General features: G+C 72.1%; 54 protein-coding genes (2 of these 54 running past the window's edge). 34 read left to right on the top strand and 20 right to left on the bottom strand.

The window, feature by feature from the left end:
• Positions 1-642, bottom strand: partial view of an isoleucine--tRNA ligase gene (gene ileS, locus ACFYV5_RS26295; protein WP_389172416.1) — the 5' end (the start) only. The gene continues 2,502 nt to the left of window position 1, outside the view; only the first 642 of its 3,144 coding nucleotides appear in the window; its start codon is at positions 640-642; its stop codon lies off the left edge, out of view.
• A gap of 556 nt (positions 643-1,198) precedes the next feature.
• Here ileS and ACFYV5_RS26290 point away from each other — a divergent pair.
• The 5 genes from ACFYV5_RS26290 (at position 1,199) to ACFYV5_RS26270 (ending at position 5,965) form a co-directional block, all read left to right on the top strand.
• The gene (locus tag ACFYV5_RS26290) at positions 1,199-2,146 is read left to right on the top strand and encodes a TraR/DksA family transcriptional regulator (RefSeq protein WP_389172414.1); all 948 of its coding nucleotides are present in this window, start codon (positions 1,199-1,201) and stop codon (positions 2,144-2,146) included.
• An 82-nt stretch (positions 2,147-2,228) separates the two neighbouring features.
• Positions 2,229-2,813, top strand: coding sequence for a signal peptidase II (gene lspA / locus ACFYV5_RS26285; RefSeq protein ID WP_355111071.1), 585 nt, complete (start codon positions 2,229-2,231; stop codon positions 2,811-2,813).
• Between the two features lie 41 nt (positions 2,814-2,854).
• Positions 2,855-3,796 carry an RluA family pseudouridine synthase gene (locus ACFYV5_RS26280; protein WP_389172411.1) on the top strand — a complete coding sequence of 314 codons (942 nt, stop codon included), beginning with the start codon at positions 2,855-2,857 and terminating at the stop codon, positions 3,794-3,796.
• Positions 3,793-4,260, top strand: coding sequence for a GNAT family N-acetyltransferase (locus tag ACFYV5_RS26275; RefSeq protein ID WP_355111075.1), 468 nt, complete (start codon positions 3,793-3,795; stop codon positions 4,258-4,260). Before ACFYV5_RS26280 ends, ACFYV5_RS26275 begins: the two co-directional genes overlap by 4 nt.
• 118 nt (positions 4,261-4,378) lie before the next feature.
• A complete protein-coding gene (locus tag ACFYV5_RS26270; protein ID WP_389172408.1) occupies positions 4,379-5,965 on the top strand; it encodes a Na+/H+ antiporter in 1,587 nt (528 codons plus the stop codon).
• Positions 5,966-6,009: 44 nt separating this feature from the next.
• Here the strand turns inward: ACFYV5_RS26270 and ACFYV5_RS26265 are convergent, their stop codons facing one another.
• Positions 6,010-7,176: a mechanosensitive ion channel domain-containing protein gene (locus ACFYV5_RS26265; RefSeq protein WP_355111079.1), complete on the bottom strand. Its 1,167-nt coding sequence runs from the start codon at positions 7,174-7,176 to the stop codon at positions 6,010-6,012.
• Between the two features lie 48 nt (positions 7,177-7,224).
• Between ACFYV5_RS26265 and ACFYV5_RS26260 the strand changes: the two genes are divergently transcribed.
• Positions 7,225-7,803, top strand: a complete 579-nt coding sequence (locus ACFYV5_RS26260) for a dienelactone hydrolase family protein (RefSeq protein ID WP_389172405.1) — start codon at positions 7,225-7,227, stop codon at positions 7,801-7,803.
• 60 nt (positions 7,804-7,863) lie between these two features.
• Here ACFYV5_RS26260 and ACFYV5_RS26255 read toward each other — a convergent pair whose 3' ends face one another.
• The 5 genes from ACFYV5_RS26255 to ACFYV5_RS26235 all read right to left on the bottom strand — a co-directional run bounded on the left by ACFYV5_RS26255 (position 7,864) and on the right by ACFYV5_RS26235 (position 13,974).
• The gene (locus ACFYV5_RS26255) at positions 7,864-8,829 is read right to left on the bottom strand and encodes a zinc metalloprotease (protein ID WP_355111082.1); all 966 of its coding nucleotides are present in this window, start codon (positions 8,827-8,829) and stop codon (positions 7,864-7,866) included.
• A 337-nt stretch (positions 8,830-9,166) separates the two neighbouring features.
• Positions 9,167-10,816 (bottom strand): alkaline phosphatase D family protein, encoded by a 1,650-nt coding sequence (locus ACFYV5_RS26250; RefSeq protein WP_389172403.1) that lies wholly within the window; start codon positions 10,814-10,816, stop codon positions 9,167-9,169.
• A 218-nt stretch (positions 10,817-11,034) separates the two neighbouring features.
• On the bottom strand, positions 11,035-11,850 hold the full coding sequence (locus ACFYV5_RS26245; protein WP_389172401.1) for a DsbA family protein: 816 nt from the start codon (positions 11,848-11,850) through the stop codon (positions 11,035-11,037).
• Between the two features lie 48 nt (positions 11,851-11,898).
• Positions 11,899-12,585, bottom strand: a complete 687-nt coding sequence (locus ACFYV5_RS26240) for a hypothetical protein (protein WP_355111086.1) — start codon at positions 12,583-12,585, stop codon at positions 11,899-11,901.
• 63 nt (positions 12,586-12,648) lie between these two features.
• Positions 12,649-13,974, bottom strand: coding sequence for a DUF2252 domain-containing protein (locus ACFYV5_RS26235; RefSeq protein ID WP_355111088.1), 1,326 nt, complete (start codon positions 13,972-13,974; stop codon positions 12,649-12,651).
• 155 nt (positions 13,975-14,129) lie between these two features.
• Here ACFYV5_RS26235 and dnaE point away from each other — a divergent pair, with 155 nt between their 5' ends.
• Positions 14,130-17,669 (top strand): DNA polymerase III subunit alpha, encoded by a 3,540-nt coding sequence (dnaE, locus tag ACFYV5_RS26230; RefSeq protein WP_389172399.1) that lies wholly within the window; start codon positions 14,130-14,132, stop codon positions 17,667-17,669.
• A gap of 72 nt (positions 17,670-17,741) precedes the next feature.
• Here dnaE and ACFYV5_RS26225 read toward each other — a convergent pair whose 3' ends face one another.
• Positions 17,742-17,915, bottom strand: a complete 174-nt coding sequence (locus ACFYV5_RS26225; protein WP_389172397.1) for a hypothetical protein — start codon at positions 17,913-17,915, stop codon at positions 17,742-17,744.
• Between the two features lie 215 nt (positions 17,916-18,130).
• Between ACFYV5_RS26225 and ACFYV5_RS26220 the strand changes: the two genes are divergently transcribed.
• The 4 genes from ACFYV5_RS26220 to ACFYV5_RS26205 are packed head-to-tail and all read left to right on the top strand — an operon-like array spanning position 18,131 to position 21,927.
• Complete coding sequence (locus ACFYV5_RS26220; RefSeq protein WP_355111093.1) at positions 18,131-19,426, top strand: NYN domain-containing protein; 1,296 nt, start codon at positions 18,131-18,133, stop codon at positions 19,424-19,426.
• A 37-nt stretch (positions 19,427-19,463) separates the two neighbouring features.
• Positions 19,464-20,435 carry an ABC transporter ATP-binding protein gene (locus ACFYV5_RS26215; RefSeq protein ID WP_355111578.1) on the top strand — a complete coding sequence of 324 codons (972 nt, stop codon included), beginning with the start codon at positions 19,464-19,466 and terminating at the stop codon, positions 20,433-20,435.
• Positions 20,436-20,448: 13 nt separating this feature from the next.
• Positions 20,449-21,267, top strand: coding sequence for an ABC transporter permease (locus ACFYV5_RS26210; RefSeq protein WP_355111095.1), 819 nt, complete (start codon positions 20,449-20,451; stop codon positions 21,265-21,267).
• Positions 21,268-21,312: 45 nt separating this feature from the next.
• The gene (locus ACFYV5_RS26205; protein ID WP_355111097.1) at positions 21,313-21,927 is read left to right on the top strand and encodes a DUF2567 domain-containing protein; all 615 of its coding nucleotides are present in this window, start codon (positions 21,313-21,315) and stop codon (positions 21,925-21,927) included.
• Positions 21,928-22,064: 137 nt separating this feature from the next.
• Here ACFYV5_RS26205 and ybaK read toward each other — a convergent pair whose 3' ends face one another.
• From ybaK to ACFYV5_RS26185, 4 genes are all read right to left on the bottom strand, one after another.
• The gene (gene ybaK, locus ACFYV5_RS26200) at positions 22,065-22,562 is read right to left on the bottom strand and encodes a Cys-tRNA(Pro) deacylase (RefSeq protein WP_389172394.1); all 498 of its coding nucleotides are present in this window, start codon (positions 22,560-22,562) and stop codon (positions 22,065-22,067) included.
• 12 nt (positions 22,563-22,574) lie between these two features.
• Entirely contained in the window at positions 22,575-23,312 is a 738-nt protein-coding gene (locus tag ACFYV5_RS26195; RefSeq protein ID WP_355111100.1) for an LON peptidase substrate-binding domain-containing protein, read from the bottom strand.
• Positions 23,313-23,317: 5 nt separating this feature from the next.
• Positions 23,318-24,355, bottom strand: a complete 1,038-nt coding sequence (locus tag ACFYV5_RS26190) for a hypothetical protein (protein ID WP_355111101.1) — start codon at positions 24,353-24,355, stop codon at positions 23,318-23,320.
• Between the two features lie 150 nt (positions 24,356-24,505).
• A complete protein-coding gene (locus ACFYV5_RS26185; protein ID WP_355111103.1) occupies positions 24,506-26,107 on the bottom strand; it encodes an oxidoreductase in 1,602 nt (533 codons plus the stop codon).
• A 174-nt stretch (positions 26,108-26,281) separates the two neighbouring features.
• Here ACFYV5_RS26185 and hisD point away from each other — a divergent pair, with 174 nt between their 5' ends.
• The 10 genes from hisD to ACFYV5_RS26135 all read left to right on the top strand — a co-directional run bounded on the left by hisD (position 26,282) and on the right by ACFYV5_RS26135 (position 33,996).
• On the top strand, positions 26,282-27,622 hold the full coding sequence (hisD, locus tag ACFYV5_RS26180; protein WP_389172391.1) for a histidinol dehydrogenase: 1,341 nt from the start codon (positions 26,282-26,284) through the stop codon (positions 27,620-27,622).
• Complete coding sequence (locus tag ACFYV5_RS26175; protein WP_389172389.1) at positions 27,619-28,743, top strand: histidinol-phosphate transaminase; 1,125 nt, start codon at positions 27,619-27,621, stop codon at positions 28,741-28,743. The genes hisD and ACFYV5_RS26175 overlap by 4 nt, the downstream gene beginning before the upstream one ends.
• Complete coding sequence (gene hisB, locus ACFYV5_RS26170; protein WP_158986436.1) at positions 28,740-29,333, top strand: imidazoleglycerol-phosphate dehydratase HisB; 594 nt, start codon at positions 28,740-28,742, stop codon at positions 29,331-29,333. Before ACFYV5_RS26175 ends, hisB begins: the two co-directional genes overlap by 4 nt.
• Positions 29,334-29,337: 4 nt before the next feature.
• Entirely contained in the window at positions 29,338-29,505 is a 168-nt protein-coding gene (locus ACFYV5_RS26165; RefSeq protein ID WP_189599229.1) for a hypothetical protein, read from the top strand.
• 5 nt (positions 29,506-29,510) lie between these two features.
• On the top strand, positions 29,511-30,161 hold the full coding sequence (gene hisH, locus ACFYV5_RS26160; protein WP_389172386.1) for an imidazole glycerol phosphate synthase subunit HisH: 651 nt from the start codon (positions 29,511-29,513) through the stop codon (positions 30,159-30,161).
• Between the two features lie 2 nt (positions 30,162-30,163).
• Positions 30,164-30,892 (top strand): bifunctional 1-(5-phosphoribosyl)-5-((5-phosphoribosylamino)methylideneamino)imidazole-4-carboxamide isomerase/phosphoribosylanthranilate isomerase PriA, encoded by a 729-nt coding sequence (gene priA / locus ACFYV5_RS26155; RefSeq protein ID WP_355111113.1) that lies wholly within the window; start codon positions 30,164-30,166, stop codon positions 30,890-30,892.
• A complete protein-coding gene (locus ACFYV5_RS26150; RefSeq protein WP_355111115.1) occupies positions 30,889-31,290 on the top strand; it encodes a RidA family protein in 402 nt (133 codons plus the stop codon). Before priA ends, ACFYV5_RS26150 begins: the two co-directional genes overlap by 4 nt.
• On the top strand, positions 31,287-32,042 hold the full coding sequence (gene hisF, locus ACFYV5_RS26145) for an imidazole glycerol phosphate synthase subunit HisF (RefSeq protein ID WP_355111117.1): 756 nt from the start codon (positions 31,287-31,289) through the stop codon (positions 32,040-32,042). The genes ACFYV5_RS26150 and hisF overlap by 4 nt, the downstream gene beginning before the upstream one ends.
• A 107-nt stretch (positions 32,043-32,149) precedes the next feature.
• Positions 32,150-32,737 (top strand): ArsR/SmtB family transcription factor, encoded by a 588-nt coding sequence (locus ACFYV5_RS26140; protein ID WP_389172383.1) that lies wholly within the window; start codon positions 32,150-32,152, stop codon positions 32,735-32,737.
• Complete coding sequence (locus ACFYV5_RS26135; protein WP_389172381.1) at positions 32,734-33,996, top strand: MFS transporter; 1,263 nt, start codon at positions 32,734-32,736, stop codon at positions 33,994-33,996. The genes ACFYV5_RS26140 and ACFYV5_RS26135 overlap by 4 nt, the downstream gene beginning before the upstream one ends.
• Here ACFYV5_RS26135 and ACFYV5_RS26130 read toward each other — a convergent pair.
• Positions 33,993-34,628 (bottom strand): TIGR03085 family metal-binding protein, encoded by a 636-nt coding sequence (locus ACFYV5_RS26130; RefSeq protein ID WP_355111123.1) that lies wholly within the window; start codon positions 34,626-34,628, stop codon positions 33,993-33,995. The two genes, ACFYV5_RS26135 and ACFYV5_RS26130, sit on opposite strands and share 4 nt — an antisense overlap.
• Positions 34,629-34,712: 84 nt before the next feature.
• On the opposite strand from ACFYV5_RS26130, the gene hisI reads away from it, so the two are divergent.
• The 11 genes from hisI to lgt all read left to right on the top strand — a co-directional run bounded on the left by hisI (position 34,713) and on the right by lgt (position 44,106).
• Positions 34,713-35,063: a phosphoribosyl-AMP cyclohydrolase gene (hisI, locus tag ACFYV5_RS26125; RefSeq protein WP_355111125.1), complete on the top strand. Its 351-nt coding sequence runs from the start codon at positions 34,713-34,715 to the stop codon at positions 35,061-35,063.
• 11 nt (positions 35,064-35,074) lie between these two features.
• A complete protein-coding gene (locus tag ACFYV5_RS26120) occupies positions 35,075-36,565 on the top strand; it encodes an anthranilate synthase component I (protein ID WP_389172378.1) in 1,491 nt (496 codons plus the stop codon).
• A gap of 14 nt (positions 36,566-36,579) precedes the next feature.
• Positions 36,580-37,239 carry a TIGR02234 family membrane protein gene (locus ACFYV5_RS26115; RefSeq protein ID WP_355111128.1) on the top strand — a complete coding sequence of 220 codons (660 nt, stop codon included), beginning with the start codon at positions 36,580-36,582 and terminating at the stop codon, positions 37,237-37,239.
• A 134-nt stretch (positions 37,240-37,373) separates the two neighbouring features.
• Complete coding sequence (locus tag ACFYV5_RS26110; protein WP_355111130.1) at positions 37,374-37,622, top strand: HGxxPAAW family protein; 249 nt, start codon at positions 37,374-37,376, stop codon at positions 37,620-37,622.
• A gap of 230 nt (positions 37,623-37,852) precedes the next feature.
• Positions 37,853-38,386, top strand: a complete 534-nt coding sequence (locus tag ACFYV5_RS26105) for a DUF2752 domain-containing protein (protein WP_389172587.1) — start codon at positions 37,853-37,855, stop codon at positions 38,384-38,386.
• A gap of 142 nt (positions 38,387-38,528) precedes the next feature.
• Positions 38,529-39,338, top strand: coding sequence for an indole-3-glycerol phosphate synthase TrpC (trpC, locus tag ACFYV5_RS26100; protein ID WP_355111131.1), 810 nt, complete (start codon positions 38,529-38,531; stop codon positions 39,336-39,338).
• 166 nt (positions 39,339-39,504) lie between these two features.
• A complete protein-coding gene (gene trpM, locus ACFYV5_RS26095; RefSeq protein ID WP_389172585.1) occupies positions 39,505-39,708 on the top strand; it encodes a tryptophan biosynthesis modulator TrpM in 204 nt (67 codons plus the stop codon).
• Between the two features lie 340 nt (positions 39,709-40,048).
• The gene (gene trpB, locus ACFYV5_RS26090) at positions 40,049-41,350 is read left to right on the top strand and encodes a tryptophan synthase subunit beta (RefSeq protein ID WP_389172375.1); all 1,302 of its coding nucleotides are present in this window, start codon (positions 40,049-40,051) and stop codon (positions 41,348-41,350) included.
• The gene (trpA, locus tag ACFYV5_RS26085) at positions 41,347-42,162 is read left to right on the top strand and encodes a tryptophan synthase subunit alpha (protein WP_355111134.1); all 816 of its coding nucleotides are present in this window, start codon (positions 41,347-41,349) and stop codon (positions 42,160-42,162) included. The genes trpB and trpA overlap by 4 nt, the downstream gene beginning before the upstream one ends.
• Before the next feature lie 64 nt (positions 42,163-42,226).
• Complete coding sequence (locus ACFYV5_RS26080; protein WP_355111136.1) at positions 42,227-43,048, top strand: thioredoxin domain-containing protein; 822 nt, start codon at positions 42,227-42,229, stop codon at positions 43,046-43,048.
• A gap of 83 nt (positions 43,049-43,131) precedes the next feature.
• Positions 43,132-44,106: a prolipoprotein diacylglyceryl transferase gene (gene lgt, locus ACFYV5_RS26075; RefSeq protein WP_389172372.1), complete on the top strand. Its 975-nt coding sequence runs from the start codon at positions 43,132-43,134 to the stop codon at positions 44,104-44,106.
• 468 nt (positions 44,107-44,574) lie between these two features.
• Here the strand turns inward: lgt and ACFYV5_RS26070 are convergent, their stop codons facing one another.
• From ACFYV5_RS26070 to ACFYV5_RS26040, 7 genes are read right to left on the bottom strand one after another with little or no spacing between them, the layout of a single operon-like run.
• Positions 44,575-45,378, bottom strand: coding sequence for an HpcH/HpaI aldolase/citrate lyase family protein (locus ACFYV5_RS26070; RefSeq protein ID WP_389172370.1), 804 nt, complete (start codon positions 45,376-45,378; stop codon positions 44,575-44,577).
• Positions 45,375-46,580: a CaiB/BaiF CoA transferase family protein gene (locus ACFYV5_RS26065; RefSeq protein ID WP_389172368.1), complete on the bottom strand. Its 1,206-nt coding sequence runs from the start codon at positions 46,578-46,580 to the stop codon at positions 45,375-45,377. Before ACFYV5_RS26065 ends, ACFYV5_RS26070 begins: the two co-directional genes overlap by 4 nt.
• A complete protein-coding gene (rbsK, locus tag ACFYV5_RS26060; protein ID WP_355111143.1) occupies positions 46,577-47,497 on the bottom strand; it encodes a ribokinase in 921 nt (306 codons plus the stop codon). Before rbsK ends, ACFYV5_RS26065 begins: the two co-directional genes overlap by 4 nt.
• Positions 47,494-48,882 (bottom strand): ADP-ribosylglycohydrolase family protein, encoded by a 1,389-nt coding sequence (locus ACFYV5_RS26055; RefSeq protein WP_389172366.1) that lies wholly within the window; start codon positions 48,880-48,882, stop codon positions 47,494-47,496. The genes rbsK and ACFYV5_RS26055 overlap by 4 nt, the downstream gene beginning before the upstream one ends.
• Complete coding sequence (locus ACFYV5_RS26050; RefSeq protein ID WP_389172364.1) at positions 48,879-50,030, bottom strand: ADP-ribosylglycohydrolase family protein; 1,152 nt, start codon at positions 50,028-50,030, stop codon at positions 48,879-48,881. The genes ACFYV5_RS26055 and ACFYV5_RS26050 overlap by 4 nt, the downstream gene beginning before the upstream one ends.
• Complete coding sequence (locus ACFYV5_RS26045) at positions 50,011-51,423, bottom strand: ADP-ribosylglycohydrolase family protein (protein WP_389172362.1); 1,413 nt, start codon at positions 51,421-51,423, stop codon at positions 50,011-50,013. Before ACFYV5_RS26045 ends, ACFYV5_RS26050 begins: the two co-directional genes overlap by 20 nt.
• Positions 51,420-52,430: an ADP-ribosylglycohydrolase family protein gene (locus tag ACFYV5_RS26040; protein WP_355111149.1), complete on the bottom strand. Its 1,011-nt coding sequence runs from the start codon at positions 52,428-52,430 to the stop codon at positions 51,420-51,422. Before ACFYV5_RS26040 ends, ACFYV5_RS26045 begins: the two co-directional genes overlap by 4 nt.
• A gap of 218 nt (positions 52,431-52,648) precedes the next feature.
• Between ACFYV5_RS26040 and ACFYV5_RS26035 the strand changes: the two genes are divergently transcribed.
• Both ACFYV5_RS26035 and gltB read left to right on the top strand, forming a co-directional pair.
• On the top strand, positions 52,649-53,377 hold the full coding sequence (locus ACFYV5_RS26035) for a VIT1/CCC1 transporter family protein (protein WP_355111151.1): 729 nt from the start codon (positions 52,649-52,651) through the stop codon (positions 53,375-53,377).
• A 415-nt stretch (positions 53,378-53,792) separates the two neighbouring features.
• On the top strand, positions 53,793-56,251 hold the 5' portion of the coding sequence (gene gltB / locus ACFYV5_RS26030) for a glutamate synthase large subunit (RefSeq protein WP_389172359.1). The gene runs 2,101 nt beyond the window's last position; 2,459 of the gene's 4,560 nt are visible here — the first part of the coding sequence; the start codon lies at positions 53,793-53,795; its stop codon lies beyond the right edge, outside the window.

The raw sequence follows: 56,251 nt of genomic DNA, 5'->3' as shown, positions 1-56,251 counted from the left end.
GAAGCGGACGAAGACGGAGGGGTCGACGACCGTCTCGTACCCCTGCGCGAGCTCGTGGTCCGAGAGGCCGGTGCCACAGCGGGGGCACCACGGGGCGACGCGGTGGTCCTGGACGAGCAGGCCCTTGTCGAAGATCTGCTTGAGCGACCACCAGACCGACTCGATGTACTCGGGGTCCATCGTCCGGTACGCGTCGTCGAGGTCGACCCAGTAGCCCATGCGCGTCGTCAGCTCGGCGAAGGCGTCGGTGTGGCGGGTCACGGACTCCCGGCACTTGTCGTTGAACGCGGCGATGCCGTATTCCTCGATGTCCTTCTTGCCGGAGAAGCCGAGCTCCTTCTCGACGGCGAGCTCGACCGGCAGGCCGTGGCAGTCCCAGCCGGCCTTGCGGGCCACGTGGTAGCCGCGCATGGTCCGGAAGCGGGGGAAGACGTCCTTGAAGACGCGGGCCTCGATGTGGTGGGCCCCGGGCATGCCGTTGGCGGTGGGCGGGCCCTCGTAGAACACCCACTCGGGGCGGCCCTCGGACTGTTCGAGGGTCTTGGCGAAGACCTTGCTCTCGCGCCAGAAGTCGAGCACGGCGTGCTCGAGCGCGGGCAGGTCGACCTGAGCGGGCACCTGGCGGTACTGCGGCGGTTTCATCGGCGAGCTTCCTCCGGCGGACTGCTTCGTTTCCGTCCGGAGGGACGAGAGCGCCGTGCTGCGCGGCTCCCGCGGTACCACCCTCCTTGGCCCCGGGCGTGCGCCCGTGGCCCCCTCATTGAGGTCGCGATGCCGGTTCTACTCGCCTCACGGCTTTCTTCCGGCGGCTCCGGGGTGATGCTTCACATCGGGCTCGCCCCCGGGCTCTCACCGTCCCCGAGTCGCTCATGGCTGCGTACGACGCTACTCGTCCCCATCCAAGCCTTTCGCTCCGCCCAGTGTACGGGCCCGGGGGCGGGTCGGCAGACCGCTTTTCCGGCGGCCCGCCGGGGCGTCCGCGTGACCCGAATGGCCATATGGCCATCGGCGGGTTCCCGGCCGTCGCGGTGGGGCGGATTACCGGGCGGGGAGCTGGGCACAACGGAGGCAGGCTCGACATGCCGCGGGCATGGGCGGGTGCGAAACGGCGGCGAGCCCCGTTGCCGCGGGCCTTGGGCCGATTTATCGTCCCAGCACGATTCGCGAGCAAGATCACAAAATGTGAAGGGGCCGCGACATGGTGGCGAAGAAGACCGCCGCGAAGAAGACCTCGGCCGCCGGTTCCGCCGGTACGGCCGGGACGGCCAAGGACGCCACCGGCAAGAAGACGACGATCACGAAGAAGGTGGACTCGGCGGCCCCGGCACGCAAGACGGCGACCAAGACGGCGACCAAGACGGCGACGAAGGCGGACGGCACGGCGAAATCCGCGCCGAAGCCCACGGTCGACGCGACGTCCAAAGCGTCCAAGGCCACGGCCGGGAACATGGCTCCCGAGAAAACGGCAGCCAAGAAGACGGCCGTGAAGAAGACGGCCGCGAAGAAGGCTCCGGCGGGCGAGAAGGCCCCGGCGAAGAAGACGGTCGCCAAGAAGGCGGCCACGAAGCAGTCCCCGGCGGCCGAGAAGGCCCCGGCGAAGAAAGCCCCGGCCAAAAAGGCCGCGGTCGAGAAGAAGGCCGCTTCCGCGGCGCAGGTGGAGCAGACAGGAGCCAGGACGGTGGCAGCGAAGAAGACCGCGGGTGGCGTGACGACGGCCGAGAGTGAGGTCGCGGTCCCGCAGGCGCGTGCCGGTGAGCTCGCGGTGCGCCCCGGCGAGGAACCCTGGACGCCCGAGGAGGTCACCGAGGCCCGCGCCGGGCTGGAGAGCGAGGTGCTCAGACTCCGCGCCGAGCTGCTCCACTCCCAGGAGGAGCTGACCGGGCTGATGCGGGACTCCGGGGACGGCGCCGGCGACGACCAGGCCGACACCGGCACCAAGAACATCACCCGCGAGCACGAGCTGGCCCTGGCCGCCAACGCCCGCGAGATGCTCGAGCAGTCAGAGCACGCCCTGGAGCGGCTGGACGCGGGCACGTACGGCCTGTGCGAGGTCTGCGGCAAGCCGATCGGCAAGGCGCGCATGCAGGCGTTCCCGCGGGCCACCCTGTGCGTCGAGGACAAGCAGAAGCAGGAGCGCCGCGGCTGACGGACCTCGGCTGCCCTGACGGTCCGACGGGGGTGTGCCGTACCCTCGTGCACAGTCAGGGCACCTAGGTTGAGGGACTCACGTGGCAGAGGCGGAGCGCATCATCGGTACGCCGGATTCGGGCGCGGACGACGCGGACGGCGCTGACGGCCAGGCCGCCGCCCCCGCCGAGCAGAGCAGGGGCAAGCGCAGGATCGCCGCGCTGCTCGTGGTCGCACTCGTCGCCTATCTGCTCGACCTCGGCAGCAAGATGCTCGTGGTCGCCAAGCTGGAGGGGCACGCGCCGATCCAGGTCATCGGTGACCTGCTGAGGTTCGAGGCCATCCGGAACCCGGGCGCGGCCTTCGGCATGGGCGAGGCCTTCACGATCATCTTCACCTGCATCGCGGCGGTCGTGATCGTCGTGATCATCCGGCTGGCGCGCAAGCTCTACAGCACGGCGTGGGCGATCGCGCTCGGCCTGCTCCTCGGCGGCGCCCTGGGCAACCTGACCGACCGGATCTTCCGCTCGCCGGGCGTCTTCGAGGGCGCGGTCGTGGACTTCATCGCGCCCGCCCACTTCGCCGTCTTCAACCTCGCGGACTCGGCGATCGTCTGCGGCGGCTTCCTGATCGTGATCCTGTCCTTCCGCGGCCTGGACCCGGACGGGACCGTCCACAAGGACTGAGCGCGGGACCGGGTGTCCGCGGCACAAGGCATACTCGACGGGTGAGTACGAGTCCCGAGATCCGCACGCTGCCCGTTCCCGACGGCCTGGAGGGCGAGCGCGTCGACGCCGCCATCGCCCGTATGTTCGGGTTCTCCCGTACGAAGGCGGCCGAACTGGCCGCCTCCGGGAAGGTCCAGGTCGACGGCGCCGTCGTCGGCAAGTCCGAGCGGGTCAGCGGTGGCGCGTGGCTCGAGGTCGAGATGCCCGGCGCCCCGGCGCCGGTGCAGATCGTGGCCGAGCCCGTGGAGGGCATGGAGATCATCCACGACGACGACGACATCGTCGTGATCATGAAGCCGGTCGGGGTGGCCGCGCACCCCAGCCCGGGCTGGACCGGGACGACCGTCATCGGCGGCCTCGCCGCCGCCGGCTACCGCATCTCCACGTCCGGCGCCGCCGAGCGCCAGGGGATCGTGCACCGGCTCGACGTCGGCACCTCGGGCCTGATGGTCGTCGCCAAGTCGGAGCGGGCGTACACGCTGCTCAAGGCGCAGTTCAAGGAGCGGGTCGTCGACAAGCGCTACCACGCGCTGGTCCAGGGCCACCCGGACCCGATGAGCGGCACCATCGACGCGCCGATCGGCCGCCACCCCCAGCACGACTACAAGTGGGCCGTGACCGCCGAGGGCAAGCCCTCGGTGACGCACTACGACCTGATCGAGGCGTACCGCGCTGCCTCGCTGCTCGACATCAAGCTGGAGACCGGCCGCACCCACCAGATCCGGGTGCACATGTCGGCCCACCGCCACCCCTGCGTCGGCGACCTCACCTACGGCGCGGACCCGACGATGGCCAAGCGGCTCGGCCTGACGCGGCAGTGGCTCCACGCCGTACGGCTGGGCTTCGAGCACCCCTCGGACGGGCGCTGGGTCGAGTTCGAGAGCGCGTACCCGGCGGACCTGCGGAACGCGCTGGACCGGATCGAGGCGGAGAGCGCGTGAGCACCGGCTTCTCCGTACGGGAGGCGGCCGGCAAGGAGGACCGCGAGGCCTGCTTCGCGGTGCGGCGGGACGTCTTCGTGGTCGAGCAGCGCGTGCCGCAGGAGATCGAGTACGACCGGTACGACGAGACGGCCGTGCACGTCCTCGCCGTCCGTGAGGACGGACTGCCGCTCGGCACCGGACGGCTGCTCCACGGCGAGGACGCGGTCGGCAAGACCGGCGCCGACGCGTCCGTCGGCTCGCTGGGCCGGCTCGCGGTCACCCGGGCCGCGCGCGGCCTGGGGGTCGGCGTGGCCCTGGTCCGCGCCATCGAGGACGCGGCGCGCGAGCGGGGCCTGGAAGCGGTGGACCTGCACGCCCAGACGCATGCGCTCGGCTTCTACGAGCGGCTCGGCTACGAGGCGTACGGTCCCGAGTTCCAGGACGCGGGGATACCGCACCGCGCGATGCGGCGGGTCCTCTAGGACGTCCGCGAGGTCCACGTGAGCGGCGCCGCACGGCGCTTTGGGCGGATTCGTACTGCCGCGTGGCAGGGTTGAGGCACGATCATCGACCCTGGTGTGAGGCCGGAAGGGCGCCCCCGTGGATCAATTGGCCCTGTTGTTCCTGCTGTTGCTCGGCGCGCTGCTCACCGTGCCGCTCGGGGACCGGCTCGGGCTGCCGGCCCCGGTGCTCATGACCCTCATCGGGATCGTGCTGGCCTTCCTGCCCTTCGTCCCCAACGTCGAGATCCCGCCCGAGTACATCCTTCCGCTCGTCCTCCCCCCGCTCCTCTACGCCTCCGTGCAGCGCACGTCCTGGCGCCAGTTCGCGGCCAACAGACGGCCCATCTTCCTGCTCGCCGTCGCCCTCGTCTTCGTCACCACCGCCGCCGTCGCCGCCATGGCGAACGCGCTCGTGCCGGGGCTCCCGATCGCCGCCGCCGTCGCGCTCGGCGCGCTCGTCGCGCCCCCCGACCCGGTTGCCGCGACCGCCGTCGCCGGTTCGCTCGGGCTCCCGCGCCGGCTCGTCTCGATCCTGGAGGGCGAGGGTCTCTTCAACGACGTCACCGCGATCGTGCTCTACCACGTGGCGATCGGCGCGGCCGTCGGCGGCACGTTCTCCTGGGGAGGCGCGGGCGCCGAGCTCGTCCTCTCCGCCGTCGTCGCCATCGCCGTCGGGCTCGTCCTCGGCTGGCTCAGCAACCAGCTCATGGGCGTCCTTGGTGAGCCCACCCTCCAGACCGGGCTCACCCTCCTCGTCCCCTTCGTCGCCTACGTCCTCGCCGAGGAGCTGCGCGGTTCCGGCGTCCTCGCCGTCCTCGTCGTCGCCCTCTACCTCGCCGAGCACGCGCTCGATGCCGACGACGTCATGGGCCGGCTCGCGGGCCAGACCTTCTGGCAGATCGTCGACACCCTTGTCACCGGTATCGCCTTCGGTCTCATCGGACTCGAGCTGCACAACGTCTTCGGTACCGCCGACGGCCGTATGGGCGAGATGCTCGGCTGGGGCGCGGCCGTGACCGGTGTCGTCGTCGGCGTACGGCTGCTGTGGCTGCTGCCCGCCACCTGGCTGGCCAAGCGGCTGCACACCGGCCGCGACTACGCCGAGGAGATCCCCGTGAGCTGGCGGGAGACCGTCGTCATGTGGTGGTCCGGGATGCGCGGGGTGGCCTCGGTGGCGCTGGCGCTCGCCATTCCGCTGCGTACGGAGGACGGTGCGCCGTTCCCCGGCCGGGACGAGATCGTCTTCATCGCCTTCTGCGTGATCATGACCACCCTGGTGCTCCAGGGCCTCACCCTGCCCTGGCTGGTCAAGCGGCTCGGCGTCCAGGCCGACACGGACGCGGAGCGCGCCCTGGAACGGCAGCTCGCGCTCCGCGCGGCGAAGGCCGCCAAGCGCCGGCTCAAGGAGATCGAGGAGGTGGAGGAGCTGCCCGACGAGGTTCAGGAGAGGCTGCTGCGCGGGGCCTTCGACATCGGGGCGCGGATCAGTCCGGACGTGCTCGACGAGGAGCTCCGGGCGGTCTTCGCCGAGCGGGCCGGGCGGCTCAAGGCGGTCCACCGCATCCACCGGGAGATGATGTCGGCCGCCCGCCACGAGGTGCTCTCGGCACGGAGCGAGCCGGGAACCGACCCCGAGGTGGTGGACCGGGTGCTGCGCCAGCTGGACGTGCGCAGCATGCGGTGACGCCGTCCCCGTGCCCGCCCCCCCGCCGCACCCGCCCGCTCGCGTCAGCCGCGGCCGTGGCGGGGCGGCTCGGCCTCGTCCTTCCGGAGCGCGTCGGTGAAGCCGGCGTTGTTGCTGTGCACCTCGTCGGCCCGCGGCGGCGGGGCGTCGAGCAGGCTCCGGCCGTCCCGTGGCGCGGGGACGGCGTCCGACACCGCGATCCGGGGAAGGGCGTACGGGTGCTCCTCGGCCAGCCAGGCGACGAGCTGCTCCCGGACCGTGCACCGCACGGTCCACACGTCGTCCGCGTCCTTGGCCGTGACCACGGCCCGCACCTGGAGGGTGCTGGGCGTGGTGTCCGTCACGGCCAGGCTCCAGTCGCGGCCGTCCCAGGACGGACAGTCCGCCAGGATCTCCTTCAGCTTGTCGCGCATCGCGGCGACCGGGGCCGAGTGGTCCAGGTGGAAGAAGACCGTGCCGGTCATCTGGGCGCCGCCGCGCGACCAGTTCTCGAAGGGCTTGCTGGTGAAGTACGAGACCGGCATCGTGATGCGGCGCTCGTCCCAGGTCCGTACGGCGAGGAAGGTCAGCGTGACCTCCTCGACCACCCCCCACTCGCCGTCGACCACCACCGTGTCGCCGAGCCGGACCATGTCGCCGAAGGCGATCTGGAAGCCGGCGAAGAGGTTCCCGAGGGTGGACTGGGCGGCGATGCCGGCCACGATCCCGATGATGCCCGCCGAGGCCAGCATCGACGTACCGACGGTCTTCAGGGCCGGGAAGGTCAGCAGCATGGCCGCCACCGCGACGACGGCGACGACCGCCGTCACGATCCGCATGATGAGGGTGACCTGGGTGCGCACGCGGCGGACGCGGGCCGGGTCGCGGGTGGTGGAGGCGTACCGCGCGAAGGTCGACTCCACGACGGCCGCGGCGATCCGGGTCACCAGCCAGGCGCTGGACCCGATGAGGACGAGCGAGAGGCACTGGCCGATTCCCGCCGCGTGCTCCTCGATGGGCCGCCAGTGCGTCTCGCGGTAGGTACCGCGCAGGACGGAGGCGAGCAGCACCGCCTGCAGCGGTATCCGGCAGCGGCGGAGCAGTCCCCACAGCGGGGTCTCGGGGTGGCGGGCGTCGATCCGGCGCAGCAGTACGTCGGCGGCCCAGCCGGCCGCCAGGGTGAGCAGGACCGATCCGCCGACGACGAGAAGGGGTCGTAGCACGCTGTCCATGGACGGGGGGCCTCCGTGTTCTCCGGGGATGGGGGCCCGGCTGGCAGGATGGACCGCATGGACATCATGCTTTTCCACTCGACCTACGGGCTGCGTCCGGCGGTGGAGGCCGCAGCCGAGCGGCTGCGGGCCGCCGGGCACCAGGTTCGGGTGCCCGACCTCTTCGGGGGTCAAACCGCACAGACGGTCGAGGAGGGGATGGAGCTCCAGACGTCGATCGGCAAGGAGGAGCTGCTGAAGCGTGCCGTCCTCGCCTCCGCGCCCTACTCGGACCGCGGACTCGTCTACGCCGGGTTCTCCTTCGGCGCCTCGGTCGCGCAGACGCTGGCCCTGGGCGACGAGAAGGCGCGCGGGCTGCTCCTGCTCCACGGCACCTCGGACATCGCGGAAAGCGCGTCCGTCGACGACCTTCCCGTACAGCTGCACATCGCCGACCCGGATCCCTTCGAGTCGCACGACTGGCTGACGTCCTGGTATCTGCGGATGGGCAAGGCCGGTGCGGACGTGGAGGTCTACCGCTACCCGGGCGCCGGCCATCTGTTCACCGACCCGGACCTGACGGACTGGGACGAGGCCGCCGCCGAGCGGACCTGGTCGATCGCCCTGGAGTTCCTGGAGGGTCTGTAGGACGCGCGGAAGGGCGCGGCGGGGGCTCTCCCGCCGCGCCCTTTCTCAGAGCATCGGTTCTCAGCCGGCGCGGTACGCGGTCCACATGTCGTTCATCCGCGTGACCTGGCCGGAGGTGAACTGGTACATGCAGGCGTCGTACGTGTAGTCCATGAAGTTGTGGATCGGGTCCACACCCGTCTTGGACGCGCAGCTGTCACGACCGGTCGGGCACTCGTACGCCGGGCTCTTCTCGGCGGGGGTGTCGGTGACGTAGTCGCCGTTGCCGTTACAGCCGCCCTGGAACGTGTGGTACAGCCCCATCCAGTGGCCGACCTCGTGGGTGGCGGTGTCGCCCTCGTTGTAGTTGGCGGCGGAGCCGCCCGGGAGCGATGCGTCGAGGACGACGACACCGTCCATGGACGGGTTGGAGTTGTACGAGGACGGGAAGGTCGCCCAGCCGAGCAGGCCACCGCTGAGCTTGGCGGTGTAGAAGTTCAGCGCGCCGGCGCCGCCCTTGCGCAGGGTCGACTTCATCTCCTTCTCGGCGGTGGAGCCGGAGGACAGGTTGTACCAGTTCGGGTTGTCCGTGTAGGTGGTCTCGACCAGGGTGAACTGGAAGTTGGTGTTCACGTTGCCGGTGCCCTGGCCGCCGAAGGCCGAGTTGAGGACCGCCATCTGGTTGTTGATGGCCGTGGCGCTCAGCTTGCCCGTGGTGCCGCTGTGGACGACGTGGAAGTAGACCGGGATGTTGACCACGGCGGCGGTGGAGTTCATGCCGCCGGCTCGAACCGATTCCAGTCTCTTCTTCAGGTCCGCGTCCATGGCCTTGGCCTGGGCGGCGGAGATCTCGTTGGGCTCGTGACCGTGGGAGTCGGCGCCGCGGGCCTTGCGGGCGCCGGAGTGGGCGTCCGCCTCCTCCACGCACTCCTCGGCGGAGAGAGCGGCGGCCGAGGTGGTGGCGGTCGGGGCCGCCGACGGGGCGGAAAGGGGGGTCAGGGCCAGGGTTCCGGCCATGACCGCGGTGCCGAGCACACGACGTGACATACGCGGCGATATACGAACAAGAGCACGCACAGGTGACTCCTCGCGGGGGGTTGTGGAGAGGCACTTCCTCGCCACCGCGGGGAGATTACGGGTCCATGTCAGACGTTGATGAGCATCGATCAAGCCCAATCATTCGTGCGGCAAACTGGGGCATCGGGAAGAAAAACTTTCGCCCGTTCCGGAGTTTGAGACGTGGGCGTAACGAACGCACGGCCGAAGGCGGGTGGTGTGTCCGGATTAAGGCGCCCGAATTCACCACCCGCCGTGGGGATGTGATCGTCCGTTAACACGCTGGATCATGGCCGAAAATCGACCATGAGGTCATGTCAGCGCAAGGTCAGCGCACCGGCTGGTACACCCGCTCGACGCGCTGCGTTCCGTTTCGCGTCCGGTAGGAGCGCGACCAGGCGGTCGTCGCGTCCGCCTTCGTCCTGTCGGAGACCGTGTAGTAGTCCATCTGCGACTGCTCGGCGGTCACATCGAGCACGCCGTAGCCGTGGTGGTCCATGTCCACCCACTTCACATGGCGGTTGGCGGCCTTGATCGCCCCGGCCGCCACCACCGAGAGCGTGCCCGGTGCCACGCGGAGGATGTCGTCGAGGTTGTCCGAGGTCACCGAGGTCACCACGAACTCGGTCGCCGCCGACTGCGACAGCGGATACGTCGCCGCCTGCACCGGCACGTCGTTGGCCCATGCCATGTGGATGTCACCGGTCAGGAAGACGGTGTTCCGGATGGACCGCTGCGTCAGATGCGCGAGCAGCTCCCGGCGGTCGTCCGTGTAGCCGTCCCACTGGTCGACGTTGACCGCCAGACCCTCCTTCGGCAGGCCCAGCAGCTCCGCGAGCGGGCCGAGCAGATGGGCCGGCAGCGCGCCGAAGGCGACGGGCGAGATCATCACCGAGGTGCCGACCAGCTTCCAGGTCGCGTCGGAGCCGGCGAGGCCGGACTTCAGCCAGTCCAGCTGGGCCCGGCCGGTGAGCGTCCGCTCCGGGTCGTCGACCGAGCCGTTGCCGACGCTCGACTGCTGCGAGCGGAAGGAGCGCAGGTCGAGCAGGTGCAGATCGGCCAGCGTGCCGAAGCGCAGCCGCCGGTAGACCGTGCCCTCGGTGGAGGCGCGGACCGGCATCCACTCGAAGTACGCCTGCTTGGCGGCGGCGACCCGGGCCGCCCACTCGCCCTCGGCACCGGGCGTGTGGTTCTCCGCCCCGCCCGACCAGGCGTCGTTGGCCATCTCGTGGTCGTCCCAGATCGCGATCACGGGGTGCGTGGCGTGCAGCGCCCGCAGATCGGCGTCCGTCTTGTAGGTCGCGTGCCGGGTGCGGTAGTCGGCCAGCGAGACGATCTCGTGGCGCGGTTCGTGCTGCCGTACGACGTGCTCCTCCGCCGGGTAGCCGCCGGTGCCGTACTCGTACAGGTAGTCGCCGAGATGCAGGACCGCGTCCAGGTCCGCGCGGGCCGCGAGGTGCCGGTACGCGGAGAAGTAGCCGGCCTCCCAGTTGGCGCAGGAGACGACGCCGAAGCGGACACCGGGCGTGGCCGCGTCGGTGGCCGGCGTGGTGCGGGTGCGGCCGACGGGGGAGACGGTGTCGCCCGCCGTGAAGCGGAACCAGTGGGCGGTCGCCGGGCGCAGGCCCCGGACGTCCACCTTGACCGTGTGGTCGGAGGCGGCCGTGGCGGTCGTCGTGCCACGGGCCACGATCCGGGCGAAGTCCCGGTCCTCGGCCACCTCCCAGCCGACCGGGACGTCGGGGCCTCTGCCGGAACCGGGCAGGGCGTCGGAGGTGGGAGTGACGCGCGTCCAGAGCAGGACGCCGTCGGGCAGCGGGTCGCCGGAGGCGACGCCGTGCAGGAACGCGGGTGCCTCGGTGTCCGCGAACGCGGGGGAGGCGGCGCCCACCAGCGCCGGCGCGGCGACGGCCGTGACGGCGGCCGCCTTCACGACCGAGCGGCGGGTGGGGGCGGGGGATATGTGTCGACTGGTCACGGGCAGTCAGATTACTGATCAGTATGCCGAACAGGCAGGCGAAAACCGGAAAGTTCGCGCACTCGTCGCCCGGCGGACGTGAATCGTCCGTGCCGCCTGTTCGGGGCGGGTCCGCGGGGGGCTGCCGCCTCCGCGGACCCGTGCCGTCGTCAGCCCGGCCCCGGACCCGGCCCCCGGATCCGGCCCCCCGATCTGGCCCCCGGGCCCGGGCCCCCGGGTCAGCCCTTGAGCGCCGGGGCGAGCGCGGCGTTGAACTCCTCCACCGTCAGCGGCGGGTTCTTGCTGCCCGCGGCCGTGAGGGTCTTGCCGTCCATCTTCAGCGTCGGCGTGCCCGTCACACCGCTGTCGTCGAACGCCGCGGACATCTTCATCGCCCAGCCGTCGAAGGTGCCGTTCTCCACGTTCTTCTTGAACTCCGCGTTGCCCTTCAGCGCCGGGACCGAGTCCGCGACCTCCAGGAGGTAGGAGTCCTTCGCGAACTCGTCCTTGCTCTCCTCCGGGTGGAACTTCGCGGAGTAGAGCGCCGACTTGTACGTCAGGAACGCCTCGGGGCTCACGTTCAGCGCCGCGCCCAGCGCCGACAGGGCGTTCTTCGAGCCCTCGCCCTGGTCGACGTTGTCGATGAAGGTGGCGCCGACGTACTTGACCTTGTACTTGCCGGCCTCGACGTCCTTGTCGACCGTCGCGCCGACCTGCTGCTCGAAGGTCGCGCAGACCGGGCAGCGCGAGTCCTCGTAGATCTCCAGCGTCTTCTTCGCGGTCGGCTTGCCGATGACGACCGTGGTGCCGTTCGTGCCCTCGGTGTTCTTGGGTGCGGTGACGTTCGACTCCTTCGCCACCGCCTCCCAGTGGGACGGCTTGTTGGCCTGGACGACGGCGTAGCCGATGCCACCGGCGACCGCCAGGACGGCGACCGCCGACACGGCGACGGTCACCTGGCGACGCGCCTTGTCCTTCTTGGCCTGGCGCTCGCGCTCGATGCGCAGCCGCTCACGGGCGGCAGCCTTGTTGGCCTGGCTGTTGCGTGAACTCATGGTCGTGATCTCCGGAAGGTCGGGACGAGAAATGGGGGACTGCGGTGCTCAGGCGAGGGCGAAGCCCGAGCACGGCGGTCCACGCCGTCCGACGGAGTGCACGAGGAGGCGGGTACGGGACCGGCGCGGCCGGCCCATGGGGCGTCCGCCGCGGCCGCGAGCCGGGCGAGGGGCGCCCAGGAGCGCGGCGACGAGCAGCAGCGGCCGGAACGCGAAGGCCGCCACCGCGCCGACCAGCCGGGCCAGCGCCCGCTCGCCGTGCCGCAGCCAGGCCGCCGCGAACAGCCCGACCGACACATGGGCCGCGAGCAGCAGCCACGGCACGGCCGGGTCCGGTGAGTTCAGAAGGGCGGCCGCGGTCCCGCTCTCGGGGGCGGCGACCCCCGGCAGCGGGGCGCCCACGGCGCCGCCGCAGAGCACGTCCACGCCCACCGCGCGCAGCGAACCGGCGACGGGGCCGCCCGCGGCGCCGTAACAGACCGCCTGGCCGGTGGTGAAGACCGTGTCGGCCGCCAGCTCCAGCGGCACCAGCAGCCCGGCGATCGGGCCGAAGCCGCGCTCACGGCCGGCCAGCGCGTACGCGACGGCGAACACGCCGGCCGAGAGCAGCCCCAGGGTCAGCAGCGGCAGCGGCACCTGGGACAGGAGCACATGGGAGCCGGCGGACAGCGTCACGACCAGTGCCGTGAAGAGCGCCGCCCGCAGCCCCCTGAGCCGCGTCCCTGATATGTCCATCGCGCTGGAGAGTGTGCCATGCCTTCCTGTAAGAGCCTCTTAAGGGCGAGCTGTGAAGGGGCCCTACAGGCCGGGGATCCGGCCGTTGCGGAACAGATCGACGAAGATCTGGTGGTCGGCACGCGCGCGTGCCCCGTAGCTGTGCGCGAAGTCCACCAGGAGGTCGGCGAAGCCCTCCTCGTCGGCGGCGATCGCCGCGTCGATGGCCCGCTCCGTCGAGAACGGCACCAGGGAGTGGCCGCTGGAGTCGTCCGCCGCCGCGTGCATCGTCGCCGTCGCCCGGCCGAGGTCGGCCACGGTCGCCGCGATCTCCTCCGGGTCGTCGATGTCCGACCAGTCCAGGTCCACCGCGTACGGCGAGACCTCCGCGACCAGCTGCCCCGAGCCGTCCAGCTCCGTCCAACCCAGCCAGGGATCTGCGTGCGCCTGGAGCGCCCGCTGGGAGATGACCGTGCGGTGCCCCTCGTGCTGGAAGTACTCCCGTACCGCCGCGTCCGTCACATGGCGCGAGACGGCCGGCGTCTGGGCCTGCTTCATGTAGATCACGACGTCGTTCTCCAGGGCGTCGCTGTTGCCCTCCAGGAGGATGTTGTACGAGGGCAGGCCGGCCGAGCCGATGCCGATCCCGCGCCGCCCGACGACGTCCTTGACCCGGTACGAGTCGGGGCGCGCGAGCGAGGACTCCGGCAGGGTCTCCAGATAGCCGTCGAAGGCCGCGAGGACCTTGTAGCGGGTCGCCGCGTCCAGCTCGATCGAGCCGCCGCCGGAGGAGAAGCGGCGCTCGAAGTCACGGATCTCCGTCATCGAGTCAAGGAGCCCGAAGCGGGTCAGGGAGCGGGCGACGCGCAGCGCGTCCAGGAGCGGGCCCTCGGCCGTGTCCAGGGTGAAGGGCGGCACCTCGTCATTCTTGGCGCCGGTCGCCAGGGCGTGGATGCGCTCGCGGTAGGCCGCGGCGTAGATCCGTACCAGCTCCGTGATCTGCTCGTCGCCGAGCGCCTTGGTGTAGCCGATCAGCGCGAGGGAGGCGGAGAGCCGCTTCAGGTCCCAGGTGAAGGGGCCGACGTACGCCTCGTCGAAGTCGTTGACGTTGAAGATCAGCCGGCCGTTGGCGTCCATGTAGGTGCCGAAGTTCTCGGCGTGCAGGTCGCCGTGGATCCACACCCGGCCGGTGCGCTCGTCCAGGTACGGGCCGCCGTGGCGTTCCCTTTCCAGGTCGGCGTAGAACAGGCACGCCGTGCCCCGGTAGAAGGCGAACGCGGAGCCGGCCATCTTCCGGAACTTGACGCGGAAGGCGGCCGGGTCGGCGGCGAGGAGCTCACCGAAGGCGGTGTCGAAGACGGTGAGGATGTGCTCACCGCGCTGCTCGGCGGTGGGCTGCGGGACCGACATCGAGAGTGCCTCCTGGTGCAAAATCGTGCATGACAAATAGGACAGGTGTTCCGTGTCTCCAACGCGCGACGGTACCCCCGAGTGCCCGCCCCCTGTCACTGGAGAGACGTAGACTTCCACGCTGTCCCCCCAGACTGTTTTGGAGGCCTTCCGCCGTGACCAAGCCGCCCTTCACGCACCTTCACGTCCACACCCAGTACTCGCTGCTGGACGGTGCCGCGCGGCTCAAGGACATGTTCGACGCGTGCAACGAGATGGGCATGACCCATATCGCCATGTCCGACCACGGCAACCTCCACGGGGCGTACGACTTCTTCCACTCGGCCAAGAAGGCCGGGGTGACGCCGATCATCGGCATCGAGGCGTACGTCGCCCCCGAGTCGCGGCGGAACAAGCGGAAGATCCTCTGGGGCCAGCCGCACCAGAAGCGGGACGACGTCTCCGGTTCCGGTGGTTACACCCACAAGACGATCTGGGCGGCGAACGCCACCGGACTGCACAATCTCTTCAAGCTCTCCTCCGACGCGTACGCCGAGGGCTGGCTCCAGAAGTGGCCCCGGATGGACAAGGAGACCATCTCCCAGTGGTCGGAGGGCCTGATCGCCTCCACCGGCTGCCCCTCCGGTGAGCTGCAGACCCGGCTGCGCCTCGGCCAGTTCGACGAGGCCCTGAAGTCCGCCTCCGAGTACCAGGACATCTTCGGCAAGGACCGGTACTTCCTGGAGCTGATGGACCACGGCATCGAGATCGAGCGCCGGGTCCGCGACGGGCTCCTGGAGATCGGCAAGAAGCTCGGCATCCCGCCGCTGGTCACCAACGACTCGCACTACACGTACGCGCACGAGGCCACGGCCCACGACGCGCTGCTGTGCATCCAGACCGGCAAGAACCTCTCCGACCCGGACCGCTTCAAGTTCGACGGCACCGGCTACTACCTGAAGTCCACGGACGAGATGTACGCCATCGACTCCTCGGACGCCTGGCAGCAGGGGTGCGCCAACACGCAGCTGGTCGCGGACCAGATCGATGTCTCCGGCATGTTCGAGGCCAAGAACCTCATGCCGAAGTTCGACATCCCCGAGGGGTACACCGAGGTCACCTGGTTCCGTGAGGAGACCATGCGGGGCATGCACCGCCGCTTCCCGGACGGCATCCCCGAGGACCGCATGAAGCAGGTCGAGTACGAGATGGACACCATCATCTCGATGGGCTTCCCCGGCTACTTCCTCGTCGTCGCCGACTTCATCATGTGGGCGAAGAAGCAGGGCATCGCCGTCGGCCCCGGCCGAGGCTCCGCGGCCGGCTCGATCGTCGCGTACGCCATGGGCATCACCGACCTCGACCCGATCCCCCACGGTCTGATCTTCGAGCGCTTCCTCAACCCCGAGCGCATCTCGATGCCCGATGTCGACATCGACTTCGACGAGCGTCGGCGCGTCGAGGTGATCCGGTACGTGACGGAGAAGTACGGCTCGGACAAGGTCGCCATGATCGGCACGTACGGCAAGATCAAGGCGAAGAACGCGATCAAGGACTCGGCCCGCGTCCTCGGCTACCCGTACGCCATGGGCGACCGGCTCACCAAGGCGATGCCCGCCGACGTCCTCGGCAAGGGCATCGACCTCAACGGCATCACCGACCCCTCGCACCCGCGCTACAGCGAGGCCGGCGAGATCCGGGCGATGTACGAGAACGAGCCGGACGTGAAGAAGGTCATCGACACCGCCAAGGGCGTGGAGGGCCTCGTCCGGCAGATGGGTGTGCACGCGGCCGGCGTGATCATGTCCAGCGAGCCCATCGTCGACCACGCCCCGATCTGGGTGCGGCACACGGACGGCGTCACCATCACGCAGTGGGACTACCCCCAGTGCGAGTCGCTCGGCCTGCTGAAGATGGACTTCCTGGGCCTGCGGAACCTGACCATCATGGACGACGCCGTCAAGATGGTGAAGGCCAACAAGGGCATCGACCTCGACCTGCTGGCCCTGCCGCTGGACGACCCGAAGACCTTCGAACTGCTCCAGCGCGGTGACACCCTCGGTGTCTTCCAGTTCGACGGCGGCCCCATGCGTTCGCTGCTGCGGCTGATGAAGCCCGACAACTTCGAAGACATCTCCGCCGTGTCCGCCCTGTACCGGCCGGGCCCGATGGGCATGAACTCGCACACGAACTACGCCCTGCGCAAGAACAAGCAGCAGGAGATCACCCCGATCCACCCCGAGCTGGAGGAGCCGCTCCGGGAGGTCCTCGGCGTCACCTACGGCCTCATCGTGTACCAGGAGCAGGTGCAGAAGGCCGCCCAGATCATCGCCGGGTACTCCCTCGGCGAGGCCGACATCCTCCGCCGCGTGATGGGCAAGAAGAAGCCCGAGGAGCTGGCGAAGAACTTCACCATCTTCCAGGCCGGTGCCAAGAAGAACGGCTACAGCGACGAGGCCATCAAGGCCCTCTGGGACGTGCTGGTCCCCTTCGCCGGCTACGCCTTCAACAAGGCGCACTCCGCCGCGTACGGCCTTGTCTCCTACTGGACCGCGTATCTGAAGGCCAACTACCCGGCCGAGTACATGGCCGGTCTGCTGACCTCGGTCAAGGACGACAAGGACAAGTCCGCGGTCTACCTCAACGAGTGCCGCCGCATGGGCATCAAGGTCCTGCCGCCCAACGTCAACGAATCCGAGTCGAACTTCGCCGCCCAGGGCGACGACGTGATCCTCTTCGGCCTCTCCGCGGTCCGCAACGTCGGCACCAACGTCGTCGAGTCGATCATCAAGACCCGCAAGGCGAAGGGGAAGTACTCCTCCTTCCCCGACTTCCTCGACAAGGTCGAGGCGGTCGTCTGCAACAAGCGGACCATCGAGTCGCTGATCAAGGCCGGCGCCTTCGACGAGATGGGCCACACCCGCAAGGGCCTGGTCGCCCACCACGAACCGATGATCGACAACGTGGTGGCGGTCAAGCGCAAGGAGGCCGAGGGGCAGTTCGACCTCTTCGGCGGCATGGGCGACGAGGCCGTCGACGAGCCCGGCTTCGGCCTGGACGTGGAGTTCTCCGACGTCGAGTGGGAGAAGTCCTACCTGCTCGCCCAGGAGCGCGAGATGCTCGGCCTGTACGTCTCCGACCATCCGCTCTTCGGCATCGAGCACGTCCTGTCCGACAAGACGGACGCGGCGATCTCCCAGCTCACCGGCGGCGAGCACAGCGACGGCGCGGTCGTCACCATCGGCGGCATCATCTCCGGCCTCCAGCGCAAGATGACCAAGCAGGGCAACGCCTGGGCCATCGCCACCGTCGAGGACCTGGCCGGCTCCATCGAGTGCATGTTCTTCCCCGCCACGTACCAGCTGGTCTCCACCCAGCTCGTCGAGGACACGGTCGTCTTCGTGAAGGGCCGCCTCGACAAGCGCGAGGACGTGCCCCGACTGGTCGCCATGGAGCTGATGGTGCCGGACCTGTCGAACGCCGGGACCAACGCGCCCGTCGTCCTGACCATCCCCACCGTGAAGGTCACCCCGCCGATGATCAGCCGGCTCGGCGAGATCCTGGGGCACCACAAGGGCAACACCGAGGTACGGATCAAGCTCCAGGGCCCGCGGAAGACGACCGTCCTGCGGCTCGACCGCCACCGGGTCCAGCCCGATCCCGCCCTCTTCGGCGATCTGAAGGTGCTGCTCGGCCCGTCCTGCCTGGCGGGCTAGAGCGCGGCACTCGTACGCGCGGAAGGGGCGCGCCCGTCGTCACGGGTGCGCCCCTTCCGGGGTTTCGCGCGATCAGTTGTGACCGAAGCGCTTCTGCCGGCCCTTGCGAGCCATGTCACCGGGAGTCACCTGCGAGGCGCGGTGCTCGGCCTGCGACTCCATCGACGACTGCTGCGCCTGCTGGGTGCCGCGCTCGGCCGGCGAGGACTGCTGCTGACTTCGGTTCTGCTTGCGATTCTTGGCCATGGTGATGCCTCCTCTAGGGGAACTCGGGGCCAGGGCCGCTGCCAGACTCACACACGGGGTGAACCGCCGCATTTTGGATCATTACCGACAGTGAGCGGGCCTCGGCGTGACATTCGCCACGCCGATGATCGAGTTCCGGCCGTCAACCTCTCGAAGGTCGGGCAGACTCGGGGGAAATCCGAAGCAACTTCCGATCCCGAGGTTCCCGAAAGAAGGTGGAACACGTGGACCGCTGCGTCGTTCTGGTGGACGCCGGCTATCTGCTGGGCGCCGCCGCGAGTCTCCTCGCCGGGGAACCGGCCCGCTCCCGGATCACCGTCGACCATGCCGCCCTCATCCAGGGTCTGCGTGAACGGGCCGAGGCCGACACCGAACAGCCCCTGCTGCGCATCTACTGGTTCGACGGCGCACCCGACCGCGTGCCCCAGCCCGAGCACCGCAGGCTGCGCGTGATGCCCCGGGTCACCGTCCGGCTCGGCGCCCTGACCCGCAGCGACGGCCGCTGGGCCCAGAAGGGCGTCGACGCGGCCATGCACGCCGAGCTCACCGAACTGGCCAGAAATCGCGCCTGCTCCGACGTGGTGCTCGTGACCGGCGACGGCGATCTGCTGCCCGGTCTGATGTCCGCCAAGGAACACGGCGTCGCCGTCCACCTCTGGGCCGTACAGGCCGCCGACGGCGACTACAACCAGTCCGAGGACCTCGTCGCCGAGGCCGACGAACGCCGCGTCCTCGACCGCGCCTGGATCACCCGGGCCGTCCGCGCCAAGGACCTCACCGGCATCTGCGCGCCCCCGCCGGCCCCGCGCCCCGAGATCGCCGCGATCCTGTCCGCCCCGCTGCCCGAGTCGGCGCTTGCCGCCTCCGCCGAACGGGCCGCCGAGGCCGCGGCCGCGGCAGCCGCCTCCGTACACAACGGGACACCGGCCCGGCAGACTCCCGCGCCCGCCGAGAACGGAACGGCGACCGGCGGACCCGCGCCGGCCACCGGCAAGGTCGTCCCCACCCCCAAGGACCTCGCCGGACTGCGCGGCCCCGGCGCCCCGGCAGCCTCGCCCGCCTCGTCGGCCACCGCGCCGGCCGCCAACGCCACGCTGCGCTGGTCCTCCGACAAGGGCTGGATCGAACGCCCCGGCGGGGCGCTCGGCGAGCCGCCCGAGACCGCCTCCCTGCCCACGCTCGCCCAGCTCACCAGCGCCGAACAGCGCTGGGCCGACCGCGAGGAGGACATCACCACCGTCGGCGGCGACCCCTTCGAGGTCGGGCAGGTCTTCGCCCGTCGCTGGATGGAGCGGCTGCCCGAGCAGAGCCACGTCCAGAAACTGTCCGTGATGTACCCGCGCATCCCGCACCGCATCGACGGCGAACTGCTCCGGTACGCGGCCAGGTTCGGCCTGCTCGCCCACAAGGACGACCAGATCGACGAGCACGACCGGTACGCGATCCGGGCGGGCTTCTGGCGCGAGATCGACGTCCGGGCCGCCGCGGAACGCGCCCCCGCGGGGGAGTAGGCCGAGCGACCCCGTAGGCTCTTCCCCCGTGAGTACGGTGTGCGTGGTGCGGGATCTGGTCAAGACGTACCCTGCCGCGCGCGCCCGGCGGGGGACGCCCGCGACCCCCGAGATCCGCGCCACCGACGGCATCAGCCTCGATGTGCGGGGCGGCGAGATCTTCGGCCTGCTCGGACCCAACGGAGCCGGCAAGTCCACGCTCGTGCGCCAGCTGACCGGGCTGATGCGCCCCGACTCCGGCACGGTCGAACTCCTCGGCCACGATCTCGTACGCCACCCGGAGCGCGCCGCGCGCCTGCTCGCCTACCTCGGCCAGGAATCCACCGCGCTCGACGAGCTGACGGTCGCGCTGGCCGCCGAGACCACCGGGCGGCTGCGCGGGCTCACCGCACGGGACGCGCGGGCCGCGAAGGACGCCGTCCTCGAGGAGCTGGGCCTGACCGAGCTCGCCGGGCGGCCGCTCAAGAAGCTCTCGGGCGGACAGCGCCGGCTCGCCTGCGTCGCCGCCGCCCTCGTCGGCGAGCGGCCGGTCCTGGTCCTCGACGAGCCCACCACCGGGATGGACCCCATCGCGCGGCGGGCCGTCTGGTCCGCCGTCGACCGACGGCGCGCCGAGCACGGCACCACCGTGCTGCTCGTCACCCACAACGTGATCGAGGCCGAGACCGTACTGGACCGGGTCGCCGTACTGGAGCGGGGACGGGTCATCGCATGCGACACCCCGGGCGGGCTCAAGGAACGCGTCGCGGGCGAGGTCCGGGTCGACCTGGTCTGGCGCGAGCGCGCCCCGCTGGAGGTCCCCGAGGTCGCCGCCCTGCACGGGCTCGCCCAGGAGTCGGGACGGCGCTGGACCCTCCGGCTGGCCCCGGACGAGGCGCGGGCGGCGGTCGCGGCGGTGACGGGCGGGGCCGCGTTCGCCGCCCTGGACGACTTCACGCTGGCCACGCCGAGCCTGGAGGACGTGTATCTGGCGCTGGGCGGCGAGACCGAAGGGCTGGTCAAGGCTTGAGGAGCTGTACGGAGTGAGTATCGTGCCCGCCGAGGTGGCGGCCGCCCTGGCCGCCAGGACACCGGCCGTGGACGCCGCCGCGCCGCTGGCGCCGCGCGCCCGGCTGCTGCCTGCCCTCGCCGCCGTGTACCGCGCGCAGCTCTCGCGCGCCCGGGTCTCCCGTATCCCGCTGCTGTTCGTGGCGACCTTCCAGTCCGTCGGGATCATGGTCCTGATGCGGGGCGTCGTCGACGGCGGGTCGGAGGCGCGGGCGGTCGTGGCGGGCTCGTCGGTCCTCGTCGTCGCCTTCGTCGCGCTCAACCTGCTGGCCCAGTACTTCGGGCAGCTGCGGGCCACCGGCGGCCTCGACCACTACGCCACGCTGCCGGTGCCGCCCGCGTCGGTGGTGTTGGGGGCGGCGGGGGCGTACGCGTCCTTCACCGTGCCGGGGACGGTCGTGACGGCGGTCATCGGGTCGCTGCTCTTCGGGCTGCCGCTCGGGAATCTGTGGATCCTCGCGGCGGTCGTGCCGCTGGCCGGGGCCGCGCTGGCCGGGCTCGGCGCGGCGCTCGGGCTGCTGGCGCCGCGGCAGGAACTCGCGACGCTGCTCGGGCAGCTGGGCATGTCGGCGGCGCTGCTGCTCGGGGTGCTGCCGGCGGAGCGGCTGCCGGAACCGATCGGCTGGGCGCGGGACCTGCTGCCGTCGACGTACGGGGTGGAGGCCCTGGCCCGGACCTTCGATCCGCACCCGGACTGGGCGGCGGTGGGGCTCGACCTCGCGGTGTGCGGGGTGGTGGGCGTCCTGTCGCTGGCGGTGGCGACGTGGGCGTATCGGCGGGCGGCGGTCCGCTGACGGTCCGCTGAGGCGGGTCGTGCCCGTACCTGGCACGATGGCGGTGTGACCGCACCGCTGACACCCCCTCACCAGCCGAACGACGCCGCGCCGCACGGGTGGCCGTCGCCCTATCCTCCGCTGTCGGGCGACGACGGCGTGCCGAGCACGGCGACGGAGCTGCGGCAGGCGGCGGTGGTGACCGCCCTCTCGGCCGTCGCCGGGGCGGCGCTGGGACTGCTGTGGCTGTGGCTCGCGCCGCGGGTGTCGCTGATCTCGGACGGCAAGGCGGTCTTCCTCCGGCACAGCGAGGGGGAGTCGGCCATCGGGGCGGACGGCACGTTCGTGCTGCTGGCGCTCGCGTTCGGGGCGGTGGCGGCGGCGCTCGTCTTCCTCGTCCACCGGCACGGGGGCGTGGCCCTGGTGGTGGGCCTGGCGGTGGGCGGCGTGCTGGGATCGCTCCTCGGCTGGGGCGTGGGCACGCTGCTGGGCCCGACGCACGACGTGGTGGCCCACGCGAAGGAGGTGGGGGCGAACGTGGTGTTCGAGGCGCCGCTGAAGCTGGAGATGTGGGCCGGGGCGATGCTGGCGTGGCCGATCGCGGCGATGATCGTCCACCTGGGCCTGACGGCCCTCTTCACCCCGAGGGACCCGGAACCGGACTGGCCGTCGGTGACCTGAGGGGATTCCCCCCACCCCGCCCCTCCCCGAAACTCTGACGAGACCCGGGGGCTCTGCCCCCGAACCCCCGTGAGCGGCGGCTTCGCGCCGTGGCGTGCGCGGGCCCTGATGCCAGGTGGCTTACTGCCGCAGGGCGGTCAGGAGCGGCCGATCGGGGCCACGACCGCCGAGGTCAGCGTTGCCAGTGCCGTGGGGGGCAGTTCGACCTCCAGGCCGCGGCGGCCCGCTGAGATGCAGATCGTCTCGTGGGTCGTGGCCGAGGCGTCCAGGACCGTGCGGAGGCGTTTGCGCTGGCCGAGCGGGGAGATGCCGCCGCGGACGTAGCCCGTCGTGCGTTCGGCCGCCGCCGGGTCCGCCATCGTCGCGCGTTTGCCGCCGACCGCCGAGGCCAGGGCCTTCAGGTCCAGCTGGCCGGCGACCGGGACGACCGCCACCGTCAGCTCGCCGTCGACGTCCGCGACCAGCGTCTTGAAGACCCGGTCGGGGGAGACGCCCAGCGCCTCAGCCGCCTCCTCGCCGTACGAGGGGACCGCCGGGTCGTGGTCGTACGCGTGGAGCGTGAACGGGGTCCCGGACGTCGTCAGCGCCACCGTTGCCGGGGTGCCACCCGCCTGCTTCTTCTGCTTCTTCGCCACAGGAGTCCTTCGTCAGTTCGGGCTCGTCGGCGCCCGTGTCAGATCCACCGCCGGCAGCGACGGCAGATGCCGCAGCACGGCTGTCTCCGCCCGCAGCAGGGTCAGCTCCTCCCGGAGCCGTGTCGCCGTGTCCGGCGCCTGCAGCAGCCGCTGCTTCGCCGGGGTGTCCAGCACCGCCGCCGCCGCGACCAGGTAGGACACCACCGACGGCTCGTCCGGCAGCTCGCTCGTCGTCAGCGACCGCTCCCGCGCGCCCGCCAGCCGCTTCTGGTAGTTCCGGAACGCCCGCAGCACGCCCTCCGCGAGCGTGCCCGCCTCGTCGCCCTGCTCCTCCGGGATCTCCTCGATCTCGGCCACCAGGAACGGGCCGCTCGCGTCCACCGACAGCAGCTTCACCCGGGTCGTACCCGTGGCCATCACCTCGAAGCTGCCGTCCGCGCGCTCCCGGATCGACGCCGCGTCGGCGATGCAGCCGACCCGGTGGAAGGCCTGGATGGGGTCCGGGCCGAAGCCCGCGGCGGGTCCCTTCTCCCGCTGTGCCGTCGGGTCGGGCAGCCCCGGCTCCGACGGCGCGACCTCGCGCCCGTCGCGGATCGCGACGACGGCGAAGCGGCGCGGCTCCTCGTCGGCGATCGTGAGCAGCTCGCGCATCATGGCGCGATAACGCTCCTCGAACACGTTCAGAGGCAGCACGAGGCCCGGGAACAGCACCGCGTTGAGCGGGAAGAGAGGCAGGCGAGCGGTGGTCACAGCGGTCAAGCGTAATGGCCGCCGGTCGCGCCTCGACCGGCCCGTCCTCGTCCGGCCCCCCGCAGGGGGAGAGAACGGGCCACTTCAAGCCGTACCGCGTCCCGCGTCTCCAGGAAACCGCCGAGCGGATCGTCCCCGACGAGCGCCCACGGAAACGACGTGGCGTACGGCCCGATCCTGCGGAACTCCTCCAGCGCCTCCTCCCGGCGCCCCCGCCTGACCAGCACGTACACCAGCAGGTTGCGGACCTCCGCGAGCCAGGGATCGCTCACCGGACACGCCGCCGACAGCGCGATGCCCCGGTCCGCCGCCGCGTCGATCCGGTCCTCCTGCACCGGACCGGCGCCGGTGAGGAGCTGTGCGAACGCGGCGTTGAGCGGAAGTCCGCGGGCCAGGGATCCGGGCGGCGCGTCCTCGGCGGCCTGCTCGGCGAAGTCGAAGCACTCGCGGTGCGAGCCGTACCACTGGGCCGACAGATAGCGGAGGGCGGCGACATGGCAGCCGTAGTGGTGCGGAGAGCGCCGCACGGCCTGCTCCCAGAGCGACTCGAACGCCGCGTGGCCCGCGTGCGTGCCCCGCGCGTGGTCCAGGGCGAGCCGCCACGGCACCGGGTCGCGGGGCGAGGCCTCCGCGGCCGCGTCGATGAGCGGGCCGAGTTCGCGCAGCCGCTCGGAGCGGGCCGGCGACCCCCAGGCCCTGCGCACCGCGAGCTCCGCCTTGACGAGCAGCGCGTCCGGATCGCGCGGCGACACGGCCAGCCAGTGGGCCAGCCACTCGTCACGGCTGTACGCGAAGGTGGCAAGGCGTGCCACGTACCGGTCCCGCTTCTCCCACTCGGCGGCGTCGCGGGTCGTCGCGAGCAGCTTCGCGGCGGGCTCGGGATCGGCGAGGGCGGCCGCCACCAGTGCCGGGGCGAGCCGTTCGTCCGGCGCGTCGAGCAGCACGTCGTCGTCCGGCGGCAGTGCGGCGGCGAGCCGCGGTGCATGCCGGACCACTCGGGTGGTGCCGATCAGGGCGCGGAGCAAAGACATGGTGCGGACCATTGAAAACCGCAGGTAGGGGCGGCGCCAGTGGGGGACTGTGAAGCTTTGGTAGCGGCGGGAAAGTTGTCCTGCACGAGGTCAAGACCGGGTAAAGAAAGGGGCGGGGTGGGGCCTGTATGCGACCAGGATCCACCCCTCGCGCCCCTCCCGTCACCCTCGCCGCAGCAGCCGCGACGCCCCCGCCGCCACCGTCGTCGCCAGCACCCATCCCAGGAGGATGAGCACCGTCGAGGCCCACTGCCAGAAGCCCTCCAGACGCCAGTAGCCGTCCTGCCCGAGGTTGATCACCGGCAGCAGAAGGTCCAGCGCGTAGAGCGTGGCGCTCCACTTCGGGGACTCGCCCTCCTTCAGCGGCGCCGGCTCGTAGCGGGAGAACGCCATCGCCCCCGCCGCCCACAGCACCGCCATCCACAGGGCCGCCCGCCCCGGCCGGTAGCCGTACGCCACCGTCCAGTCCTGGAGGTAGCCCCACAGCTTGCCCGCCACCGGCAGCGTCTCCCGGCGCCGGCGCTGCTTGGCGAGCAGCACCACCCGGGCGTCCGCGTCCTCGCCGCTGCTGCGCAGCACCGTCGCCAGGCGCTCATACGGCTCCGGGGCGTACTCCGGGGTCGCCGCCGCCACCCATTCGAGCCGTCGCGCCAGCGGGAAGTGCCCGTACGGCACGAGGTTCTCGTAGACGAAACCGTTCATCGACAGGCCGCCCGGGCCCGGCCAGCTGGTGGAGAGGTCGATGAGCGTCACGACCTTCGCCCCGTTGAGCACCACCCGGCCCTCCTCCGGCGGCTCCCCGTTGAACCGCAGCTCGGGCGTGACGATCCGGCGCAGCGACACCTCCTCGCGCCGCGCGCCGTCCAGCACGAACCGCGCGTAGTGCAGGTCCACCGCGTCGCCGAACCGGCCGTCGTCCAGCCGCACCCCGCCGTGGCACTCGACCGGCTTGCGCCGCGCCCCCTGCACCGGTGTGTACCCGATGCCGTACGGCGGAGTGGTCATGGCGCTCTCCGAGCCCTCGTAGACCCACGCCGCGTTCAGATACAGCGAACGCTCCACCGTCAGCTGCGGAGCGTTCAGCGCGCGCCGCTGCTGCGCCCCGCGCAGCACGCTCCCCCGCAGGCTCAGCGACACGCCCACCTTCGCGCCGCGCAGGCTCGTCTCGCCGTACGTCTCGATCAGCTCGGCCTGGAGGTCCTGCGCCACCGCCAGCCCGTCCGCCGTGATCGCCCGGCCGCGCCGGTCCGGCCACACCCGGATCTGGTTGATCAGCAGGTCCGTGCCGATCTGCGCGTCCGTCAGCCGGATCCCCCGATCCACGCGGCAACGCGGCAGATGCAGATCGCCCTCCGTGTGCAGCCGCGCCGCCTCCAGCCGGGGTATCGCGCACTCCACCATCCGCACCGTCCCGAACCGGGCCTCCGGCAGGACGATCTCCTGGTCGAACCGGCAGCGGTTCAGCTCCACGTACGGATCTATCGTCCCGCCGGCGAGATTGAGCACCCCCGTGATCCGCACGCCGCGCAGCTTGAGCGCCGCGACGCGCCCGGACCGCGCCGGCGGTCCGTCGAGCAGCAGCAGCGCCACCACCTCGGCGCGCACACTCCGCCCGACCCCCCAGACATGCGGGCCGAAGGGATCGTCCCGCGCCGCGTCCCCCTCGCTCAGATCACAGCTCCTGCCGATCCGGAACGCCCGCCACATGGCCCGCTCAGGGCCCGTGAGACCGTCCGGAATTCCGTCCTCGTGCGGCTCGGTCACTGCCGCCCCCTCGCTTTCCACGAACCCGCTTCACCGGATTCGTACAGCCGTTCTTCCCGCTGAGTGACGGACTGAACGCTAACGGTCAGCTGTGGCGACAAGACGCCACTGTGGCTCGTATCAGCCAGTGATACGGACGTCCGGCGCCTCTGGGGCGTCTGCGAGAATTGACCCGTGATCTCTCGAATCGATCTGCGCGGCGACACCCTCCCCGAGGGTGGCGCGCTGCGCGACCTGCTGCCCCGTGCCGAGTTCGACGTGGAAGCCGCCCTGGAGAAGGTGCGGCCGATCTGCGAGGACGTACGGCATCATGGCGCGGCCGCGGTGATCGACTACGGGGAGAAGTTCGACGGCGTACGCCTCACCGACCTCCGGGTCCCCGCCGAGACGATCGCCCGCGCCCTCGACGAGCTGGACCCGGCGGTCCGGGCGGCCCTGGAGGAGTCCATCCGTCGGGCCAGGATCGTCCACCGCGAGCAGCGCCGCACCACCCACACCACCCAGGTCGTGCCCGGCGGCACGGTCACCGAGAAGTGGGTCCCGGTCGAGCGCGTGGGTCTCTACGTCCCCGGCGGCCGCTCCGTGTACCCCTCGTCCGTCGTCATGAACGTCGTCCCCGCCCAGGAGGCCGGCGTCGAGGGTGTCGCCATCGCGTCCCCGCCCCAGAAGGAGTTCGGCGGCCTGCCGCACCCGACGATCCTCGCCGCGTGCGCGCTGCTCGGCGTCGACGAGGTGTACGCCGCGGGCGGCGCCCAGGCCATCGCCATGTTCGCGTACGGCACCGAGGGCACCGAGGACGCGCCCGGCTGCGTCCCCGTCAACCTGGTCACCGGCCCCGGCAACATCTACGTCGCCGCCGCCAAGCGCCTCCTCAAGGGCCGCATCGGCATCGACGCCGAGGCGGGCCCGACCGAGATCGCGATCCTGGCCGACTCCACCGCCGACCCGGTGCACGTCGCCGCCGACCTGATCAGCCAGGCCGAGCACGACCCGATGGCCGCCGCCGTCCTCGTCACCGACTCCGAGGAACTGGCCGCCGCCACCGAGGCCGAGCTGAAGACCCAGGTCGCCGCCTCCAAGCACATCGACGACCGGATCGTCCCGGCCCTGGCCGGAAAGCAGTCCGCGATCGTCCTCGTCCGCGACCTGGAGGACGGCCTCAGGGTCGTCGACGCGTACGGCGCCGAGCACCTGGAGATCCACACCGCCGACGCCGCCGCCCGCGCCGACCGTGTCCGCAACGCCGGCGCGATCTTCGTCGGCCCCTGGGCCCCGGTCTCCCTCGGGGACTACTGCGCCGGCTCCAACCACGTCCTGCCCACCGGCGGCTGCGCCTGCCACTCCTCGGGTCTGTCCGTGCAGTCCTTCCTGCGCGGTATCCACATCGTGGACTACACCCGCGACGCCCTCGCCGAGGTCACCCACCACGTGGTCACCCTCGCCGAGGCCGAGGACCTGCCCGCCCATGGTGCGGCCCTGAAGGCGCGCTTCGGATGGAAGGTGCCGCAGCAGTGACCGGCACCATCGGCATCGACGACCTGCCCATCCGGGACGAGCTGCGCGGTAAGTCCCCCTACGGCGCGCCCCAGCTCGACGTCCCCGTCAAGCTGAACACCAACGAGAACCCCTACCCGCTGCCGGAGCCCCTCGTGGCCCGGATCGCGGAGCGGGTCGCCGAGGCCGCCCGCGGCCTCAACCGCTACCCCGACCGGGACGCGATCGAGCTGCGCACCGAGCTCGCCCGCTACCTCACCCGTACCGGAAAGCACCCCGTCGCCGTCGAGAACGTCTGGGCCGCCAACGGCTCCAACGAGGTCCTCCAGCAGCTGCTGCAGACCTTCGGCGGCCCAGGCCGTACGGCCATCGGCTTCGAGCCCTCGTACTCGATGCACGGCCTCATCGCCCGCGGCACCGGCACCGGTTGGATCTCCGGCCCGCGCAACGAGGACTTCACCATCGACGTCGAGGCGGCCGAGAAGGCCGTCGCCGAGCATCGCCCCGAGGTCGTCTTCATCACCTCGCCCAACAACCCCACGGGCACGGCCGTCGAGGCCGGGACCGTGCTCGCGCTGTACGAGGCCGCCCAGGCCGCCAAGCCGTCCCTCGTGGTGGTCGACGAGGCGTACGTCGAGTTCAGCCACCGCGACTCGCTGCTGCCGCTGATCGAGGGCCGGCCGAACCTGGTCGTCTCCCGCACCATGTCGAAGGCCTTCGGCGCCGCCGGCCTCCGCCTCGGCTACCTCGCCGCCCACCCCGCCGTGGTCGACGCCGTGCAGCTCGTACGCCTGCCGTACCACCTCTCCGCCGTCACCCAGGCCACCGCCCTCGCCGCCCTGGAGCACACCGACACGCTCCTCGGGTACGTCGAGCAGCTCAAGGCCGAGCGGGACCGCCTGGTCACCGAGCTGCGGGCGATCGGCTACGAGGTCACCGAGTCCGACGCCAACTTCGTCCAGTTCGGCCACTTCGCCGGAGCCGAAGGCTCCCACGCGGCCTGGCAGAAGATCCTCGACCGGGGCGTCCTGGTCCGGGACAACGGTGTACCGGGCTGGCTGCGGGTCACCGCCGGCACCCCCGAAGAGAACGACGCGTTCCTCGATGCGGTACGCGCTGTGAAGAAGGAGCAGAGTTCATGAGCCGCGTAGGACGCGTCGAACGCACCACCAAGGAGACCTCCGTCGTCGTCGAGATCGACCTCGACGGCACCGGCAAGGTCGACGTCGCCACCGGCGTCGGCTTCTACGACCACATGCTCGACCAGCTCGGCCGCCACGGCCTGTTCGACCTCACGGTCAAGACCGACGGCGACCTGCACATCGACTCGCACCACACCATCGAGGACACCGCCCTCGCCCTCGGCGCCGCCTTCAAGCAGGCGCTCGGCGACAAGGTCGGCATCTACCGCTTCGGCAACTGCACCGTCCCGCTGGACGAGTCGCTCGCCCAGGTGACCGTCGACCTCTCCGGCCGCCCCTACCTGGTGCACACCGAGCCCGAGAACATGGCGCCGATGATCGGCTCCTACGACACGACGATGACCCGGCACATCTTCGAGTCCTTCGTCGCGCAGGCGCAGATCGCGCTGCACATCCACGTGCCGTACGGGCGCAACGCCCACCACATCGTGGAGTGCCAGTTCAAGGCGCTCGCCCGGGCCCTGCGCTACGCCTCCGAGCGTGACCCGCGCGCGGCCGGCATCCTGCCTTCCACGAAGGGCGCGCTCTAACTCCATGACCGGCCTCTCCACCATCCTCATCGTCGTCGGGCTCTTCCTCGCCGGCGGTGTGTACTCCTTCTCGAAGCAGAAGCTGCCCAAGGGCGTGATCGCCGTCCTCGCCATCGCCTCCGTGATGTGCCTGGTCGCCGGCGTCCTTCGGATCCAGGGAATCTGGGAATGAGCCGAATGAGCACCGCGAGTACTCCGAAGAAGGTCGTGGTCTTCGACTACGGCTTCGGCAACGTCCGCTCCGCCGAGCGGGCCCTGGCCCATGTCGGCGCCGAGGTCGAGATCACCCGCGACTACGACAAGGCCATGAACGCCGACGGGCTCCTCGTCCCCGGCGTCGGAGCCTTCTCCGCCTGCATGAAGGGCCTCAAGGAGGCCCGCGGCGAGTGGATCATCGACCGCCGGCTCTCCGGCGGACGCCCCGTCATGGGCATCTGCGTCGGCATGCAGATCCTCTTCGCCCGTGGCATCGAGCACGGCGTGGAGACCGACGGCCTGGACGAGTGGCCCGGTACGGTCGAGCCGCTGAAGGCCCCGATCGTGCCCCACATGGGCTGGAACACGGTCGACGCGCCTCAGGACAGCGAACTGTTCGCGGGTCTCGACGCCGACGCCCGGTTCTACTTCGTGCACTCCTACGCGGTGCGCGAGTGGACCCTGGAGGTCGGCAACCCCAAGATGCGCGCCCCCAAGGTCACCTGGTCCACCCACGGCGAGCCGTTCGTCGCGGCCGTCGAGAACGGCGCCCTGTGGGCGACCCAGTTCCACCCCGAGAAGTCCGGCGACGCCGGCGCCCAGCTCCTCTCCAATTGGATCGAGACCCTCTGATCATGGCTCAGAAGCTTGAACTCCTCCCCGCCGTCGACGTCCGCGACGGCCAGGCCGTCCGCCTCGTGCACGGCGAGTCCGGTACGGAGACCTCCTACGGCTCCCCGCTGGAGGCCGCCCTCGCGTGGCAGCGCTCCGGCGCCGAGTGGCTGCACCTGGTCGACCTCGACGCCGCCTTCGGCACCGGGGACAACCGGGAGCTGATCGCCGAGGTCGCCCGCGCCATGGACATCAAGGTCGAGCTGTCCGGCGGCATCCGCGACGACGCCTCGCTCGCCGCCGCCCTTGCTACCGGCTGCACCCGCGTCAACCTGGGCACCGCCGCCCTGGAGACCCCCGAGTGGGTCGCCAAGGTCATCGCCGAGCACGGCGACAAGATCGCCGTCGGCCTCGACGTGCGCGGCACCACCCTGCGCGGCCGCGGCTGGACCCGCGACGGCGGCGACCTGTACGAGACGCTGGCCCGCCTCGACTCCGAGGGCTGCTCCCGCTACGTCGTCACCGACATCGCCAAGGACGGCACGCTCCAGGGCCCGAACCTGGAGCTCCTGAAGAACGTCTGCGCCGCGACCGACAAGCCCGTCGTCGCCTCCGGCGGCGTGTCCTCCCTGGACGACCTGCGCGCCCTGTCCGGCCTCGTGCCGCTGGGCGTCGAGGGCGCGATCGTCGGCAAGGCGCTGTACGCCAAGGCGTTCACCCTGGAGGAGGCGCTGGAGGCGGTGGCGTCGTGACCTCCGAGGTCCGCAAGGTGGTGACCGGCGCTCCTTGGGAGGAGCAGTTCGGCTACTCCCGCGCGGTGGAGCTCCCGAACGGTCTGGTGCTGGTCGCCGGCTGCACGTCCATCGTCGACGGCCAGATCGCCGGCGGAGGCCCTTACGAGCAGACCATCAACTCCTTCAACGTCGCCTTCGAGGCGCTGAAGCAGCTCGGTCTGGGCGCGGAGGACGTCGTACGGACCCGGATGTACATCACGCACGCCCGGGACGTGGACGACATCGGCCGCGCGCACAAGGAACTGTTCGACGCGATCCGTCCGGCCGCGTCCATGATCATCGTCTCCGGCCTCGTCGACCCGAGCCTGGTCGTCGAGGTCGAGGTCGAGGCATACCGAGGGGGTGACACGGCATGAGTCTCGCCGTACGCGTGATCCCGTGCCTGGACGTGGACAACGGCCGGGTCGTCAAGGGCGTCAACTTCCAGAACCTGCGCGACGCGGGCGACCCCGTCGAGATGGCGAAGCTGTACGACGCCGAGGGTGCCGACGAGCTGACCTTCCTCGACATCACCGCCTCCTCCGGCAACCGGGAGACGACCTACGACGTGGTGCGCCGCACCGCCGAGCAGGTCTTCATCCCGCTGACGGTCGGCGGCGGCGTCCGGGCGGCGGAGGACGTCGACAAGCTGCTGCGGGCCGGCGCCGACAAGGTGGGCGTGAACACGGCGGCCATCGCCCGGCCCGAGCTGATCCGCGAGATCGCGGAGCGCTTCGGCCGCCAGGTGCTCGTGCTGTCCGTGGACGCCCGGCGTACGGCCTCCGGGTCGTTCGAGGTGACGACGCACGGCGGCCGCAAGGGCACCGGCATCGACGCCGTCGAGTGGGCGCACCGGGCCGCCGAGCTGGGCGCGGGAGAGATCCTGCTCAACTCGATGGACGCGGACGGCACGAAGGACGGCTACGACACCGAGATGATCGCGGCCGTGCGCAAGCATGTGACCGTGCCGGTGATCGCGAGCGGGGGAGCGGGCCGGCTCGCCGACTTCCCGCCGGCGATCGAGGCGGGCGCGGACGCGGTCCTGGCCGCCTCTGTCTTCCACTTCGGTGACCTGCGGATCTCCCAGGTCAAGGACGCGCTGCGGGAGGCGGGCCACCCGGTCCGCTGAACGCGCGGGAAGGGCCTCCGCGGAGGCCCTTTTTCCTTGGAAAGATGCGCAGGATTATTTGCGCAAAATCTGTTGCGCAAGTTTTCCTTCGTATCTAAGGTCATGGCATGCCCACACCGGACAACCGCAGAATCACCGACCTCGGCACCCTCAAGGCCGTCTCGCACCCCCTGCGCATGCGCCTCTACCGCGCGCTCTTCGTCGCCCGCACCGCCACCGCCTCCCAACTGGCCGACCAGGTCGACGAGGCGGTCTCGCTGGTGAGCTACCACCTGCGCAAGCTCGCCGACCACGGCCTGATCGAGGAGGCCGAGACGCAGTCGGCGGACGGCCGTGAACGCTGGTGGCAGCCCAGCTCGGACGGGTTCAGCATCCGCGAGGAGGACGTGCGCGACGCGCCCGAGATGCTGGCGGCGAGCGCCGCCTTCAGCCGCACCGTCGCCGAACAACGCGCCGAACTGCACCGGCGCTTCCTCGACGAACGACTGACCTGGTCCGACGCGTGGCGCTCCGCCTCCGTCAGCTCCGAGTGGCTGCCGCGCCTCACCGCCGCCGAACTGGCCGCACTCGGCGAGGAGCTGGACGCGGTGGTGAAGAAGTACGACGACAAGGCCCGCGCCGCCGAGAAGGCCGGCGACACCGAGGGCCGCGAGAACGTCGCCGTCCACCTCCACGGCTTCCCCTACCGCTCATGACCGTCCTCACGCCCACCGAGGAGACCGCCCGCCCCGCCCACCGCGACGGCAACGTCCTGCGCTGGCTCGGCGCCTACACCGCCTCCACGCTCGGCGACAGCGTCTACCACCTGGCCCTCTCCTGGGCCGCCGTGCGCGGCGGCACCCCCGCCGAGGCCGGGCTCGTCATGGCCGTCAGCGCGGTGCCGCGCGCGCTGCTCATGCTCGGCGGGGGAGTGATCGCCGACCGCTTCGGACCGCGCCGGGTCGTCATCCTCTCCGACACCGTCCGCTGTCTCGTCGTCCTCGGCGTGGCCGCCCTCCTGCTCCTGACCAGCCCGGCCCTCTGGGTGCTCGCCGCCGTCGCCCTCGCCTTCGGCACCGTCGACGCCCTCTTCCTGCCCGCCGTCGGCGCCCTGCCGCCCCGCATCGCCCCACGCGACCAGCTCGCCCGCGTCCAGGGCCTGCGCGGCCTCGCCTACCGCGCAGGACTCGTCCTCGGCGCCCCGCTCGGCGGCGTCGCCGTCGCGCTCGGCGGACCGGCCTCGGCGTTCGGCGTGGCCGGACTCCTCTTCGCGATCTCCGTGCCGCTGCTCCTGGCGCTCCGGATCGCCCCGCTGCCCGGCGGCGAGCCGTCCCGTGACGGCACCGCGCTGCGCGACCTCGCCGACGGACTGCGCTACATCCGCCGCCACCGGGTCCTCGGCCCGCTGATGATCGTCGTCGCGCTCAGCGACCTCGGCTTCGTCGGCCCCCTCAACGTCGGCCTCGCGCTCCTCTCCGACGAGCGGGGCTGGGGCGCCGCGGGCATCGGCTGGATCCTCGCCGGATTCGGTACGGGAGCCGGAACCGCCTCGCTGCTGCTCACCGTGAAGGGCCGCATACCCCGCGCCGGGGCCGTCATGGCCTGGACGATCACCCTCGGCGCCGGCTCGATCGCCGGCCTCGCCCTCGTACCGCAGCTGCCCGTCGCCGTGGCCGTGTCCGTCTCCGTCGGCCTGCTCGCCGGACTCAGCGGCGCCCTGTGCGGCGCGCTGACCCAGACGGAGTGCGACCCCGCCTACCTCGGCCGCGTGACGGCCGTGTCCAGCTTCTTCAGCCTGGGCGTCGCCCCGCTGAGCTTCCCCCTCACCGGCGCGGCGGTGGGCCTGTGGGGACTCGCCCCGATGTTCGCCGCCAGCGCCGCGGTCTGCGCGCTCGGCGGCGTGTACGGACTCTCCGTACGGGCCCTGCGCCGCGCGGAACTCCCCCGGGCCACCGCCAAGCCCCGGGCGGGCTAGATCCCCAGCTGCTTCACCTCGCGCAGGCGCTCGATCGCCTCCTGCTCCCCGTCCAGCTCCACCTTCGCCACGTCCTGGCGGCCGAAAAGGAACATCGTCAGCTCGCCCGGCTCGCCGGAGACCGTCACCACCGGCGTGCCGCGGTGCGCCACCGCCGTCTGGCCGTTCGGGCGGCGCAGGACGAGACCCACCGGGGCCCTCCGTCCCAGAAGCCGGGCGCCCTTCTCCAGACGGGACCACAGGGCGTCCGAGAAGACCGGGTCCAGCTCGCGCGCCGACCAGTCCGGCTGGGCGCGCCGGACGTCCTCGGCATGGACGTAGAACTCGACGATGTTCGCCCCCTCGTCCACCTGCTTGATGGTGAACGGCGACATCCGCGGCGGTCCCGTCCGGATGAGCTGGATCAGCTCCTCGTACGGCTTCTCGGCGAACTCCGCCTGCACCCGGTCCAGGCGCGCCTTCAACGCCGGTACGAGCGTCCCGGCGGCCGCGTCCGGACGGCGCTCGCGCACCACCACATGGGCCGCGAGGTCCCGGGTCCGCCACCCCTCGCAGAGCGTCGCGGCGTCGGGCCCGGCCGCCTCCAACAGATCGGCGAGCAGCAGACGTTCACGCTTGGCATGGGTCGACATGCTCGCCAGCGTACGACCGTGGCCACCGGTCCGCCCAGTGGACGCTCCGCCGGACGCACCCGTCGGTCACGGCACAATGGCCGCATGAGCAGCAATCTCGACCCGGCCATCGCCGCCCGCCTCAAGCGCAGCCCGGACGGACTCGTCCCGGCCATCGCCCAGCAGTACGACACCGGCGAGGTGCTCATGCTCGGCTGGATGGACGACGAGGCCCTCCATCGCACCCTCACCACCGGCCGCTGCACCTACTGGTCGCGCAGCCGCCAGGAGTACTGGGTGAAGGGCGACACCTCGGGTCACTTCCAGCACGTCAGGTCCGTCGCCCTCGACTGCGACGCCGACACCGTCCTCGTCAAGGTCGACCAGGTCGGTGCCGCCTGCCACACCGGCGCGCGCACCTGCTTCGACACCGACGTGCTCCCGCTCTCCCAGTAAGGTCAGCCGCCATGGACCTCGAGCACTTCCGCAAGCTGGCGGCCGACCGCCGCGTGATCCCTGTCAGCCGCCGGCTCCTCGCGGACGGCGACACCCCGGTCGGGCTCTACCGCAAGCTCGCCGCCGAACGCCCCGGCACCTTCCTTCTCGAGTCCGCGGAGAACGGCCGCTCCTGGTCCCGCTACTCCTTCATCGGCGTCCGCAGCGACGCCACCCTGACCGTCCGGGACGGCCGGGCGCACTGGCTCGGCACCCCGCCCGTCGGCGTACCCACGGACGGGGACCCGCTCGCCGCGCTGCGCGCCACCGTCGAGGCCCTCCACACCCCCCGGGACCTGGCCTCCGGAATGCCGCCCTTCACCGGCGGCATGGTCGGCTACCTCGGGTACGACATCGTCCGCCGCCTGGAGAAGATCGGGGACTCCACTCGCGACGACCTGGAGCTCCCCGAGCTGACCATGCTGCTCACCAGCGACCTCGCGGTTCTGGACCACTGGGACGGCACGGTCCTGCTGATCGCCAACGCGATCAACCACAACGACCTGGAGACCGGCGTCGACGAGGCGTACGCCGACGCCGTCGCCCGGCTCGACACGATGCAGGCCGACCTGGCCCGGCCGGTCGCCAACGCCCCCGCCGCCCTCCCCGCCTCCGAGCTGCCGGAGTTCTCCGCCCTGTGGGGCGGCCCGGCCTACCAGGACGCCGTCGAGGACATCAAGGAGCGGATCAGGGCCGGGGAGGCCTTCCAGGTCGTCCCCTCACAGCGCTTCGAGACCCCCTGCCGTGCCTCCGCCCTCGACGTCTACCGCGTGCTGCGGGCCACCAACCCGTCCCCGTACATGTACCTCTTCCGCTTCGAGAACGGCTTCGACGTCGTCGGCTCGTCCCCCGAGGCGCTGGTCAAGGTCGAGGACGGGCACGCGATGCTCCACCCCATCGCCGGCACCCGGCACCGCGGCGCCACCCCGCAGGAGGACCACGACCTCGCCGAGGAGCTGCTCGCCGACCCCAAGGAGCGCGCCGAGCACCTGATGCTCGTCGACCTCGGCCGCAACGACCTCGGCCGGGTCTGCGAGCCGGGCTCGGTGGAGGTCGTCGACTTCATGTCGATCGAGCGGTACTCGCACGTCATGCACATCGTGTCGACGGTGACCGGGCGCGTCGCCGAGGGGAAGACCGCGTTCGACGTCCTCACCGCCTGCTTCCCGGCCGGCACGCTCTCCGGCGCGCCGAAGCCGCGCGCCATGCAGATCATCGAGGAGCTGGAACCCTCCCGGCGCGGACTGTACGGCGGATGCGTCGGCTATCTCGACTTCGCCGGCGACTCGGACACCGCGATCGCGATCCGCACCGCCCTGCTCCGCGACGGCACCGCGTACGTGCAGGCCGGCGCCGGTGTCGTCGCCGACTCCGACCCCGTCGCCGAGGACACCGAGTGCCGCAACAAGGCGGCCGCGGTGCTCCGCGCCGTCCACACCGCCAACCGGATGAACGGCGCATGAGGGCGTAAGGGATAGTGGGGTACGTGAGTGCTGTTCCCGTACCCCAGCCCCGAGCCGCACGCGCGGGTGGCACGGCCGCCTCGTCCGGCGGCCGCCGCAGCCTGGCCGCGGCCCTCCTGCTCGGCGCCCTCGGTGCCACCGTCGTCCTGCTCTCCGCCGGCCAGATCTGGGCCGAGGGCACGGCGTCCGTGGGCGGCGGCACCGTGCCGGTGGAAGCCGACGGCGGTGCGGTCACCGGCGTGCCGACGGCCCTCGCCATCGTCGGCCTCGCCGCGCTCGTCGCCGTCTTCGCCGTCCGCCGCGCCGGGCGCACCCTCGTCTCCGGCCTGCTCGCGCTCAGCGGCGCGGGCGCGGCGCTCGCCGCGTTCCTCGGCGCGTCCGACACGGACGCCCTCGACGCGGAGGCCGCGCGCGTCACCGGCGACACGGCCGCCTCGGTGGCCGCCCTGACCCACACCGCCTGGCCGTACGTCACCGCGGCCGGAGCGCTGCTCATCCTCGTCGCGGGGCTCCTCGCCCTGCGGTACGGAAAGAGCTGGCCCGCGATGGGCGGACGCTACGAGCGCTCCGGCACGCCCCGCGCACCGCGCGCGTCGGCCGGAGCCGCCTCCGACCGGCCGGAGGACCTGTGGAAGGCCCTGGACCGCGGCGAGGACCCGACGCACGAGGACTGAGCGCGACGCGTGATCGTCGTGCCACCCCCGATTCATCCCCGCGCCCCGGTGTGCGGGACAATGAGGCTCGAGTGTCCTCGTACGCGAGACCTCACCCCGAGCCACCACCGAGCAACAGCAACGAGGAGCAACTCATGGCGGGCAGCGCCCACGGACACACCCCGGCCGCCTGGACCGGTGTCATCATCTCCTTCATCGGCTTCTGCGTCGCCGGAGTCTTCATGGTGGCGGCCAACACGGTCGGCTTCTGGGCCGGAATCGCGGTCATCCTCCTCGGCGGTGTCGTCGGCCTCGCGATGAAGGTCGCGGGCCTCGGTATGCCGAAGGAGTCGGAGGCCGTGGCCGCCGCCCGCGAAGCGGCGTCCGCGAAGCTGCGCGCCTGACGCGCGCGACGCACGACACGCATGACACGCGCGAAGGCGCAGCCCGGCAGTGCCGGGCTGCGCCTTTCCGCGTCAGGGGCGAGAATCACCGGGTGGACGCGAAGCCGACGGCCCCCGCCGTGACCGACGATTCACCCGTACCCGCCGCACCCATGCCGCCGGAGGGCAAGGTGCCCGGGCCGGTGGCAGCTATGTCTTCGGGGGGCAAGGTGCCCGGGCCGGTGGCAGCCATGCCGTCGGGGACCCAGGACGCCGGACCGGTGGCCCCAGGCGGACCGTACGGTCCCGTCTCCGGGCCGGTAGCCCCCGAGGCAGGCGGCCTGTACGCTCCCGGGCCGCCCACGCCCCCGGCCCACCCCCGGCCCCGGTCGCTCGCGCGGCGGGTCGCGGTGCCGCTCGGTGTTCTCGGTGCGGTCGTCGCAGGCTTCGCGTACGTCGGGTCCGTCGACCCCAACGAACCCGGGCACTACCCGGTCTGCCCGCTGCTGCGCTTCACCGGCATCTACTGCCCCGGCTGCGGCGGCCTGCGCAGCGCCCACGCCGTCGCCCACGGTGAGCTCGGCGCCGCGTTCGGTGCCAACGCCCTCGCCGTCGTCGGCTACGGCCTCTTCGCCATCCTCATGGTCGTCTGGCTGATTCGTGCCGCGCGCGGGGTGCCCATGAGGATCGCGATCGCCCCCGTCTGGTGGTGGGGGATCGGAGCCGTCCTGGCCCTGTTCTCCCTGGTCCGGAACCTGCCGTTCGGCTCCGCGCTCGCCCCATGACCCCTCCCGCGAAGTCCCAGCAGGTGGGACGCACCTCGGCCGGATGCGGGTCCGGCGCCGTCCTGCGGATACCATCGACGTGGCTGAACCTGATTCATCTTCACCACCGTCACCATCACCGTCCCGGAAGGGGGCCTCTCGCGTGAGTGTGCTCGACGAGATCATCGAAGGCGTGCGCGCCGACCTCGCAGAGCGGCAGGCGCGGGTCTCCCTCGACGAGCTCAAGGAGCGCGCCGCCAAGGCGCCGCAGGCCAAGGACGGCGTCGCCGCACTGCGCGCGGACGGCGTCACGGTGATCTGCGAGGTCAAACGCTCCAGCCCGTCCAAGGGCGCACTCGCCGCCATCGCCGACCCGGCCGGCCTCGCCGCCGACTACGAGGCGGGCGGCGCCGCCGTCATCTCCGTGCTGACCGAGGAGCGCCGCTTCGGCGGTTCGCTCGCCGACCTGGAGGCCGTCCGGGCCCGGGTCGACATCCCGGTCCTGCGCAAGGACTTCATCGTCACGGCGTACCAGCTGTGGGAGGCGCGGGCGTACGGAGCCGATCTGGCGCTCCTGATCGTCGCCGCCCTGGAGCAGGAGGCCCTGGTCTCCCTCATCGAGCGCGCCGAGTCCATCGGCCTCACGCCGCTGGTCGAGGTCCACGACGAGGAGGAGGTCGAGCGCGCGGTCGACGCGGGCGCCCGGATCATCGGCGTCAACGCCCGGAACCTCAAGACCCTCAAGGTCGACCGCTCCACCTTCGAGCGGGTCGCCCCGGAGATCCCGGCCGGCATCGTCAAGGTCGCCGAGTCCGGCGTCCGCGGGCCGCACGACCTCATCGCGTACGCCAACGCGGGCGCCGACGCGGTCCTGGTCGGCGAGTCCCTCGTGACCGGCCGCGACCCGAAGGCCGCCGTCGCCGACCTCGTCGCCGCCGGCGCCCACCCGGCCCTCCGCCACGGCCGGAGCTGACCCCACCATGACTCCGCGCCGCGCCACGCCGACCGTCCCGGGCCACGCCGCCCGCGGCGCCGTCGGCGTGCCCGCGGTGACGGTGGCCCTGACACGGGCGCGCGCGACCGTGAGCGGGCCGACGACGATGGCCGGCGTCGCCGGTGTCGCCGCCCCCAGCCGTGCGATGCGCACCCGCCTCCGTACCGCCGCCGCGCCGGCGCACGCCCCGCTGGCCCGGGGCTGCCGCCCGCGCGGCTGCCGGGCGCCCGCCCGGCGAGTCCACGGCCGCCGCGTGCGGTACGTGATCGGTGACGAGCCCGGCCAGGTCAACGGCATGCGATGGCGCCCGCGCCTCGTGCGCACCTCCACGCCGACCACCACTGCCTAGCCGAGGCACAGCCCTCGCCCGCCCCCGTGTGGGCAATCGTCCCGCATGGGGGTCCCCCCAGGGCGAAGCCCTAGGGGGAGGGACGGGTGGGCACACGGGACGGCACCCTTGCGGGTGCCTCCGCTCCCTGTGCCCCGCCACCACGAGGGCGCCGCACCCGTGTGCACCGTACGCACCGGGGGCCTGGGCCCGGCAAGGGCGCCGTCCGTTGTGCCCACCCGTCCCGCCCCAGCGGAACGAATGCCCACAACGGATGTGCGACGGCGGCGGCGGTCGCGCGCATACCGTGACCACCCACCACACGCGATCCGGGGCATCCCGCCCCGCGAGGAGCAGTCGCATGTCCAGCGAGTTCTTCATTCCCGACCCCGACGGTCAGATCCCCAGCGCCGACGGCTACTTCGGCGCCTACGGCGGCAAGTTCATCCCCGAGGCCCTCGTCGCCGCCGTCGACGAGGTCGCCGTCGAGTACGACAAGGCCAAGGCCGACCCCGAGTTCGCCCGCGAGCTCAACGACCTCATGGTCAACTACACCGGCCGCCCGAGCGCCCTCACCGAGGTCCCCCGGTTCGCCGAACACGCGGGCGGCGCACGCGTCTTCCTCAAGCGCGAGGACCTCAACCACACCGGCTCGCACAAGATCAACAACGTGCTCGGTCAGGCCCTGCTCACCAAGCGCATGGGCAAGACCCGGGTCATCGCCGAGACCGGAGCCGGTCAGCACGGCGTCGCCACCGCCACCGCCTGCGCCCTCTTCGGGCTCGAATGCACCATCTACATGGGCGAGATCGACACCCAGCGCCAGGCGCTGAACGTCGCCCGGATGCGCATGCTCGGCGCCGAGGTGATCCCCGTGGCCTCCGGCAGCCGCACCCTGAAGGACGCCATCAACGAGGCGTTCCGCGACTGGGTCGCCAACGTCGACCGCACCCACTACCTCTTCGGCACGGTCGCCGGCCCGCACCCCTTCCCCGCCATGGTCCGCGACTTCCACCGCGTCATCGGCGTCGAGGCCCGCCGCCAGATCCTGGAACGCGCCGGCCGCCTCCCCGACGCGGCCGTCGCCTGCGTCGGCGGCGGATCCAACGCCATCGGCCTCTTCCACGCCTTCATCCCGGACGCCGACGTCCGCCTCATCGGCTGCGAGCCGGCCGGCCGCGGCGTCGAGACCGGCGAGCACGCCGCCACCCTCACCGCCGGCGAGCCCGGCATCCTGCACGGCTCGCGGTCGTACGTCCTCCAGGACGACGAGGGCCAGATCACCGAGCCGTACTCCATCTCGGCCGGTCTGGACTACCCGGGCATCGGCCCGGAGCACTCCTACCTCAAGGACACCGGCCGCGGCGAGTACCGCGCCGTCACCGACGACGCGGCCATGCAGGCCCTGCGGCTGCTCTCCCGTACCGAGGGCATCATCCCGGCCATCGAGTCGGCGCATGCCCTCGCCGGCGCGCTGGAGGTCGGCAAGGAGCTGGGCCCCGAGGGCCTGCTCGTGGTCAACCTGTCCGGGCGCGGTGACAAGGACATGGACACGGCCGCCCGTTACTTCGGCCTGTACGACGCCGACGCCGAAACCGCCCGGGTCGAGGCCGACGCCTCCGCGGAGAACGGCGCCGCCGAGATTCAGAGGGACACCAAGTGAGCGGGAACATCCAACTCCTCAGCGACACCCTGGCCAAGGCCAAGGCCGAGAACCGCGCCGCCCTCATCGCCTACCTCCCGGCCGGATTCCCGACCGTGGACGGCGGCATCGAGGCGATCAAGGCCGTCTTCGACGGCGGCGCCGACATCGTCGAGGTCGGTCTGCCGCACAGCGACCCGGTCCTCGACGGACCCGTCATCCAGACCGCCGACGACATCGCCCTGCGCGGCGGCGTCAGGATCGCCGACGTCATGCGCACGGTCCGCGAGGCGCACGCCGCCACCGGAAAGCCGGTGCTGGTCATGACGTACTGGAACCCGATCGACCGCTACGGCATCGAGCGGTTCACCGAGGAGCTGGCAGCGGCCGGCGGCGCGGGCTGCATCCTGCCCGACCTGCCGGTCCAGGAGTCGGCGATCTGGCGCGAGCACGCGGAGAAGCGCGGTCTCGCCACCGTCTTCGTCGTCGCGCCGAGCAGCAAGGACGAGCGGCTCGCCACCATCACGGCCGCCGGCTCCGGCTTCGTCTACGCCGCCTCACTGATGGGGGTCACCGGTACGCGCGAGTCGGTCGGCGAACAGGCCGCCGATCTCGTCCGCCGTACCCGGGCCACCGCGGACCTCCCCGTCTGCGTCGGCCTCGGCGTCTCCAACGCCGAGCAGGCGAAGGAGGTCGCGAGCTTCGCCGACGGCGTCATCGTCGGCTCCGCGTTCGTCAAGCGGATGCTCGACGCCGAGGACGAGGCCGCCGGCCTCGCCGCCGTAAGGGAACTGGCGGGCGAACTCGCCGAGGGCGTGCGGCGCGTTTCGTAACCCGTACGGGTGGATCTGTGACCGGGGAGGCGCGGACGCGCCTCCCCGGTTCGTTGCTGAGGGCGTGAGCCAGAAGAACAGTGACGGTAATCGGAGCGCGCGGGAGCGCCTCCAGCAGCAGCGCGAGCGAGAGAAGGCCCGGGAGAAGCAGCGACGCGTCCTGATCGTGTCGGCGGCGGTGGTCGGCGTCCTCGGACTGGCCGCCGTGGTCGGCGTGATCGCCGCCAACGCCGGCAAGGACGGCGGTTCCGACAAGGCGGGTCCCGTCGTCGCGCCGAGCGGCGCCGTCGGGGACGACAAGCCGGCCGTCCCCACGGGCAAGCCGGACGCCCCGTCGACGCTCACCATCTGGGAGGACTTCCGCTGCCCGGCGTGCGCCTCCTTCGAGAACGCGTTCCGGGACACCATCCATGAGCTCGAGGCGGCCGGCGCCCTCAAGGTGGAGTACCACCTCGTCACCATCATCGACGGGAACATGGGCGGCAGCGGCTCCCTGCGCGCGGCGAACGCGGCCGCGTGCGCCCAGGACGCCGGAAAGTTCACGCCGTACCACGACGCGCTCTACATCAACCAGCCGCAGGAGACCGACGACGCCTTCGGCAAGAACGACAAGCTGATCGAGCTCGCGGCGAAGGTACCGGGGCTCGACACGCCGGCCTTCCGCAGCTGTGTCGAGGACGGCACGCACGACAGCTGGATCGGGAAGTCCACCGAGGCCTTCCGGAAGGGCGACTTCCGCGGCACTCCGTCGGTCCTTCTCAACGGAGAATCGATCTTCCCGCAGAAGGGGAACGAGCAGATCTCCCAGGAGAACCTGAAGAAGTGGGTCGCCGAGGCCAACAAGGGCAAGAAGGCGGGGACCGCCTCACCGGCCGCGGGCGGCTGAGGGCGGCTGAGGGCGGTAGTTACGCAGACGTTGTCGGGTGGGCTGCCCTGTCACCCGCCCGGCAAGGTAGCGTCGGTTCTGCCATGGACCTTGCCTACATTCCCAGCCCGTCGACCGGAGTCCTGAACCTCGGACCGGTTCCGCTGCGCGGCTATGCCTTCTGCATCATCATCGGTGTCTTCGTCGCCGTCTGGTACGGCAACAAGCGCTGGATCGCCCGGGGCGGCAAAGCCGGCACCGTGGCCGACATCGCCGTCTGGGCGGTGCCCTTCGGCCTCGTCGGCGGCCGGCTCTACCACGTGATCACCGACTACCAGCTGTACTTCAGCGAGGGTGAGAACTGGGTCGACGCCTTCAAGATCTGGGAGGGCGGCCTCGGTATCTGGGGCGCCATCGCGCTCGGCGCGGTGGGCGCCTGGATCGGCTGCCGCCGGCGGGGCATCCCGCTGCCGGCGTACGCGGACGCCATCGCGCCCGGCATCGCCTTCGCCCAGGCCATCGGCCGCTGGGGCAACTGGTTCAACCAGGAGCTGTACGGCAAGCCGACCGACCTGCCGTGGGGTCTGAAGATCTCCGCGGGAGCGAACCGCGAGGAAGGCATCTACCACCCGACCTTCCTGTACGAGTCGCTGTGGTGCATCGGCGTCGCGCTCCTGGTCATCTGGGCCGACCGCCGCTTCAAGCTGGGCCACGGGCGGGCGTTCGCGCTGTACGTCGCCGCGTACTGCACGGGCCGGGCGTGGATCGAGTACATGCGGGTCGACGAGGCGCACCACGTGCTCGGCCTGCGGCTGAACGTCTGGACGGCGATCGTCGTCTTCGTCCTGGCCGTCGTCTACATCGTGATCTCGTCGCGGATCCGGCCGGGCCGGGAAGAGGTCGTGGAGCCGGACCGGGAGAAGGCGGCGGTGGCCGGCTCCGCCGCCGATGGCGAGGACGAGGGCGAGGGCGAGGCGGACGCCGAGGGCAAGGAGCCCGAGGACGCGCCGCAGACCGCTGCCGACGAGCCGGCCGACGAGCCGGCCGGGAATGGCGCGGGCGGGGCCGGCAAGAGCTGACCGACCGCCCAGGCACAGCATCGACGGGGCCGCCCCGGACCAAGAGGTCCGGGGCGGCCCCGTTCGTGAACGGGCGCGGCACGCTGTGGCCGGGGCAGCTCCCTGGAACTCGCCCCGGCGCGCGGCACGTTTGGGTCGGGGGGCAGGTCCCCGGGTCTTGCCACGGGGCGGCGCGCTGTGGCCGGGGGGGTACCGCCCCGGATTTCGCCGCGGAGCGGCACGTTTGGGCCGGGGGAGCTCCCGGGCCTCGCCACGGCGCGCGGCACGCTCTGGCCGGGGGCAGCTCCCCGCATCTCGCTGCGGGCGCGGCACGCTGTGGCCGGGAGGGGCCCCGGATCTCGCCGCGGGGCGGCACGTTCCGGCTGGGGAGGGGTCCCCCACGGACCTCGCCGCGGCGCGCGGTCGTGGTCGCCGGTCCGGTCCGGCAGCGTGGGCGGTCGAGCGCCGGCAGGGGGCGGCCCCCGGGAGTCAGGATCTTGCCGCCAGGGTCAGGACGCGGCGGGCGCCGTCCACGACCGCTGCGTCGACGAAGCGGCCGTCCGCGAGGGCCAGGGCGCCCGCCTCCGTCTGCGCCGCCTTGACGACCTCCTCGGCCGCGGCGACCTCGTCGGGCGTGGGGAGGTAGGCCTGCTCGATGACCGGGAGCTGGCGGGGGTGGATCGCCGCCCGGCCCAGGAAGCCCAGCGCACGGCCGCGTGCGCAGCTCGCCGCCAGGGCGTCCAGGTCGCGGACGTCGGTGTGGACCGACTGGGCCGGGGGCGGGAGGCCCGCCGCGCGGGCGGCGACCACGAGCCGGCTGCGCGGCCAGTCCAGCCCGCATTCGTCCCGTACCCCCAGATCGGCGCGGAGGTCCGCCTCGCCGAGGGCGATGCCGTGGACGGCGGAGTGTGCCGACGCGATGGCGTAGGCGTGCTCCAGCGCCAGGGCGTTCTCCAGGAGCGGGAAGAGCGGGACGCCGGGGGCGACCTCGGCGATCCGGCGGATGTCAGTGGCGTGTGTCACCTTGGGAACACGGAAACCGCTCAGCCCGGGGAGGGGCGCCAGTGGGGGGATGTCGTGCGGTGTGTGGATGCGGACGTGGACCGGTACGGGGTGCGGGTCGGCGAGCAGGTCGACGGTGGCGGCCAGGGCGTACGCCTTGCGGTCCGGGGCCACCGCGTCCTCGAGATCGACGATCACCACGTCCGCGCCCGAGACCAGGGCCTTCTGGACGACGGCGGGACGGTCCCCGGGGGCGTACAGCCAGGTGAGGGGGAGGGGCGTGCGGCTCATACGGCTCCTTCGCTGCGCAGGGCGCCGATCTCGGCCGGGGAGAGACCGATCTCGGCCAGGACCTCGGCCGTGTCGGCGCCGTGCGGCCGGCCGGCCCAGCGGATCGCTCCGGGCGTCTCGGAGAGCCGGAAGAGGACGTTCTGCATACGGATCGGGCCCAGCTCGGGGTCCGGGACCTCGGTGACGGTGTTCAGGGCGCGGTACTGCGGATCCTCCATCACGTCCCGGATGTCGTAGACGGGCGCGATCGCCGCCTCCGCCTTCTCGAAGGCGGTCATGGCCTCGTCGCGGGTGTGGCGGGCGATCCAGGAGCCGACCGCCTCGTCGAGGACGTCCGCGTGCGCGGCCCTGCTCGTGCCGTCGGCGAACCAGGGCTCGTCGATCAGCTCGGGGCGGCCGACCAGCCGCATCACGCGTTCGGCGATCGACTGGGCGGAGGTGGAGACGGCGACCCAGGAGCCGTCCGAGGTGCGGTACGTGTTGCGCGGGGCGTTGTTGCGGGAGCGGTTGCCGGTGCGGGGCTGGACATATCCGAGCTGGTCGTACCAGAGGGGGTGGGGGCCGATGACGGAGAGCATCGGTTCGATGATCGCCATGTCGACGACCTGGCCGCGGCCGGTCGTGGTCCTGGCGTTGAGCGCGGTCATCACCGCGTACGCCGTCGCCAGGGCGGCGATCGAGTCGGCCAGACCGAAGGGGGGAAGGGTGGGCGGGCCGTCGGGTTCGCCGGTGATCGCGGCGAAGCCGCTCATCGCCTCGGCGAGGGTGCCGAAGCCGGGGCGGTGGGAGTACGGGCCGAACTGGCCGAAGCCGGTGACCCGGGCGAGGACCAACCGCGGGTTGACGGTGGACAGTTCCTCCCAGCCCAGACCCCAGCGTTCGAGGGTGCCGGGGCGGAAGTTCTCGACGATCACGTCGGCGTCGGCGGCGAGCCGGAGAAGGGTGTCGCGGCCGCCGGGGGTGGAGAGGTCGAGGGTGACGGCTCGCTTGTTGCGGCCCAGGACCTTCCACCACAGACCGACACCGTCCTTCGCCGGCCCGTGGCCGCGGGAGGGGTCGGGCTTGCGGGGGTGCTCGATCTTGACGACGTCGGCGCCGAAGTCGCCGAGCATCATCGCCGCCAGCGGGCCGGCGAAGAGGGTGGCGAGATCGAGGACGCGCAGTCCGTGGAGGGGAGGTGTGGTCTCGGGGGTGGGGGTCATACGGCGTCGACCTCCTGGCCGGTGAGGGAGCCGTGGGCCGCGTCGATCTCCGAGCGGTATGGCATCGAGGACGAGGCGCCCTCGTGCTGGACGGAGAGCGAGGCGGCGGTCGAGGCCCAGGCCAGGGCCTCGCGGACGGGCCTGCCCTCGCCGAGGGCGACGGCGAGCGCGCCGACGAAGGTGTCCCCGGCGGCCGTGGTGTCCACGGCGCGGACGCGGGGCGCGGGGAGGGTGAACGGCGCGCTGCCGCGGGCGGCGTGGAGGCAGCCGGCCGCGCCGAGGGTGATGACCACCTCCGGGACGTGGGCGAGCAGCGCGGCGGCGGCCGCGTGCGGGTCGGCGATGCCGGTGAGCGTGGCGGCCTCGTGCTCGTTGGGGACCAACAGGTCGGTGGCGGCGAGGAGTTCGGGGGGCAGCGGCTTGGCGGGGGCAGGAGTGAGGACGGTACGGACCCCGAGGCGGCGGGCCGTGGTGGCGCCCGCCGTCACGGCGGAGAGGGGGAGTTCGAGCTGGAGGAGCAGGGCGTCGGCGGTGGCGATCAGGGCCTCGTCGCCGTGGTCGAGGGAGGTGACGGTGCCGTTGGCGCCGGGGACGACGACGATCGCGTTGCCGCCCTCGTCGTCGACGACGATGTGCGCGGTGCCGGACGGGCCTTCGGCGGTGCGCAGCAGATCGGTCTCGACCCCGGCGCTCTCCAGCGCGGCCCGGAGCCGTACGCCGAAGTCGTCGGCGCCGACCGCGCCGATCAGCGACACGTCGCCACCGGCCCGGGCGGCGGCGACGGCCTGGTTGGCGCCCTTGCCGCCGGGGATCGTACGGAACTCCCGGCCGGTGACGGTCTCTCCGCGGGCGGGGGCCCTCGGCACGAAGGCGACGAGGTCCATGTTGGTGCTGCCGAGCACCACGATGCTGGTCATGGGCGTACTGCCTCCAGATACGTCAGTTCGGCCAGGGTGTCGAAACCGATGCCGTCGAAGGACGGGATCGAGGTCGCGAGCCGGTTCTTGAGGGGGGAGGTCCAGCGCTCGGGCAGCCGGTCGGGGTGGCCGGCGAGGAGACCGGCGACGGAACCGGCGGTGGCGCCGTTGGAGTCGGTGTCCCAGCCGCCGGAGACGGCCGCGCAGATGGAGCGGGAGAAGTCGCCGTCGGCGTGGGTGAGCGCGGCGGCGAGGACGGCGGCGTTGGGGACGGCATGCACCCAGTGATACCCGCCGAGAGCGGCGTGGAGTCGGTCCACGACGGTGTCGAAGTCGCGGACGGTACGGGCGGACGCGATGCCGAGGCGGACGGCGGCGGCGAGCCGGGAGTGGGGAGGGACGACGGAGAGCCCGTCGGCGAGGGCGCGGTGGACGTCGGCCGTTCCGGTGGCGGCGGTGGCGATCGTCGCGGCGACGAACATGGCGCCGTAGACGCCGTTGGCGGTGTGGGTGAGGGCCGCGTCCCGGTACGCCTGCGCGGCGGCGCCGGCCGGGTCGCCCGGGTGCGTCCAGCCGTGGACGTCGGCCCTGATCTGCGCGCCGATCCACTCGCGGAAGGGGTTGCGGTGGACGGCGGTCAACGGGGGCTCGATGCCGTCGAGGAGGTTGCGGTAGGCGACGCGCTCGGCCGTGAAGGTGCGGCCGGCGGGGAGTTCGTCGAGCCAGAGACGGGCGACGTCGGCGGTGGTGAAGTCGCGACCGTGGCGCTGGAGGAGGAGCAGGTTGAGGAGCGGATAGTTGAGGTCGTCGTCCTCGGGCATGCCGTCGATGTTCTCGGCGAGGGAGGTGGTCGCGGAGCGGCGGTTCCAGGGATGGGCGGCGAGGAGGTCCTGGGGGACGCCGACCGCGGTGAACCAGGTGGTGAGGGGCCAGTTGCCGGCGGCGCGGGCGAGGGCGCGGATGGCGGGGAGGGGCAGCTTCTCGACGGGCTTGCCCAGCAGGCACCCGGCGGCGCGCCCGAGCCAGGCGGCGTGCAGTCGATGGAGCAGGGGGTCCGCTTCCCCCGGCCCGCCTCGCGCCGGAGCCCCCGCGGCCTCGGGGGCGGTGCGGGGGGTCGTCAATGCCTGGATGGCGGGCAGAGGCGTGGGTTCGGTCGAGGTGAGGGGGTCGGGGAGCGTGGACAGCTCGTCCAGGAGGCGCTCGGCCAGGGCGCGGAGGCCCGGGCCGGGGGGCGGGGACGCGCCGGCCGACAGGGGCGCGGGGTGGCCGCCCGCGGCGAACCAGCGCGTGGCGATCGCCGTGGCCTCGCGGCCGTCCTCCGCGGCCTGGCGCAGTTCGTGGCCGACGAGATCCTCCGGCTGGACCCAGGTGACGCGCAGGTTCATCGGGCCGCGCTCGTCAGGGCCGCGTACGCCGACTCGTGGGCCCGGCGGCGGGCCGTGTCGCGGGCGAAGACCTCGTGCGCGACAGCCGCCAGCGCCTGGGCCGGAGCGTGCAGGTCCAGCCGGCTCGCCTCCGCCACCTGCTTCGACCAGTCGGACGGGACGGCCGGCTCCCCGTGGAGCGCGCCGACGATCGCCCCCGCCATCGTCGCGATGGAGTCGCAGTCCCGGCCGTAGTTGACCGCGCCCAGGACCGTACGGCGGTAGTCCCCCTCCCCGACCAGCAGCATGCCCAGCGCGACCGGGAGCTCCTCGATCGCGTGGAGCCGCGAGGGACGGCGCGCGCCCAGCGACGGCGCGCGGTAGTCCGGACCCACCGTGTCGAAGGGCGCCACCGCCTTGCGGAGAGGGGCGAGGGCGGTCTCGAAGTCCGTGTGCCGGGACGCGGCCTCGCACACCGCCTCGATCGCCGCGCGGGTGCCGTCCTTCGCCAGGGCGAGAGCGGCCGTCACGACCGAGTCCGGCGTCGCCCCCGGCGCGCAAGCCGCCGCCACCGCGGCCGCGAAGACGCCCGCCGCCTCCCGTCCGTACGAGGACTGGTGCGCGCCCGCGATGTCCAGGGCCTCCGCGTACGCGCCGTCCGGATGGGCCGCGTTGACCAGGCCGACCGGTGCCATGTACATCGCGGCCCCGCAGTTGACGATGTTTCCGCTGCCCGCCTCGCGCGGGTCGACATGGCCGTAGTGGAGGCGCGCCACCAGCCACTTCTCGGCGAGGAAGATGCGCTGGAGGGGGAGGGCCTCGGCCTCCAGTTCCGGGATCCAGCGGGGGGTGGTGAGCAGATCGGGGACGAGGTGCTCCGCCACCGCGTACGCGTCGAGGTGGTCGCGGACCTTCTCGTACACCCTGATCAGGGCGTGGGTCATCAAGGTGTCGTCGGTGACGTGCCCGTCGCCCTTGTGGTACGGCGCGATGGGGCGCGCCGTGCGCCAGGCGTCGCCGTTCCAGGGGCCGACGATGCCGGTGACCCGGCCGCCGTGGCGCTCCAGGATCTGTTCGGGGGTGTAGCCCTCGACGGGGCCGCCGAGGGCGTCGCCGACGGCGGCCCCGAGGAGACTTCCGGTGATCCGGTCATCCAGTGTGGGTGTCATGTCGGAATTGTCCACCCGGGGCGGCCGGTTCCGTGTCTCCCAGAAGCCCGGCGAGTTCGACGAGGTCGGTGCCGGCGAGACGGGGGAGCGCGCAACCGGCGAGCGTGCGGCAGGCGTCGCGCCAGGTGGCGGGGAGGGAGCGGGCGCCGCCGAGCGCGCCGGTGAGCGCGCCCACGAGCGCCGGGGCGGAGTCCGCGACACGCGAGAGGCAGGCGGCGGCGGGTACGGCCGCGGACACCTCGCCGCGCGCGGCGGTGGCGAGGGCGAGGGCGACCGGGACGGTTTCGGCGGCGGCGATGCCGTAGCTGTAGACGTGGTCGACGATCTGGTGCTCGAGCAGCGGGACGAGCTCGAAGGCGCTCGTCGCGTCCTGCGCCATCTTGACGGCCTGTTGGGCGTTGCGGCCGATCTCGGTGGCGGGCGGGAGCTGGGCGAGGGCCGCCTCCACCGCCTCGTCCACGGCCGCCCCGCCGAGGGCCGCGGCGATCGCCGCCGCCATCGCACGGGCGCCGTGGACGCCGTCGCCGTCCTGGGTGTACCGGGCGTCGAACTCGGCGAGTTCGGCGGCGGCGGCCGGATCTCCGGGGTGGACGAGGGCGAGCACGACGGCGCGGACACAGGCGGCGTCGTCGAAGTAGTGCGGGTTGTCGTGGCCGGTGGCGGGCGGGCGCAGGCCGGTGGCGAGGTTGCCGAGACCCGCGCGGACGGAGATCCGGGCGCGGAGGGGGAGTACGGCGGACTCGACCTCGGGGGCGCGGTCGGCGGCGGCGGCGACCTGGCTCGCGAGCGAGTTCCAGGCGAGGTCGACGGCGGCGCGGAGGCGGCGCTCGGGCGGGAGGGCGGCGAAGAGGGGGCCGTGGGCGGCGAGGACCGCCTCGGCCGTGAAGACCGCCCACTCGGCGTCGTCGGAGGGGCCGAGGCGGAGGGGCTCGGGGGGCTGGTTGAGGGCGATGGGGACGGGGAGGGTGGTGGTGGCGTTCTGCTCGGCGAAGGTGTCGAGTTCGCGGGTGAGGCGGCGGGTCCATTCGGGCATGCGGGCGGCTCGGTGTCTGGCCGCGGGCCAGCCGGCGGCGTCGCCTGCGGCGAGGCCGAGCAGAAGACCCTCGATGGCCTCGCGACGCGCGGGTGTGCCGGGGCCCAGGTTCCCGTGGGCGCCGTCCTTGCCGTGGCCGCCGCGCTCGTGGGCTGTGCCCACCCGTTCCGCCCCAGCGGAACAGATGCCCACAGCGGCGGCGGGTACGGCAGCGGGCCCGGCCCGGCCCGCCGACGCGGCGGCAGCCGCCGGCTCACCGGGCCCAGCCGGGCCATCGGGCCCAGTCGGGCGGGCCGGGGTGGCGGCGCTCGGCACGGCAGCGGAGCCGTACGCCTGCGGGGCGGAGGGCGGCGCGCTCATGCCGCCTCCTCGTCGTCCGTCGTCAGGAGGTCCGCGATGTCCAGGACGTGGTAGCCCCGCATCGAGGGGAGGCAGCTGCCCGTCACCGGGGCGATCGCCGTCGACCATTCCTCCGGGATCGCCGACACGCCCGCGGCCGCCCCCGCCAGCGCGCCCGCGACCGCCGCCGTGGTGTCCGCGTCGCGGCCCATGTTGACCGCGGTCAGGACCGCCGTACGGAAGTCGCCGCGGGCCGCCGCGAAGGCGCCGAAGGCCAAACCGACCGCCTCCGGGGCCAGGTCCGTCCACGGGTAGCCGCCGATGACGACCGCCGAGCGGACCGCCCGCTCGCGCGCCGGCGGGTCCGGCTCCACCCGCTGCGCCGCGACCACCGCGCGGCGCATCGAGCGGGCCGTCCAGGAGTCCATCGGGATGACCGAGAGCGCCGCCGCGATCACCGAGGTCACCGACGCTCCGGCCATCGCCGCCGCGACGCCCGCCGCGACCGCCTGGCCCCCGTAGATGCCCTCGCCGTCGTGGCTGACGGTGCCGTCGATGGCGACCAGCCGGGCCGCCTCCGCGGGCCGGCCGGCCGCGAACACGCCGAACGGGGCGGCCCGCATGGCCAGTCCGTCCGACCACGCGTGGCGGTGCTGGGCGGAGATGGGGGCCGCCAGGCCGCGGCGGAGGTTCTCCAGCGTCCCCCGCTCGCTGAACCCCGCGCCGCGGAAGGGGCCTTCGTCGAGGTCGGCGATCCAGCGGTGCCAGGCCCGCTCCACGTGCCGGACGGTCAGTGCCGAGCCGTGCCGGGCGAGCAGCAGGCCGGAGAAGATCGCGTACTCCGTGTCGTCCGTACCGGCCGGGCTGTCCGTCACGAAGCCCTCGATCCGGCCCCAGCGGCGGCGGATCTCCGAGGGGCGCATGTTCTCGGCGGGTGCGCCGAGCGCGTCGCCGACCGCGAGGCCGAGCAGCGCGCCCCTGGCGCGCTCGCGCGTGTCGCATCCCATCGTTCTCGTCTCGCTCGCCATCCGGAACCCCTTTCACGGTTCCTGGATCTGTGCCACGCCGAGGAGGCGATGACGTCCCGGACACGTCTCTGTCACCCGGCTGACACCCCACCAGAAGGGCAAGGTCAGCCTTAGTAAGTACGGCCTGCCTTGCTGGCGCGCCCCTTACATCGCGCGTATTTTCGAGGTGTTGGGGGCGGCGGGTGCAACCCGGCCCGCCGGAGAAACAGGGGAGAACCATGTCCATCATCGAAGTACAGGCGCCACTGCACGAGGCCCACCGCGACAACCACACCCACCGCGACGTGAACGGCGGCTGGCTGCGTCCCGCGGTCTTCGGCGCGATGGACGGACTGGTCTCCAACCTCGCCCTGATGACCGGTGTCGCGGGCGGCGCGGTCTCGCAGCAGACCATCGTCATCACCGGCCTCGCCGGACTCGCGGCGGGCGCCTTCTCCATGGCGGCCGGCGAGTACACCTCGGTCGCCTCGCAGCGCGAGCTCGTCCAGGCGGAACTGGAGGTCGAGCGCCGCCAGTTGCGCAAGCACCCCATCGACGAGATGGAGGAGCTCGCCGCGCTGTACGTCTCCCGGGGCGTCGAGCCCGCGCTCGCCCGTGAAGTCGCCATGCAGCTCTCCCGGGACCCGGAGCAGGCGCTGGAGATCCACGCGCGCGAGGAGCTGGGTATCGACCCCGACGACCTCCCGTCGCCGACGGTCGCCGCGGTGTCGTCGTTCGGCTCCTTCGCGCTCGGCGCGCTGCTTCCCGTCCTGCCGTACCTGCTCGGTGCGACCGCGCTGTGGCCGGCGGTGCTGCTCGCGCTCGTCGGGCTCTTCGCCTGCGGTGCGCTGGTGGCCCGGGTGACCGCCCGCAGCTGGTGGTTCAGCGGACTGCGCCAGCTCCTCCTGGGTGGGGCGGCGGCCGCCGTCACGTACGGGCTCGGCATGCTCTTCGGGGCCGCGCTCTGACCCTCGTACCCGCTCCAGAAGGCCTCCGTCCTGCGACGGGGGCCTTCTCCGTGCATGCTTGCTGTGACGTATATCCCCTGGGCGGATCGGCCGGTCCGGTGAGACACTATGCACAGCGCAACATACCTAGCCGTTACTCGGCGGTTTCGAGTCCTTGACCACCGGGCATGAGGCGTAAGCGCTGCGGGCAATGAGGCTCGCTCCACGACGGGTCGTCGAATCCGCTCGAACCCCACACGATCGACCTGTCCGCACGTGAACCAACACCACCGCTCCGTGTCAGCGGTGTCCGCATGCTGGAATGAGCTATCCGTCCTGCGAGAAGCCAGCCATCATGTAACCTGCACGAAATTTCGCGGAGGGCCAACGTCGTCCCTCGGCTGCTGCATATGCCACGACGACGACGGGAGAGCCGATGCGTTCCGACGCCTGGTCGCCCATGGACGGTCGCCCCGCTCCGCAGGGGATGTACGACCCCCGTAACGAACACGACGCCTGTGGTGTCGGGTTCGTGGCCACCCTCACCGGTGTAGCCAGTCACGCACTGGTCGAGCAGGCGCTGACCGTACTGCGCAATCTCGAACACCGCGGCGCCACCGGCTCCGAGCCCGACTCCGGAGACGGCGCGGGCATCCTGCTCCAGGTCCCGGACGCCTTCCTGCGCGAGGTCACCGACTTCGAGCTCCCCGCCGCCGGCGCGTACGCCGTCGGTATCGCCTTCCTCCCTGCCGACGGCTCCGCACAGGCCGTCTCGCAGATCGAGACGATCGCGTCCGAGGAGGGTCTGAACGTCCTCGGCTGGCGCGAGGTCCCCGTCGCCCCCGAGCTGCTCGGCGCCTCCGCCCGCTCCACCATGCCGGTCTTCCGCCAGCTCTTCGTCGCCGACGGCAGCAGCGAGGGCATCGCCCTTGACCGCAAGGCGTTCCTGCTGCGCAAGCGCGCCGAGCGCGAGGCCGGGACGTACTTCCCGTCGCTCTCCGCCCGCACCATCGTCTACAAGGGCATGCTGACCACCGGCCAGCTGGAGCCCTTCTTCCCGGATCTGTCGGACCGCCGCTGCGCCACCGCCGTGGCCCTGGTCCACTCCCGGTTCTCCACCAACACCTTCCCGAGCTGGCCGCTGGCACACCCGTACCGCTTCGTCGCGCACAACGGCGAGATCAACACGGTCAAGGGCAACCGCAACTGGATGGTGGCCCGCGAGTCGCAGCTGGCCAGCGACCTGTTCGGCGCGGAGAAGCTGGAGCGGATCTTCCCGATCTGCACCCCGGACGCCTCCGACTCCGCCTCCTTCGACGAGGTCCTGGAGCTGCTCCACCTCGGCGGGCGCTCGCTGCCGCACTCGGTCCTGATGATGGTCCCCGAGGCGTGGGAGAACCACGACTCCATGGACCCGGCCCGGCGCGCCTTCTACCAGTACCACGCCACGATGATGGAGCCCTGGGACGGCCCGGCCTGCGTCACCTTCACCGACGGCGTCCAGGTCGGCGCGGTCCTCGACCGCAACGGTCTGCGCCCCGGCCGCTACTGGGTCACCGACGAGGGTCTCGTCGTCCTCTCCTCCGAGGTCGGCGTCCTCGACATCGACCCCGCCAAGGTCGTCCGCAAGGGCCGCCTGCAGCCCGGCAAGATGTTCCTCGTCGACACGGCCGAGCACCGCATCATCGAGGACGACGAGATCAAGGCCGGCCTCGCCGCCGAGAAGCCGTACGCCGAGTGGCTGGAGACCGGCGAGATCGAGCTCGAGGACCTCCCCGAGCGCGAGCACATCGTCCACACCCACGCCTCGGTCACCCGCCGCCAGCAGACCTTCGGCTACACCGAGGAAGAGCTGCGCGTCATCCTGGCGCCGATGGCCCGCCTGGGCACCGAGCCGATCGGCTCCATGGGCACGGACTCACCGATCGCGGCCCTGTCCGAGCGCCCCCGGCTGCTCTTCGACTACTTCACCCAGCTCTTCGCGCAGGTCACCAACCCGCCGCTCGACGCCATCCGCGAAGAGCTCGTGACGAGCCTGCGCTCCTCGCTGGGCCCGCAGGGCAACCTGCTTGAACCGACCTCGGCCTCCTGCCGCTCGGTCACCCTGCCCTTCCCGGTGATCGACAACGACGAGCTGGCCAAGCTCATCCACATCAACGCCGACGGCGACATGCCCGGCATGAAGGCCGCGACCCTCTCCGGCCTGTACCGGGTCTCCGGCGGCGGCGACGCGCTCGCCGCCCGCATCGAGGAGATCTGCACCGAGGCCGACGCGGCGATCGAGGGCGGCGCCCGCCTGATCGTCCTCTCCGACCGGCACTCCGACGCCGAGCACGCGCCGATCCCGTCTCTGCTGCTCACCGCGGCCGTCCACCACCACCTCATCCGTACCAAGCAGCGCACCCAGGTGGGCCTGCTGGTCGAGGCCGGCGACGTCCGCGAGGTCCACCACGTCGCGCTCCTCATCGGCTACGGCGCCGCCGCAGTCAACCCGTACCTCGCCATGGAGTCGGTCGAGGACCTGGTCCGCGCCGGCACCTTCATCGAGGGCATGGAGCCCGAGCAGGCCATCCGGAACCTGATCTACGCCCTCGGCAAGGGCGTCCTCAAGGTCATGTCCAAGATGGGCATCTCGACCGTCGCCTCCTACCGCGGCGCCCAGGTCTTCGAGGCCGTCGGCCTCGAGACCGCCTTCGTCGAGAAGTACTTCAACGGCACGGCCACCAAGATCGGCGGCGCCGGTCTCGACGTGATCGCCAAGGAGGTCGCGGCCCGCCACTCCAAGGCGTACCCCGCCTCCGGCGTCCCCTCCGCGCACCGCGCGCTCGACATCGGCGGCGAGTACCAGTGGCGCCGCGAGGGCGAGCCGCACCTGTTCGACCCGGAGACCGTCTT

The organism is Streptomyces sp. NPDC003035 (assembly GCF_042888285.1).
GTDB lineage: Bacteria > Actinomycetota > Actinomycetes > Streptomycetales > Streptomycetaceae > Streptomyces.
The sequence above is the reverse complement of the archived record's forward strand: the minus strand, read 5'-3'. Positions and strand labels throughout refer to the sequence as shown.

Excerpts from the sequence above, each read along its gene's own strand:
- ACFYV5_RS26290 (WP_389172414.1), top strand. The coding sequence starts at position 1,199 with ATGGTGGCGAAGAAGACCGCCGCGAAGAAGACCTCGGCCGCCGGTTCC.
- ACFYV5_RS26265 (WP_355111079.1), bottom strand. The coding sequence starts at position 7,176 with ATGGACAGCGTGCTACGACCCCTTCTCGTCGTCGGCGGATCGGTCCTG.
- ACFYV5_RS26260 (WP_389172405.1), top strand. The coding sequence starts at position 7,225 with ATGGACCGCATGGACATCATGCTTTTCCACTCGACCTACGGGCTGCGT.
- ACFYV5_RS26255 (WP_355111082.1), bottom strand. The coding sequence starts at position 8,829 with ATGTCACGTCGTGTGCTCGGCACCGCGGTCATGGCCGGAACCCTGGCC.
- ACFYV5_RS26245 (WP_389172401.1), bottom strand. The coding sequence starts at position 11,850 with ATGAGTTCACGCAACAGCCAGGCCAACAAGGCTGCCGCCCGTGAGCGG.
- ACFYV5_RS26240 (WP_355111086.1), bottom strand. The coding sequence starts at position 12,585 with ATGGACATATCAGGGACGCGGCTCAGGGGGCTGCGGGCGGCGCTCTTC.
- ACFYV5_RS26235 (WP_355111088.1), bottom strand. The coding sequence starts at position 13,974 with ATGTCGGTCCCGCAGCCCACCGCCGAGCAGCGCGGTGAGCACATCCTC.
- ACFYV5_RS26225 (WP_389172397.1), bottom strand. The coding sequence starts at position 17,915 with ATGGCCAAGAATCGCAAGCAGAACCGAAGTCAGCAGCAGTCCTCGCCG.
- ACFYV5_RS26190 (WP_355111101.1), bottom strand. The coding sequence starts at position 24,355 with ATGGTCCGCACCATGTCTTTGCTCCGCGCCCTGATCGGCACCACCCGA.
- hisB (WP_158986436.1), top strand. The coding sequence starts at position 28,740 with ATGAGCCGCGTAGGACGCGTCGAACGCACCACCAAGGAGACCTCCGTC.
- ACFYV5_RS26165 (WP_189599229.1), top strand. The coding sequence starts at position 29,338 with ATGACCGGCCTCTCCACCATCCTCATCGTCGTCGGGCTCTTCCTCGCC.
- hisH (WP_389172386.1), top strand. The coding sequence starts at position 29,511 with ATGAGCACCGCGAGTACTCCGAAGAAGGTCGTGGTCTTCGACTACGGC.
- priA (WP_355111113.1), top strand. The coding sequence starts at position 30,164 with ATGGCTCAGAAGCTTGAACTCCTCCCCGCCGTCGACGTCCGCGACGGC.
- hisF (WP_355111117.1), top strand. The coding sequence starts at position 31,287 with ATGAGTCTCGCCGTACGCGTGATCCCGTGCCTGGACGTGGACAACGGC.
- ACFYV5_RS26140 (WP_389172383.1), top strand. The coding sequence starts at position 32,150 with ATGCCCACACCGGACAACCGCAGAATCACCGACCTCGGCACCCTCAAG.
- ACFYV5_RS26135 (WP_389172381.1), top strand. The coding sequence starts at position 32,734 with ATGACCGTCCTCACGCCCACCGAGGAGACCGCCCGCCCCGCCCACCGC.
- ACFYV5_RS26130 (WP_355111123.1), bottom strand. The coding sequence starts at position 34,628 with ATGTCGACCCATGCCAAGCGTGAACGTCTGCTGCTCGCCGATCTGTTG.
- hisI (WP_355111125.1), top strand. The coding sequence starts at position 34,713 with ATGAGCAGCAATCTCGACCCGGCCATCGCCGCCCGCCTCAAGCGCAGC.
- ACFYV5_RS26120 (WP_389172378.1), top strand. The coding sequence starts at position 35,075 with ATGGACCTCGAGCACTTCCGCAAGCTGGCGGCCGACCGCCGCGTGATC.
- ACFYV5_RS26110 (WP_355111130.1), top strand. The coding sequence starts at position 37,374 with ATGGCGGGCAGCGCCCACGGACACACCCCGGCCGCCTGGACCGGTGTC.
- ACFYV5_RS26105 (WP_389172587.1), top strand. The coding sequence starts at position 37,853 with ATGCCGTCGGGGACCCAGGACGCCGGACCGGTGGCCCCAGGCGGACCG.
- trpM (WP_389172585.1), top strand. The coding sequence starts at position 39,505 with ATGCGCACCCGCCTCCGTACCGCCGCCGCGCCGGCGCACGCCCCGCTG.
- trpB (WP_389172375.1), top strand. The coding sequence starts at position 40,049 with ATGTCCAGCGAGTTCTTCATTCCCGACCCCGACGGTCAGATCCCCAGC.
- lgt (WP_389172372.1), top strand. The coding sequence starts at position 43,132 with ATGGACCTTGCCTACATTCCCAGCCCGTCGACCGGAGTCCTGAACCTC.
- ACFYV5_RS26070 (WP_389172370.1), bottom strand. The coding sequence starts at position 45,378 with ATGAGCCGCACGCCCCTCCCCCTCACCTGGCTGTACGCCCCCGGGGAC.
- ACFYV5_RS26065 (WP_389172368.1), bottom strand. The coding sequence starts at position 46,580 with ATGACCCCCACCCCCGAGACCACACCTCCCCTCCACGGACTGCGCGTC.
- rbsK (WP_355111143.1), bottom strand. The coding sequence starts at position 47,497 with ATGACCAGCATCGTGGTGCTCGGCAGCACCAACATGGACCTCGTCGCC.
- ACFYV5_RS26055 (WP_389172366.1), bottom strand. The coding sequence starts at position 48,882 with ATGAACCTGCGCGTCACCTGGGTCCAGCCGGAGGATCTCGTCGGCCAC.
- ACFYV5_RS26050 (WP_389172364.1), bottom strand. The coding sequence starts at position 50,030 with ATGACACCCACACTGGATGACCGGATCACCGGAAGTCTCCTCGGGGCC.
- ACFYV5_RS26045 (WP_389172362.1), bottom strand. The coding sequence starts at position 51,423 with ATGAGCGCGCCGCCCTCCGCCCCGCAGGCGTACGGCTCCGCTGCCGTG.
- ACFYV5_RS26040 (WP_355111149.1), bottom strand. The coding sequence starts at position 52,430 with ATGGCGAGCGAGACGAGAACGATGGGATGCGACACGCGCGAGCGCGCC.
- ACFYV5_RS26035 (WP_355111151.1), top strand. The coding sequence starts at position 52,649 with ATGTCCATCATCGAAGTACAGGCGCCACTGCACGAGGCCCACCGCGAC.